The following is a 56,417-nucleotide window of genomic DNA, read 5'->3' as shown; positions in this document are numbered from 1 at the left end:
CCGACTTCTGGTCGACGAGCCCCGAGGAGGAGTCGGCCCGTGCGCTGCAGCACCTCGAGCGCGTGATCGTGTCGGAGGGCGCGGCCTCGATCGCCGCCATCCTGCTCGAGACCGTGCCCGGCACCGCCGGCGTGCTCGTGCCGCCGCCCGGCTACCTCGAGGGCGTGCGGGCGCTGGCCGACCAGTACGGCATCGTGCTGATCTTCGACGAGGTGATGGCCGGCTTCGGCCGCACCGGGTCGTGGTTCGCGTTCCAGGCGCTGACCGCCCCGGACGGGTCGTTCGTCGAGCCCGACCTGATCACCTTCGCCAAGGGCGTCAACTCGGGCTACGTGCCCGCCGGCGGTGTGATCATCAGCCCGGCCATCGCCGAGATCTTCGACGAGGCCGTGTTCCCGGGCGGGCTGACGTACTCCGGGCATCCGCTTGCCATGGCCGCGATCGTGGGGGCCATCGACGCGATGGAGTCGGAGGGCATCGTCGACAACGCCGCGCACATCGGGCGCGACATCCTCGGGCCCGGGCTCGCGGCGCTGGCGGCGAAGCACGACGTGATCGGCGAGGTGCGCGGACTCGGCGTGTTCTGGGCGCTCGACCTCGTCAGCGACGCGGATGCCCGGACGCCGCTCTCTGCGGCCGGCATCGCGGCGCTGAAGGGCAAGCTGCTCTCGCTCGGGCTGCTGCCGTTCACCGCGGACAACCGCCTGCACGTCGTGCCTCCCTGCGTCGTCACCGACGCGGAGGCGGAGCGGGCGCTGGCGATCTACGAGCAGGCCTTCTCGGAGCTGCCCGACCTGGCGTGAGACGTCCCCGCTCCGGCGGGCCGTACTGCTGCAGCGGGGCATCCGAGGACCTTTTAGTGTCGCCTGGGTGCCCCGCTTCGGCGTTGTAGAGTCGCTTCATGGACGTCAGGCGGCTCGAACTGCTCCGCGAACTGTCGGAGCGCGGCAGCATCACCGAGGTCGCGCGTGCCACGCACCGCACGCCGTCGGCGGTCTCGCAGCAGCTGCGGGTGCTCGAGCGCGAAGCCGGGCTGCCGCTGACCGAGAAGGCCGGCCGCGGGATCGTGCTGACGGATGCGGGGCGTGCCCTCGCCCGCAGTGCCACCGACGTGGCCGTGGCCATCGAGCACGCGAACGCGCTCTGGGACGAGTTCCGCAACGACCCGACGGGTGAGGTGTCGCTCGCGACCTTCCCGACCGGTGGGCAGATGCTGCTTCCCGGCGTCGTGCGCCGGCTCGACGAGGTCGGCGGACTGACCCTGCACTGCAGCGACCGCGACCCCGAGAGCGACGACTTCCCGGCGCTCACGGCCGACTTCGACATCGTGCTCGCGCACACCGCCTCCTCGGCGGCGACGAACTGGCCCTCGACCGAGCTCGCGGCCGTGAAGCTGATGACCGAGCCGCTGGACATCGCGCTGCCGCCCGGGCATCCGCTCGCCGAGAAGGAGCTGCTCGACCCCGAGGACCTGATCGGCGAACGGTGGATCGGGGTGCCCTGGGGCTACCCGTTCGAGCGCACCATCCTGGACATCTCCTCGGCCGCCGGGACCCCGATGAACGTCGTGCAGCGCTTCGGCGACACGCGCGTCACCGAGGCGTTCGTGGCGGCGGGGCTCGGGGTGGCCATCCTGCCCTGCTACACGGCGGGCGGGGCGTACCGCAGCGAGATCGTGCTGAAGAACCTGCGCGGGGTCGTGGCCGAGCGGCACATTTTCGCGCTGATGCGCCCCGACCGGGCCGAGCGTCTGGCCGTGCGTACCGTCGTCGACGCGCTGCGGGCCGAGGCCGACGCGGTCGTGGCGGCGAACCTGCACCGCAACCCGCCCCGCGCCCTCTGACAGCCGGTAGAATCTCTCGGTGAGCACATTCAAGAAGACCCCTTACACGGTCAACGTGCGCGATCTCCTCCACAAGCCGGGCGAGATGCGCGAGCACCGCTTCGACATCGCCACCGGCGAGAAGCTCGGCGAGGGCCTGCTGGCCGTTCCGGCCGGCGAGGAGCTGCACGTCGACCTCCGTCTGGAGTCCGTGCACGAGGGCATCCTGGTGTCCGCCGACGTCTCCGCCGAGGCCGTCGGGGAGTGCAGTCGATGCCTCCGCGACATCGCCCAGACGGTCGAAGTCGAATTCCAGGAGCTTTTCGCGTATTCTTCTGACGAAGCTTTCGATTACGAGGTTCATGACGACCATGTCGATCTCGAACCTCTGATCAGGGATGCGGTGGTGCTGGCACTGCCGTTCCAACCGGTGTGCACGCCGGATTGCGCAGGACTCGACCCGGTGACGGGTGAGCGTCTGGCCGATCATCCGGCACAACCCGCACCCGACGTGATCGACCCGCGATGGTCGGCACTGGCCGGTCTGAGCAGCCCTCAGGGGTCGACAGCTTCCGAAGACACGGACACCGAAGCCAAGTAGGCACGGAGTCATAAACCGCCGGCCGCGCGCCCACCAGCACACGCCGACAGAGAAGAAGAGAGACAACCATGGCTGTTCCGAAGCGGAAGAAGTCACGTTCCAACACCCACGCGCGTCGTTCGCAGTGGAAGGCCGAGGTCCCCACGCTCGTCAAGACGATCGAGAACGGCAAGACCACGTACAGCCTCCCGCACCGCGCGAAGGTCGTCGAGGACTCCGCAGGCACCGCCCTGTTCATGGAGTACAAGGGCCGCAAGGTCGCCGACGTTTAGCAGTTCTCCGAAAGGTGCGACCGGTGTCTGAATCGGATGCCCGGTCGCGCCTTTTGGCGCGCCTGGAGATCGAGCTCGAGCCCGAGCTGTTCGACCTGGCACTGACCCATCGCTCGTACTCGTACGAGCACGGCGGGGTGCCCACGAACGAGCGGCTCGAGTTCCTCGGCGACTCCATCCTCGGCCAGGCCGTGACGGTGATGCTCTACACCACCTTCACCGACCTCACCGAGGGCGAGCTCGCCAAGCGGCGCGCCTCGCTCGTGAGCACGGTCGCGCTCGCCGAGATCGCCCGCTCTATCGGGCTCGGCGAGGTGATCAAGCTCGGCCGCGGCGAAGAGCTGACGGGCGGTCGCGACAAGGCGTCCATCCTCGCCGACACCGTCGAGGCGGTCATCGGAGCGACCTACCTCGACCAGGGGCCCGACGTGGCGACGGCACTCGTGCTGCGCCTCGTGATGCCCCTCGCCAACGACCCCGGGCGCTTCGGCATCTCGATGGATCCGAAGACGAGCCTCCAGGAGCGTGCAGCGCAGCACGGCTACGAGGCCCCCGTCTACGCGATCGAGGAGTCGGGGCCCGATCACCGCAAGCAGTTCACGGCCACGGTCACGCTGCCCGCTGCGGGGAAGAAGCGCGCGATCAGCGCCTCGGGTACCGGGTCGAGCAAGAAGCAGGCCGAATCGGTTGCGGCGGCCGCGGCGTTCGCCGAGCTCGGCCCGAAGGCCTGAGGCGCCGTGCCCGAGCTCCCCGAGGTCGAGGTCGTGCGCGCGGGCCTCGAGCCCGCCGTGTCCGGTGCGCTCATCACGGGTGTCGAGGTGTTCGACACGCGGTCGCTGAAGCGGCACAGCGCGCTCGAGGGGCGCTTCGAAGCGCTGCTCGAGGGGCGGCGGATGCTGGCGGCCGTCCGCCGCGGCAAGTTCCTCTGGTTCCCGCTGACGACGAGGCAGACGACGGGGCCGCAGGCGCTGGTCGCGCACCTCGGCATGAGCGGGCAGGTGCTGCTGCGCACGCCGGGCACCGCCGAGGAGGGGCTGCTGCGCATCCGGCTGCAGATCGAGCATCCGGAGCACGGCGAGTTCTGGGTGAACTTCGTCGACCAGCGCATCTTCGGCTCGATGGCCGTCGACCGGCTCGTTCCCACCGGCGACGGGGCGCCCGGCGGCTACTCGGGCTTCGACGGCGGGCGGATGCTCGGCGACACGCTTGCCCTCGTGCCCGGCCAGGTGGCGCACATCGCCCGCGACCCGCTCGACCCGGCGTTCGACGAGAAGGCCTTCCTCGCGGCGCTGGCGCGGAAGCGCACCGGGATCAAGCGTGCCCTGCTCGACCAGACCCTGATCTCGGGCATTGGCAACATCTACGCCGACGAGTCGCTGTGGGCCGCGCGGGTGCACTACGAGCATCCGGCCGACCGGCTGCCCCGGGCCCGCGCGCGCGAGCTGCTGGGCGAGGTGCGGGTGGTGCTCGAGAAGGCGCTGGCCGAGGGCGGCACGAGTTTCGACGCGCAGTACGTGAACGTCAACGGGGCGTCGGGGTACTTCTCGCACAGCCTGAACGCCTACGGGCAGCAGGGCAAGCCGTGCCCGCGGTGCGGCACGCCGATCGTGCGGGAGGCGTTCATGAACCGCTCCTCGCACCTGTGCCCGCGGTGCCAGCGGCCCGTCCGGGCGCGCGCGGCCCGCGGCGCCGCCACCGCGGCCTGACGGTCGGCGGGAGCGCCGGGCTAGCGGGCGGCCGGGGTTGCTTCGGGCGCCTCGGCCGTGGCCGCCGCGGCGCGCTCGGCGTGCTTCACGTGGGCCGTGATGTGGCCGATCAGGGCCACCACCACGGTGATCAGCGCGGCCGCGGCCAGTCCCCAGCCGATGTGCAGCATGAGCAGCAGCGCGCCCACGCCGGCGCCCGCGGCGATCAGCACGATGGCGGCCGCGCGGCGGAACCACGGCTGGCCCTTGCCGCCGGCGAGTCGCGAGTCGGCCGCGAATCCCGTGATGGTCGAGGTGACCACGACCGTCGTCACGTCCTTCACGCCGATGTGCCGGGCGGTCGCGGCCTGCAGGCCCATCGCCATGGCGAGGAACGTCGTGATCAGGTACTCCCACGGCTGCGGCGGCGCGCCGTCGGTGATGAACAGGGTGATCGCGAGGCCGCTGAGCATCAGCCCCACGACGGTGATCAGCCAGGTGGTGCGGGTCGTCCAGCCGGCCTTGATCGGGCGCAGCACCCGGCCACCCACGACTGCGCCGGCCATGAAGGCGAACAGCGCGATCAGCGGGCCGAGCCAGGGCAGCCCCGGTGCGCCCGCGAGCGCCATGCCGAGGATGACCACGTTGCCCGTCATGTTGCCCGCGAACACCTTGTCGAGCCCGAGGTAGCCGATCGCGTCGACGACGCCGGTCGAGAACGTCAGCGCGAGCATGAGCGCGAGGTGCAGGGTGCCGCTGTTGGCGCGGAGTCTCTTGAGCACGGATGGTCCCGTCGGTCGGAGGTCGGGGCCGGCGCTGTTTCACGCCGAGGGGGTGCATGTTTCGCGGGTGTAAAAGCCGGTTTCGGCCGTGCAAACACTGCTCCTGAACGGTAGCCGCTCCGGGAAGCGGGCCGCAAACGGCGATAGCCTCGGGGGGGTCGGCGGCCGCCCCGGAGCCCGCCGTCGGCTCCATCGTCCCGGGCACGAGAACGGATGCGCATGTCGATGACGGCGGCCCTGCAGCCCGGCGCGGGCGAGATCCGCGCCACCGATTACCTGGCCGCGAGCCTCTCGCACGTGCTCTGGGGGCGGCTGCCCTGCGCCACCGACCGGCCGGTGCTGACGATCGACCCGGGCACCGACGTGACGATCGACACGCTGAGCCACGAGGGCATCCTCGAGGACCAGGGTCGCGACCCGGCGGCCTTCTTCGCCGCGAACGGCGTCGACCGGTCTCTGGTGCTCGACGACGCGGTGGCGCTGGCCGCATCCGGCTACCCACGCTCGGGAACCGACGGGCCTCACGTCGTGACCGGCCCGATCGCCGTGCGCGGGGCGCAGCCGGGCGACCTGCTGAAGATGACCGTGCTCGAGACGACACCGCGGGTGCCGTACGGCGTGATCTCGAACCGGCACGGCAAGGGCGCGCTGGTGGGGGAGATGCCCGTCTCGCAGGGGTCGGTGAGCGTGTTCGCCGAGGTCGAGCACGGGCTCGACGGGTCGGAGTGGGGCACGCTGCCGCTCGTGCCGGGCGGGGAGCGGTCGGTGCGGTTCCCGCTGCGTCCGTTCCTCGGCATCATGGGGGTCGCGGTGGCCGGTGACCAACGGCCGCACTCGGTGCCGCCGGGGCCGCACGGCGGCAACATCGACATCAACCTGCTCACCGTGGGGTCGTCGCTGTACCTGCCCGTGCAGGTGCCGGGCGCGCTCGCGTACGTCGGCGACCCGCACTTCGCGCAGGGCGACGGGGAGGTGGCGCTGACCGCGATGGAGGCGTCGCTGCGCGTGACCGTGCGGTTCGAGGTGGTGCCGCAGGCCGAGGCCGTGGAGTCCTTCGGGACGATCGCCGGGCCGCTGGCCGAGACCTCCGAGTTTCTGGTGCCGACGGGCCTCGACGAGGATCTCGACGTCGCGGTGCAGAACTGCGTGCGCGCCGCGCTCGGCCTCCTCGAGGCGCGGTACGGCATGGACCGGGCGCTCGCCTACGCCTACCTCAGCGCCGCCACCGACTTCGACATCTCGCAGGTGGTCGACATCGTCAAGGGCGTGCACGCGCGCATCCGCGTCGCCGACTTCGCGGGGGTGCGGCGTGGCTGACGCGGTGCCTTCCGGTGTCACATCGTTGGTGGGGTCGCTGCCGGAGGGGGAGCTCGCGGCGCTGCTGGAGGCGTTCCGGGGGTACGAGGCGGCGCTGATGTCGAACGACGTCGCCGCGCTCGACGGGTCGTTCGCCCCGGGGGCCGACACGCTGCGGGGCGACGCGAACGGGCTGCTCGTGGGGCACGGGCGCATCGCGGCCTTCCGGGGGCTGCGGGGTGGGGTGGCGCCGCGGAGCATCGTCGAGCTGCACGTGCGGGTGGTGGCTCCGGATGCGGCACTGCTCGTGTCCGTCAGCGCCTTCGACGCCGGCGGAACGGGGCTGCAGACGCAGCTCTGGCAGCGCTCGCCCGCCGGCACCTGGACGATCGGAGCCGCCCACGTCACCGGCGCCCCGCCCGCGCTGAACCGCTCGGTCTGGCGGGTGGCGGGGGCGCCGCTCGTCCCTGCCTCCGGTCCAGGGCCGCTGGCGGGGATGACGGTGGCCGTGAAGGATCTGTTCGACGTGGCGGGGTACGCGGTGGGGGCGGGGAACCCGGTGTTCCTCGCGGAGGCGGGGCGGGCATCCGTCGACGCCGACGCCGTGGCGGCGCTTCGTGGCGCGGGGGCGGCCGTGCAGGGGATCGCGCAGACGGACGAGTTCGCGTACAGCATCGCGGGGCGGAACGTGCACTACGGGACGGCGCCGAACCCGGCCGTGCCGGGGGCGATCCCGGGCGGCTCGTCGAGCGGGCCCGCCACCGCGGTGTCGCTCGGGCAGGCGACGATCGGGCTGGCGACGGACACGGCCGGGTCGATCCGGGTGCCGGCGTCGTATCAGGGGCTGTGGGGGCTGCGGACGACGCACGGCGCCGTGAGCACGCGGGGGCTGTTGCCGCTCGCGCCCTCGTTCGACACCGTGGGGTGGTTGACGCGCGACGCGGCGACGCTGCGGGCGGCGGCCGCCGCGTCGCTCGCGCCGGCCTCCGGCACGGTCGTCGCACTGCGTCCGGCGTTCGTCGTGGCGGCCGAGCTGCTCGAGGGCTGCGATCCCGAGGTGGTCGCCGCGTTCGACGCCTTCGTCGCCGAGCTCGGGGGATCGGTGGAGAGCGTCGTGCTGGGCGGGCTGGACGCGGTGTTCGCGGCGTTCCGCACGGTGCAGGGCGCCGAGGCGTGGCGGGCCGACGGGGCGTGGGTGGCGGCGCATCCGGGAGCCGTGGGGGACGACGTCGCCGAGCGCTTCGAGGTCGCCGCCGCGATCACCCCCGGGCAGGAGATCGAGGCGCGGGAGGTGCTGCGCCAGGCGCGGGAACGGTTCGACGCGGCGCTCGGCGGGCGGGTGCTGCTGCTGCCGTCTGCGTCGTCGGCGGCGCCGCCGCTGGACGCGTCGGCCGAGACGATCGCGGCGGTGCGGGCCGCGACGCTGCGGATGACCGCCGTCGCCGGCACCGGCGGCTACCCCGCGGTCTCGGCGCCGCTGCTCCGCGTACCGGCACCCGGCGGCAGCGCGCCGCTCGGGCTCTGTCTCGTCGGCCCGCGCGGCTCCGACCTCGCACTGATTGACCTGGCCGCCGTGCTCGCTGAGGCCGGCGTGTACGCTCCGGAATGATATCCGGGCCACCGCGACCATAGTGGTCGCCGACCCCTCGAAAATCAGTCCGGAGCGTACACGCGCGGACGCGAAACACGGGTGAAACACGCGTTTCGTAGACTGGGCGGCGACGAAACAGACTTTTCGAGGAGACCGATGAGCACCCCGCCCGACCTTCTTCAGATCAACCCGCCGCCGCGCCTGTTGATGGGCCCCGGCCCGATCAACGCCGATCCGCGCGTGCTGCGTGCGATGTCGGCGCAGCTCGTCGGCCAGTACGACCCCGCGATGACGGCGTACATGACCGAGACCATGGGCCTGTACCGGCAGGTCTTCCGCACGGCGAACGAGCAGACGCTGCTGATCGACGGCACCTCGCGCGCGGGCATCGAGGCGGCAATCCTGTCGCTCGTCGCCCCCGGCGACCGCGTGCTCGTGCCCGTGTTCGGCCGATTCGGGCACCTGCTGCGCGAGATCGCCGAGCGCGCCGGCGCCGAGGTGCACGTGATCGAGCGCGAGTGGGGCACCGTCTTCACCGAGCGCGAGATCGAGGAGGCCATCGTGCGCGTGAAACCCGCCCTCCTCGCCGTCGTGCACGGCGACACCAGCACCACGCTCGCCCAGCCGCTCGAGGGCCTCGGCGAGCTCTGCGCGAAGCACGGCGTGCTGTTCTATACCGACGTCACCGCGTCGCTCGCCGGCAACGCGTTCGACGCGGATGCGCTCGGGCTCGACGCCGTGACGGCGGGGCTGCAGAAGTGCCTCGGGGGACCGTCCGGGTCGGCACCCGCGACGTTCTCGGCGAAGGCCGTCGAGCGCATCGAGTCGCGGAAGAGCATCGAGGCGGGGATCGCGGGGTCCTCCGACGAGATCCGTGAGTCGCGCATCCGCTCGAACTATTTCGACCTCGCCATGATCTTCGACTACTGGGGCGAGAAGCGCCTCAACCACCACACCGAGGCCACCACGATGCTCTACGGCGCCCGCGAGTGCGCGCGCATCATCGTCGAGGAGGGGCTCGACGCCACCATCGAGAGGCACCGGATGCACGGGGCCGCCATGCTCGCGGGCGTCGAGGGTCTCGGGCTGACCGTGTTCGGCGACCCCGCGGCGAAGATGAACAACGTGGTGGCGGTGCAGATCCCCGACGGGGTCACCGGTGACGCGGTGCGCGGGGAGATGCTCGAGGACTTCGGGATCGAGATCGGCACCTCGTTCGGGCCGCTGCACGGCAAGGTGTGGCGGATCGGGACGATGGGGTACAACGCGCGGAAGGACGCGGTGCTCACGACGCTGGCCGCGCTCGAGCAGGTGCTGCGGCGCAACGGGGCGGCGGGGGCGCCGGGGGCTGCGGTGGAAGCGGCCTATGGCGTGTACGAGGGGGCCGGGGCGTGACGGGCACCGACGCTGTTCGCGAGGTGCCGGCCGACACGACGGCCGCCGTCGTGCTGAAGCGGTGCGACCTGCTGGCGACGCACTCGTCGCTGCCGGGCGGGCTGATCCAGCGGGTGAACCTCTCACGCGAGCACGCCGCCGTCAACGCGATCGCCGCCGAGTGGATGCGCGAGGCCGGCATGACCACCTGGCAGGACGCCGCGGGCAACCAGTGCGGCCGCCTCGAAGGCGCAGAGCCCGGGCTTCCGGCGCTGCTGCTCGGGTCGCACCTCGACACGGTGCCGCGGGCGGGGAAGTACGACGGCATCCTCGGGGTCTTGACGGCCATCGCGGTGGTGCAGCGCATCCGCTCGTCTGGTCGCGCGCTGCCGTTCGCCCTCGAGGTCGTGGCCTTCGCCGACGAGGAGGGCACCCGCTTCGGCCGGGCGCTGATCGGCTCGCGGGCGTACGCGGGCACCTTCGACCCCGCCTGGTGGGAGCTGCTCGACGAGCACGGGGTGAGCCTGCACCAGGCTTTTCTCGACTTCGGGCTCGACCCGTCGAAGGTTCAGGATGCTGCGCGGCGGCCCGAGGAGTTCGTGGGGTACCTCGAAGCCCACATCGAGCAGGGCCCCTACCTCGAGGACGAGGGCAAGGCGCTCGGGATCGTGTCGTCGATCGCGGGGGCCCGGCGGTTCCTGATCACGATCACGGGGCGCGCGGGGCACTCGGGCACGCCCTACGAGCGGCGGCGGGACGCGCTCGCGGGGGCGGCGGACGCGATCCTCGCGATCGAGCGGATCGCCCGGTCGGCGCAGCTCATCGCCACCGTCGGGCATCTGCAGGTGTCGCCGGGAGCGGTCAACGTGATTCCGGGCGAGGTGGAGTTCAGCCTCGATCTGCGGGGCGAGTACGACAGCGAGCGGGACCGGATCTGGACGGTCGTCCAGGACATGCTGACCGACATCTGCCGGCAGCGGCGGCTGTCGTGGGAGAGCATCGAGACGCACTCGGCACCGGCGGCGGAGTGCAGTGCGCGGTTGCGGGCGGCGGTGGGGGAGGGCATCCGCTCGACCGGCGATCGGCGGCCCATGTCGCTGTTCTCGAAGGCGGGGCACGACGCGATGGCGATCGCGGCGATCACCGAGATCGGGATGCTGTTCGTCCGGTGCGAGGGCGGGGTGAGCCACAACCCGGCCGAGTACGTGACCGAGGCGGATGTCGCTGCGACGATCGATGCGTTCGAGCGGGCGGTGCTGGCGGTGGCCGATGCGACGCTGGCCTCGTCCGTGGCGGCGGCCTCGGCCTCGGCATCTGCATCGGCGCCGGCCGCCTCGGGCGAGAACGCCTGAGAGCGGGCGACGGATGAGCGTGCAGACGATGAACATCGGCCAGCGGATCGACCGCAGCTACGGCGAGCTGTCGCCGCAGGAGCAGCGGGCGGCCGACTTCATCCTCGACCACCTCAGCGACCTCGCGGTCTACTCGGGCACCGAGCTCGCGCAGCGCAGCGGCGTGTCGAAGGCGACCGTGTCGCGCCTGTTCCGGCGGCTCGGCTTCGAGAACGCGCAGGAGGTGCGGGAGCACGCGCGGTCGCTCCGCTCCTCGGGAGTGCCCGTCGGCGGCACCACCCCGGGCGCGACGGCCGACCTCTCGGCCCACCTCGTGCGTGAGGTCGAGAACCTGCGCCGCTGCCTCGACGCCCTCGGGCCCGAGCGGCTCGAGCAGGCGACCTCGCTGCTCGTGCGGGGGCGCACGGTGACGATCGTCGGCCTCCGCAACAGCTACCCGGTCGCCGTGCACCTGCGCGAGCAGCTGGCCCAGGCGCGCGACTCCGTGCTGCTCGCGCCCCTGCCCGGGCAGACCCTCGCCGAGGAGTTCGCCGAGCGGGATGCGCGGGACACCGCCGTCGTGCTCGGCTTCCGTCGGCGACCCGCGGGGTTCGGGCGGATGATCGCGGGCATCGCCGCGCGGGGTGTGCCGGTCATCCTGATCGGCGACCCCTCGGCCCGCCGCTACGCCGAGTTCGCGAGCGTCTGGATCGAGTGCCCGATCGACAGCGTCTCACCCCTCGACAGCTACGCCAGCGCGATGAGCCTGGCGAACGTGCTGGCGTCGAACACGCTCGCGGCGCACGCTCGTGACAGCCGCACGCGCATCGCCGCGATCAACACGCTCTACGACGCCTTCGGCGAGCTCGAGCAGCCGTAGCCCCGCTCATCTCCCGGCGAGTGGTCACTTTTCGCCCTAAAAGCTCGTGTTTCGGGCGAAAAGTGACCACTCGCGAAGGGGGCGGGGTTAGGGGCGGGTGCCGGCCTCGGCGAGCTTGGCGGGGATCTCCGCCGCCGTCATGCGCACGACGTAGGCCGGGCGGTCGCGCTCGAAGCGCCAGCTGTCGGCCAGGGGGCCCGCGTCGACGGCGTCGAAGCCGAACTCGTCGAGGAGGGTCGAGACGAGCGCCTTCGCGGCCGCGTCGTCGCCCGCGATCGGGAGGCCGCGACGGTCGGGGTCGCCGGCCGGGAGTCCATCGGTGGTGAGGTCGGCCGCCATGATGTTGTTGAACGCCTTGACGATCGTCGAGGTCGGCAGGTGCTCCTGCAGCATCTGGGAGACGGTGGTCTTCTCCTCGTCGAGCTCGGCGATGTGCCCGTCGCGCTCGAAGTAGTAGTTGTTCGTGTCGATCACGGTCTTGCCGGCCAGCGGCTCGACCGGCACCGCCTGGTAGGCCTTGAGCGGCACGGTCACGACGACGAGGTCGCCGGCCTCCGCGGCCTCGGCCGGGGTGGCGGCGCGCGCCTGCGGGCCGAGCTCGGCGACGAGCGAGTCGAGCGTCTCGGGCCCGCGCGAGTTGCTGATCACGACCGAGTAGCCGTGGGCGACGGCGAGCCGCGCGAGCTGTCCGCCGATGTTGCCGGCGCCGATGAAACCGATGGTGGTGAGCCCTGTTGCAGTCATACCGACAGTCAACTCTCCTCGCGCGGGTTCATTCCCGGTTCCCAGAAGGTGCTCCGGATGCTCGCACCGGCCGGTCGATGTCGTCACCCCCGCCGAGGTCGCTGCAGTCGACCTCCGTCGCCCCGTTCGCGGAAAGGAACGCCCGGGCACCGCGGTCGGCGCGCACGGAGCCGCTCCCGCCGCCCGCGGCCAGGGCGGCGAGGAGCGCCTCGGCGTGGTCGGCTCCGATGACCACCGGATGCCCGGGACGCCCGTCGTAGAACGCCTGCGCGAGGGTGCCGCGGTGGGCGCCGGCGCGGAGGCGCTCCACGGCCTCGGGGCGGAGGGCGGGCAGGTCGACGAGCGTCACCACGACGACGTCGGCGCCGGCCTCGACCGCCGCGCCCACGCCGTGCGCCAGGGAGGCGGAGAGACCCTCGGCCCAGTCCCGGGCATCCGTCGCCCTCACCCGCGGATCGGCGAGGGGGCCCGCCAGGAGGGAGCGGGCCTCGTCGGCGCGGGCGCCGAGCACGACGAGCACCTCGTCGCAGCCGCCGTCGAGCAGCATCCGGATGCCGCGGGCCGACCAGGGCTCGCCGTCGGCGCCCTCGACCAGGGCCTTCGGCCGGCCCATGCGGCGGCCGGCGCCGGCGGCGAGCAGCACGCCGATCGAGCGGGAGGGGGGCATGCCCTCATCGTAAGCTGGGGGCATGGAGAACGCGCCTGCGCCCGTCGACGGCCCGGAGTTCCGGGAGGCGCTGCGGTCGTGCCTCGGGGTGGAGCGGTTCGTGGCGGAGGTGGCGGCCGCGGCGCCGTTCTCGTCGCACGACCAGCTGCTCGCGGTGGCCGACCGGGTGGCGTCGTCGCTGACGCCGGACGAGGTGGATGCCGCGCTCGCGCATCACCCGCGGATCGGGGAGCGGGCCGCCGGCGATGGGCAGGCGCAGCGGTTCAGCCGCTCGGAGCAGTCGGCGGCCGACGCTTCGGACGCGGCGCTCGCCGAGGAGATCGCCGCGGGCAACCGGGAGTACGAGGCGCGGTTCGACCGGGTGTTCCTCATCCGGGCGGCGGGGCGGGGGCGGGCGGAGATCCTGCAGGAGCTGCGGCGGAGGCTGCTGCTCGACGAGGCGGCCGAGGCGGTCGTCGTCGCCGGGGAGCTGCACGACATCACGATGCTGCGGCTCGCGAGCCTGTACCCGCCCGACCCGGCCGCCGACTGAGCGCCGTCGACCTTCCCTATAAGAGGAGCAGCATGACCGAACGCAGCCACGTGACCACGCACGTGCTCGACTCCGTGATCGGACGCCCGGCGGCGGGGGTGCCCGTGATCCTCGAGCACGACGAGGTGGGCAACTGGGTGATGATCGGGTCGGCGACGACCGATGAGGACGGCCGCGTGAACAACCTCGGCCCCGTGGCGCTGAAGCCGGGTCGGTACCGCGTGAGCTTCGACACGGCGACGTACTTCGCCGAGCAGGAGGTGAAGGCCTTCTATCCCGAGGTGCAGATCACCTTCGACCTCGGCGACGCGGCGGCGCACTACCACGTGCCGCTGCTGCTCAGCCCCTTCGCCTACTCCACCTACCGCGGCAGTTAGGAGAAAAGCGGTTCAGGCGAAGCCGCCCGCGATCGTCCAGGCCGAGCCGGCCGCGGGGGCGTCGTCGCGCACGACGGAGGCCTGGATGAGGCCGTAGGGACGGTCATCCGCGTTGAAGACCTCGTTCTCGTTCGTCTGACCGAACGGCGACAGGTCGTAGAGAAAGTGGTGCTTGTTCGGCGCCGACATGCGGATCTCGGCGAGGAACGGGTACTGCTCGAGCACCGCCTTGCCCATCTCGTACAGCGTCTGCTGCAGGGCGAGCGAGTGCAGCGAGGCGAAGACCTCGATCATGGTGCGCTTGATGCCGAGGTACACGCCCTCCCAGTCGAAGGCGGCGGGGTCGCCCACCTCGTCCATCACGAAGCGCCACTTGGCCACGAGCGAGGTGGCCATGATGCGGTCGTTGGTCGGCGGGAGCAGCGTGTAGGAGTCCTCGAGGAAGCCGGTGAACTCCGAGCCGGTGGTCTTCAGCAGCACGAGGTCTTTGAACCCGCCGATGACGTGGCTGGTCTGCTCGGCTCCGACGCCCTCGACCGTGATGGCGGCGGTGCGCACCTCCTGACCTTTGCGCACGAAGGTGTGGTCGTGCTCCGCGCCGTCGACGACGGCGCGCTCCCACTCGTACTCCTCGATCTCGATGCGGGCGCCGGTGACGGGCTCGACGTCGTCGACGAAATGCGCCGCGAGGGTGAGGCCGTAGGGCTCGATCGAGGTGAGCCCCTTCTCCTTGGCGTAGGAGTAGGCGGTCTGCTTCTGGGTGTCGGTCGGGAGCACCGCGGCCTGGTCGCCCGTCAGGTGGGCCGGGTCGAAGGCTCCGCGCAGGGCGGTGGAGACGTTGACGTCGTGGATCTCGTGGCGCGGGCTGTCGCGGTAGACGCGCACGATGCGGTTCTCGGCTTTGCCGTACTGGTGCTCTCCGAGGACGATGGCCATGGTCTCCTGCTCACTGCGCGGAGGACGCTCGGTTCCGCGCAGCTCCAGTCTGTCGCCCGGGCGACGGCGTGATCGACGGATGCGGTGGCCGGGACGCGGAATTTACGTCCAATTTACAAGGCGGTTCAGCGGGTGGAACCCGGCCGCGAGAGCAGCTCGCCGAGGGGGGTGCGGGTGCCCTCGTCGAGGAGCTCGCCGGCCCCGCCGTGCACGATCCGGCCGCGGAGCCAGGTGGTGCCGACCACGCCCCGGAGGGTGCGGCCGTCGTAGGCCGAGACCGGGTTCTTGTGGGCGAGCGCGGCCGCGTCGACCGCGAACTCCTCCTCGGGCGCGAAGGCGACGAGGTCGGCGTCGCGGCCGGCCTCGATGGCGCCCTTCTGCGCCAGGCCCACGAAGGCGGCGGTGTTCGCGCTCATCCAGCCGAGCACGCGCTCGAGGGGGATGTCGCGCTCACGGGCGGCCGTCCAGACCGCGGGGAAGGACAGCTGCAGGCCCGAGATGCCGCCCCAGGCCTCCTGGAAGTCGCCGTCGCCCGCGAACTTCAGCTCGGCGGTCGAGGGGGAGTGGTCGCTCGCGATCAGGTCGATCGTGCCGTCGAGGAGGGCCTCCCAGAGCAGGTCGCGGTTGGCCTCGTCGCGGATGGGCGGGCAGCACTTGAACTGCGTGGCCCCGTCGGGGATCTGCTCGGCCGAGAAGGCGAGGTAGTGCGGGCAGGTCTCGACCGTGAGCGGCAGGCCCTCGGCCTTGGCGGCGCGGATGGCGTCGAGGGCGCGGGCGCTGGAGAGGTGCAGGATGTGGGCGCGGGCGCCCGTGACGCGCACGCCGTCGATGACGTGGGCGATCGCGTGCTGCTCGGCGGCGTCGGGGCGCGAGGCGACGAAGGCGTCGTAGTCGCGGCCGTCGGGGTCGGCCGCGGGCGTCGAGGACGGGTCGGTGGCCTCGGGCGTGGGTGTCGCCGCGGCGGCGTCGAGGGCATCCGGATCTTCGGCGTGCACGATGAGCAGCCCGCCGAAGCCGGCGATCTCCTCGAGGGCGCGGCGAAGCTCGGGGGTGCTGAGGTGCGGGAACTCGTCGACGCCCGAGGGGGCGAGGAAGGCCTTGAAGCCGAACACCCCGGCGTTCCACAGCGGCTCCAGCGCGCCGAGGCTCGACGGGATCGCCCCGCCCCAGAACCCCACGTCGACGCTCGCCTGCGGGGCGGCCGCCTCGCGCTTGACCGCGAGCCCCTCGACCGTGGTGGTCGGCGGGATGCTGTTCAGCGGCATGTCGACGATGGTCGTCACGCCCCCGGCGGCAGCGCCGCGGGTGGCGGTGGTGAAGCCCTCCCACTCGGTGCGGCCCGGCTCGTTGACGTGCACGTGGGTGTCGACGACACCCGGCACGAGCACCTGGCCCTCGGGGAGCGTGACCGTCTCGTGCGCCTGGAGCTCCTCGTCGTACTCGGCGATCGCGGCGATCACGCCGTCGCGCACGGCGACCGCGGCCTCCCGCCACTCCCCGTCGACCAGCACGGATCGGGAGCGGACGACGAGGTCGTAGGGCGCGGTCATGGGGCTCCTCGGGGCTCGGGCGGTGCGAAGTGGCACAAGCCTAGACGGCTAGCATTGGCGGCATGAGCGTCGTGACGCCGGAGCAGCGCGCGTCCTGCCCGAAGCACATGGAGTACGGGCCCTGCGGCGGCGTCGACTTCGACGGCACCTGCGAGGTGGGCGAGTTCCGCTGCGTGTTCCTCGACACGCCGACGGTGCGGTGGCACGGCACACCCCGCGTCGATCCCGTCGACCCGCAGCCCGGTGCCGCCGCGATGCGCGCGCTGCTCGCCACCCGCCCGATCGTCGTCGCCGACTTCCCCGGCCGCTCGGTCGACCGCGTCTCGCTCGCCGACTGCGCGGCCGCCCTCGCCGGCCGGGTCGACGCCACCCTCGCGGGCGACTCCGGTCGCAGCCGCGTGCAGTTCCCGCCGAGCTACCGCGCCCACCTCATCCAGCAGCAGGGCGTCGCCGTCTGGACCGGCCTGAACTGCCGCGACCGCAACCGCGTCGCCCTCGAGGGCGAGCTCGCGGGCCTCCGAGCGGTCGGTGTCGCCGGGGTGCACTGCGTCACGGGAGACCACACCGCGACCGGTGGGCGAGCGGATGCGCAGCCGGTCTTCGACCTCGACTCCACCCAGCTCGCCGCCCTCGCTGCCGCCCAGGGGCACCTCGTCTCGGTCGCCGAGGCCCCCACCTCGCCGCCCGTCGAGAAGCGCGCCGCCCGGCTGCGCGAGAAGGTGCTCGCGGGCGCCGACATCTGCTTCGTCAACCACGCCGGAGGGGTCGAGCCCGTGCGGCGCTTCATCGAGGCCACGCGCGAGGAGGGGGCCGAGCCCGCGTTCATCCCGTGCGTGCCGATGGTGATCGACAAGGGCAGCGCCGGGCTGCTCCGCTCGTTCACGACGCTCGTGCTGCCCGAGGGCTTCCTCGACCGCATCCTGCACGCCGCCGACCCCTATCGCGAGGGCCTCGACGCCGTCACCGAGCTCTGCGAGCGGATGCTCGAGCTCGACGGCGTGGCGGGCGTGAACCTGTCCGGCGGAGCCTCGGCCGGCGCAGAGGTCGAGTTCGCCGACGCGATGGGGATCGTGGCGGAGCGCCTCGGCCTGCGATCATGAACGCATGAGCGACACCACGCAGATTCCGCCCGCCGGCGACACCCCTGCCGGCAGCACCCCCGTCCGTCCCGCCGCCGGCACCGTCCCGGCGAGCACCGTTCCCGCCGGCACCGTCACGGTCGGCCAGTACCTCGCCGCCCGCCTCGTGCAGCTCGGCGCCGACCACGTCTTCGGCCTGCCGGGCGACTTCAACCTCAGCCTCCTCGACCAGATGGTCACGGTCGACGGCTTCCACTGGGTCGGTTCGACGAACGAGCTGAACGCGGCCTACGCCGCCGACGGCTACGCGCGCCTCCGCCGCGGCCTCGGCGCCCTCGTCACCACCTTCGGGGTCGGTGAGCTCTCGGCCATCAACGGCGTCGCCGGCAGCTTCTCCGAGGACGTGCCCGTCGTTCAGATCACCGGGATGCCCTCCACCAGCCAGAAGGCCGAGGGCGCCCACCTCCACCACACCCTGATCGACGGCGACTACGAGCACTTCTACCGCGCCTACCGCGAGGTCACCGCGTCGGCGACCATCGTGCGGGCCGCCACCGCGACGCGCGACATCGACGCCGCGCTGATGACGGCACTCCGGGAGTCCAAGCCGGTGTACCTCGGCATCCCGTCCGACGTCGCCGTGGCGCCCGTGCACGCCGCGAACCTCCGCCACCCGCTGGTCGCGGCGTCGAGCGACACCGGCGAGCTCGCCCGCTTCACCACGGCGCTCGCCGAGGCGGTCGCCACCGCGACCCAGGTGACGATGCTGGTCGGCCCCCAGGTGCACCGCCGCAGCCTCGAGCCGCTGGTGCGCGAGATCGCCGACCACGACGGCGTCTACGTGGCCTCGCAGAACATGTCCAAGGCGGTGCTCGACGAGTCGCACCCGGCCTCGCTCGGCACCTACATGGGCGCCTTCACCCGCGTCGACGAGGCCCGCGCCGCGGTCGACGAGGCGCCGCTGCTGGTGCTCGCCGGAACCGTGATGAGCGACTTCCTGACCGGCTTCTTCACCCAGCGCTTCGACGAGGACCAGGCGATCGAGCTCGGACTGACCGCCGCCCGCATCGCCGACACCACGTTCTACGGCGTGCGGCTCGAGGACTCCCTGCGCGCGCTGCACGCCGTGCTCGGGCAGACGTCGCGGCCCGCGGTGACGGCGGTCGGGCATCCGTCGATCGCCGACGCCGCCGCACCGGTCGTGGGGGCCGCCCTCGACCAGGAGTACTTCTGGGCCGCCGTGCAGGGCTGGCTGCGACCGCGCACCACGGTGATCGCCGATGCCGGCACCTCGTTCTACGGGGCGCTCGACCTCGTGCTGCCGGACGAGAGCGACCTGCTCGGGCAGCCGGTGTGGTCGTCGATCGGCTACACGATCCCGGCGACGCTCGGCGCGTCGGTGGCCGTGCCCGGGCGGCGCTCGGTGCTGTTCGTGGGCGACGGGGCGGCGCAGCTGACGATCCAGGAGCTGTCGACGGTGCTGCATCGCGGCTCCACGCCGGTGGTGTTCCTGCTGAACAACGACGGGTACACGGTCGAGCGCAAGATCCAGAGCCCGGCGGCGGTCTACCAGGACATCGCGCCCTGGGACTGGACGCTCATCCCCGCCGCCTTCGGGGCCGCCCACCTCGTGGTCACGGCGCGCGCGTCGACGCAGGACGAGCTCGCCGCCGCCCTCGAGCTCGCGCACGCCACCACCGACAAGGCGGTGCTGATCGAGGTCGTGCTGCCCGCGATGGACTCGCCGCGCCTGCTCACGGTGCTCACCGAGGCGATCGCGCACGCGGCCCAGCGCCGCTGACCGCCCTCCGCGCGGGCGGGCGGTGGCGGGCGGTGCCGAGCGGCGTCAGCCGGCCAGGAGGGACGCCGTCCAGGCGCCCGCGGCGTCGCGCCGGTACTCGGTGCGGCGGCTCGCCGTGTCGGGGTCGCCCTCCCAGAAGGTGAGCCGCACGGGGCGCACCACGAAGCCGGTCCAGGTGAGCGGTGGGGTGAGCGACGGATGCTCGTGCCCGAACTCCGCCCACTGCGAGAGCCGTTCGGCGCCGTCGAGGGCGGCGAACGACGCCGTGTTCAGCCACGACAGCTGCTGCAGGTAGCGCGAGCGGTGCTCGTAGGCCCACGCCTGCTCCGACGCCGAGGACGGCGACGCGTCGCCCTGCACCACGAGCTGCCGCCCCGGCCAGAGGAGCGTCAGCGCCACCCGCGGGTTCGCGGTGACGTCGGCGACCTTGCGCGAGCGGGAGTCGGTGTGGAAGTACAGCCCCGTGGCGTCGTACTCCGAGAGCAGCACGGTGCGGGCATCCGGGTACCCGCTCGCGGAGACGGTGGAGAGCGTCATCAGCGGCCGGACCGGGTCGTCGTTGGCGGGCAGCCAGGCGGCGAGCAGCTCGTCGGGGCCGGCGGTTCCCGGGGGAGCGACGACCGGGTCGAGCGCGGTCACGACCCCGAGGCGACAGAGCCCGACGACCCCGCCGCGTCGAACCGCGCGATCTCGGCGAAGGCCGCGACCGAGTCGCTCACCGCCGCCTCGAACAGCTCGGCGCCGTACTCGGCGGTCGCCCCGGTCGGGTCGCCGAGCGTGCCGTTCGTCGAGAAGTCGTTCGACAGCCAGCCGAAGGTGACCCGCTTCTTGAAGCCGATGTGCTCGTAGTCGGCGAGGTGCGCCGGTACGCTCCGCTCGGCGACCGAGAGGTCGACCAGTTCGGGACGCAGGTGCAGCACGAGCGAGGTCTCCGAGTGCCCGGCGTGGATGCCGAGCCCCAGCTCCTCGGGCCCGTCGTGCGCCCCGGCCGGCACGGTCGCGCCCATCAGGAAGGTCTGCAGCCCGAAGCGGCGGCGCAGCTCCCGGCAGGCCACCTGCAGCAGGGCGAGGTTGCCGCCGTGCCCGTTGAAGAACACGAGCTTCTTCGCGGGCGTCGCGGCGATCGAGTTGCCGAGTTCGACGACGGTCTGCATCAGCGTGTCCCAGCTGATCCACATCGTGCCGGGCGCCCAGTGGTGCTCGTCGCTCTTGGTGTACGCGAGAGTCGGCAGCACCCAGACGTCGAGCCCCTCGGCGGCGGCGCGGTCGACCGAGGCGTTCGCGACGGCGTCGGCGATCAGGTAATCCGTCATCAGCGGCAGGTGCGGGCCGTGGAACTCGATCGCGCCGGTGGGCAGCACGATCACCGAGTCCTCCGAGAGGGCGGCCTCGGCCGCGGTGCCCGAGAGCTCGACGAGGCGGCGGGTGGGGATGCTCACGAGTGCTTCTCCGGGCCGGTGACGACACCCTCCGGCGGCAGCTTGCCGGGGTTGAGCAGGCCCTGCGGGTCGGTCTGCGCGGCGAGGGCCCGCACCCGGTCGACCTTGTGGTCGACGTACCACTGGTGAGGGGAGTGGTAGCCGACGTCGATCGCCAGCAGGCGGTCGAAGCCCGCGTAGACGGCCTCGGGGCTGATGTAGGGGGCGGCGAGCATCCCGATCGGGTGGTCGCGCTGGGCCTCGATGTGCAGCATCGCGCCGGGGTAGACCTGGTGCACCTCGTCGAGCCGCTCGACGAGCGCGGCGCCCGAGACCTCGACGTGGAAGTAGGGCTCGTCGGTGGACTTCTGCAGCCACTCGATCGGGTGGTTGTACGAGAGCATCGAGATCTTCACGGTGGCCTGCGGGCCCTCGCGCACGTCCTCGACGGTGCCGCCGGCGCCCTCGACGAGCACCCGGGCGGCGTCGAGCGAGGCGACGTCGAGGATGGCGCGGAGCGAGGCGCGGTCGTGCGGGATGGCCGGGTCGGCCGGCAGCGCGTTGGCGATCTCGGGCAGGTCGGCCGAGACGAGGCGCGGGGTCGGCTCGAGCCAGCCGATCTGGCGGATGACCGAGGTCGCCTGCTCGAAGGTCGGGAAGCTCGCGTAGAAGCCGACCCACTCCTGCATGGGTTCGAGCGCGATGGTCGCGCGGGCGATGATGCCCGCGGTTCCGTAGGTGTGCACGTAGGGCTGAGCATCCGCCCCCTCGACGTGCACCAGTGCGGCCTCGGGGGACGCGTGCACCACGTCGAGCGCGAGCACGTAGTCGCCGCTCATGTTCGAGCCGTGCTTGATCGAGCCGGTGCCGCCCGAGCCGCCGGAGAGGAAGCCGCCGATCGAGGACTGCGCCGTGGAGGGGTACATCAGGATCTGCTGCCCGGTCTCGCGCGCGGCCTGCTCGATGGCGACCATCGTGGCGCCGGCCTCGGCCGTCAGGCGGCCCTCCTCGACCGACACCACGGCGCGGGCCTTCGAGACGTCGAGCACGAGCCCGCCCTCGAGCGGGATGGCCTGGCCGTAGTTGCCGGTGCCCTTGCCGCGCGGGGTGACGCCGACGCCGTGCCTCACGGCGGCCGCGACGACCTCGGCGATCTGCTCGGCGCTCGTCGGGAAGGCGACCAGGTCGGCGAGGCCGAGCGGCAGCTGGGCGGCGAGGATCGGCGACATCTTCGCGCCGTCGACCGACGCCTTCTCGCGCCCGCGGAGCTCGGTGGTGACTCCGCGTTCGCCGAGCAGGGCGGTCAGCTCGCTGGCGAGGCCGGCGATGTCGCCGGCGGTCGGTGCGGTGGTGGGGGAGATGGTCATGGTGGTCCTTCGATGCGGTGCGTGCGTGCGTGCGGTGAGGCGGGGACGACCGGGAGCCCGGTCAGTGCATGATCATGCCGCCGGTGACGTTCAGCGCCTGCCCGGTCATGTAGGCGGCGTCGTCGGAGGCGAGGAAGGTGGCGACCCCCGCCACGTCGGCGGGGTCGGCGAGCCGGCCGAGCGGGGAGTAGGTCGACCACAGCGCCACGTCGTCCGCGGTGCGGGTGGCCGCGCCCATCTCGGTGAGCACGTAGCCCGGGCAGAGGCAGTTGGCGGTGATCCCGGATGGCCCGAGCTCGAGGGCGGTCACCCGGGTGAGGGCGATCACGGCCGACTTCGAGGCCGCGTAGTGCCCCTGGCCCGCGCCGCCCGTCTTGCCCGCCATGCTGGCCAGGTTGATGATCGTGCCGCGGCGGGGGCCGACGGGGTCGGGGCCGGCGATCATGGCCCGGGCCGCGATCTGCGTCGTGACGAGCATGGCGGTGGTGTTGATGGCGAAGGTGGCCTCCCACTCCTCGACCGTGATGTCGAGCAGGGGGGAGAAGCGGAGGATGCCGGCGTTGTTGACCAGCACGTCGATGCCGCCGAGCTCGGCGATGGCCGCGCCCAGCACCTCGGCCGTGCCGGCGTGGTCGGTGAGGTCGACGGGGGCGAAGCGGCAGCCGGTCTCGTCGGCGAAGGCGGTGCCCTCGTCGACCAGCCGGTCGAGCACGACGACCTCGGCGCCCTCGGCGGCGGACCGCCGGGCGATGGAGGCGCCGATGCCGCGCGCGCCTCCCGTGACCACGATCCGCTTGCCGAGCAGCCGGTTCGGGATGGCGGTGCCGGTGGACGGGACCGTGGTCACGGGAGGATGCGTCATGGTGCTACTTCAGGCCGATCGAGGTGTCGATGTACTCGTTGGTGTAGAGGTCGTCGACGGTCAGTCCGTCGGCGGGCGTCGCACCGATCTTCTCGAGGATCGGCACGGCCTTGTCGAAGAACGAGGCCATGCGGGCCTCGTCCAGGTCGCCGATGGCGTCGTTCGAGCCGTTGGAGACGAGCCCGAGGTCGATCATCTGCTTGACCGAGAAGTCGGCCACGCCCTGAGAGTAGACCCAGCCGGTGTCGAACTGGTCGACCAGGTCGAGGATCATCGTGTTCACCGGAGCCGGGTCGGCGAAGTAGTCGACCTCGGCCTGCTGCAGCACGGGCACCAGGGCCTTCAGGCAGTCGGCGTTCGCCTCGAGGTCACCGGTGCGGGTGGCCATGACCGACTGGTAGTAGTCCCAGCCGGTGTCGTTGATCAGCTGGAAGTCGACCGGCTTCATCCAGTCGGCGACCTCGTTCTCGTAGATGTACGGCTCGGCCGAGGCGAAGCCCTGCTGGGCCGCCTTGCCCTGGTCGGCGACGAAGTTCGCCGGGGTGCCGTCGTAGCTGCCGTCGGCCTGGGCCTCGGGAACCTGGCCCGACTCCTTCAGGTACTCCATGTAGGTCGAGTCGGCGAAGTAGCGCACGACGGCGCCCTTGCTGGTGACGTCCTTGATGCTCTTCGCGTCGGGGTAGGTCGCCGGGTCCCACATGATCATCAGGGGGCTCTTCTCCAGCGGGGCGAAGACGCCCGTGGTGGGGAAGTCGGCCGAGTTCTGGATCTGCTCGTCGGTGGAGACGTAGCCGAGCATGATGTCGGGGTCCTGGTACATGATCGAGGTCACGCTCTGGAAGCCGATCGCCGGGCCGCCGGAGCGGATCTCGACGTTGACGCCGGTGTACTCGCCCGAGCTGTAGAGGGGGCCGCTGACGCTCTTGTTGCTCGCGTCGACCACGGGGTCGGGGCCGAGCAGCTGGTACAGGTGGCCGTGCTCGGCCTCGGGGTTCCAGTCGGTCTGCAGCACGACGTTCGCCGGGCAGCCGGCGGCGGCCAGGTCGACCGAGCCGATCTCGGCGTCGGAGGCGGGGGTGGACTCGCTGCTGGAGGCACCGCTCGAACAGGCGGTGAGGGCGACGGCCGTGGCGGCCACGAGGCCCGCCGTGAGCACGAGCCGGGATCGGGTTCTGCGCATTACATCTCCTTTGGGGGTGGTGCGGAATGTGACGGTGCTTTGGTGCAGGGTGGGTCGTTCGGGTCGAAGGGGCGGGACGGGCATCCGGAGCTAGGCCGAGAAGTCGTACCAGCGGCCGACCGCGCGCTTGCCGATCCAGCCGAAGAGGGCGAAGATCGCCACTCCCAGCAGGGCCGCGACGAAGATCGTCGCGAACAGCTCGGCCGAGCGCAGGCGGGCGGTGTAGGTGCTGAGCAGCGAGCCGAGACCGGGCTCGCCGCGACGGAAGAAGAAGTCGCCGACGATGGCGCCGACCACCGCGAGCCCGGCCGAGATGCGCATGCCGGCGAAGATCGCGGGCAGGGCGGCCGGGAACTCGAGCTTGGTCAGCACGGTCCAGCGGTTGGCGCGCTGCAGCTGGAACAGCTCGCGCTGGCCCGGGTCGACCGACTGCAGGCCGAACAGGGTGTTGGAGACCATCGGGAACAGGGCGATCATCACGCAGACGATGATGCGGGCCGGGTATTCGAAGCCGAACCAGAAGCCGATCAGCGGCACGAGGGCGAGGATCGGGATGCACTGCAGCACCACGGCGTAGGGGTAGAGCGAGCGCTCCACCCACTTCGCCTGGCTCATCGCGATCGCCCAGACGATGCCGATCACCATCGCGATCGCGAGGCCGATCAGCGCGACGGCGGTCGTGCGGCCGAGCGCCACCATGATCTCGCTGAAGGTCGCCGGGTCGAAGAACGCGGCGACGACCTCGTGCGGCGGAGGCATCAGGAAGCGGCGCTTCTCGTCGAGCACCAGGAAGGTGATCGCGTACCAGACGCCGATCAGGGCGAGGAAGACCACGATCGGCGGCAGCCAGGTCATCGTCTTCGAGCGGGACTTCTTCACCGTGGCGGGCCGCATCAGCGTGCGGTTCTTCGGCGGGGCGGGAGGCGTCGTGGTCATCAGTGGTGGCCTTCTCGGAGGGCGTGGGAGACCTTGCCGCAGAGTTCGGCGAACTCGGCGGTGAACCGGATCTCGGGGTCGCGGGGGAAGGGGAACTCGACGGGGAAGGTGTCGACGATCTTGCCGGGGCGGCCCGACATGACGACGACCTTGGTCGAGAGGTACACGGCCTCCGAGACCGAGTGCGTGATGAACAGGCCGGCGAACTGCTGCTCGGTGAAGAGCTTGATCAGCTCGTCGTTCAGGCGCTCCCGGGTGATCTCGTCGAGCGCGCCGAACGGCTCGTCGAACAGGAACAGCTCGGGGTCGAGCGTGAGGCTGCGGGCGAGGCTCGTGCGCATCTTCATGCCGCCCGAGAGGGTGCGCGGCAGGTGCTTCTCGAATCCGGAGAGGCCGACGAGCTCGATCGCCTCCTTCGCGGTGGCCCGTCGCTTCGCCTTGGGGACGCCGTTCAGCTCGGCGAGCAGCTCGACGTTCGACTGCACGTCGCGCCAGGGCAGCAGGGTCGCATCCTGGAACACGTAGCCGATGCGGCTCGTGTCGACCTGGGTGACGCCCTCGGTCGCGGGGGTCAGCCCCGAGGCGATGCGCAGCAGGGTCGACTTGCCGCAGCCGGAGGGGCCGACGACGGTGACGAACTCACCGCGGTTGACGGTCAGGTCGACGCCGGACAGGGCGGTCGTGCCGTTCGGGAACGTCATGGCGACGTCCTCGAAGTGCAGCAGCTGACCGGTCGTGGTCGCGGGGACGACCTCGGGGGGTGCGATGGTCATGGCGCTTCTCACCTCGTTTCGTACTGGGGCTCGGGGAATGGTTCGGGGGATCGTTCCGCCAGGGTGATCACCGGCGCGATGCTGCGGCTGACCGAGCTCGCGGCGACCAGGCGGCCGGTATGGATGACGTAGCGGTCGGCCGAGGCGTTGGCGATCGCATCCGAGAGGTTGACGGCGCGCACCGCCAGCAGCTCGGCCTTGGCGCCCACCTCGACGCCGGCGCGCGGCAGCCGCATGACGTCGCGCGCCCCGGTGCTCACGGCGGTGTAGGCCTCGTCGAGGGTGAGGTGGCCGGCGGTGACCAGCAGGGAGGCGGTCTCGAGTGCATCGCTGCGGCCGACGGGGTTGAAGGGGTCGCGCACGTTGTCGGCGCCGGCGCCGAGCCGCACGCCGGCGTCGAGCAGGGCGCGCACGGCGGTGAGTCCGCGCGGGGTCGAGACCGGATGCTGCCAGCCCTGCAGGTAGAGGTTCGTGATCGGCAGGGTCACGATGCCGAGGTCGGCGGCCAGGATGCCCTCGATCAGCACGTCGAGCTCGACCGGCTCGAGGGTGCCGAGGCGCACGCAGTGCCCGGCGGTCGCGGGGCGGCTCACGGGCCAGTCGCGCACGACCTCGGTGAGCGTGCCCATCGTGATCGGTCCGCCGAGGCTCTCGTCGGTGTGCATGTCGACGCCGACACCGCGATCGGTCGCGATGGCGAGCAGGCGGCGGAGGTCGGTGTCGGGCTCGTCGGCCAGGTGCGGGGCGCCGCCGACGAGGTCGACGCCGAGGTCGAGCGCCTCGTGCACCTGGGCGTCGGTGGCGTTGGGGCCCGCGAGGGCGACCAGCTCGAGGTCGACGAGGCCGGCGAGCTCGTCGCGCACCTGCACGAGGGCGCGGACGCCGCGCATCGAGTCGCTCTCGTAGCCCCCGTCGTGCAGCAGGTCGACGTGGCAGCGGATCGTGGTGGTGCCGTTCTGCAGCATCGCGAGCGCCTGGCGGCGGGCCCGGTCGGCGATGGACGCCGTGGTCATGGTGGCGGCAAAGCGCTTCCACGACTCGATCGCGAGACCGAGGTCGCCCATCGGCGGGTCGATCAGGTCCCAGGAGAGGGCCTTGTCGAGGTGCGCGTGCGGCTCGGCGGGAGCGGGCAGCAGCAGGAAGCCGTCGAGGTCGAGCGTGCCGTCGGACGGGGCGCCGAACGTCGCGCCGCTGCCGGCGGGACGGACGGCCGAGACCGTGTCGCCGTCGAGCTCGACGTCGACGAGGCGGCCGTCGGGCAGCGTCGCGGAACGCAGCATCCGGAGGGTTCTGGGGAGCACGGACATAAGGCTCTCCTCCCGGCTCGAATGTTGATGGCTTCAACAGGGGCCACGCTACGGATGGCGCGTTTCCGGCAGGTAACGCAAGCATTTCCGAATGTTAATTGGGTTGACGCACGATTTCGCTGTCGCGCCGGTTCGTGGTTACTGTCTCTGTGACCACCCGCCCACCCCGCCGCATCGCCCGCCACTCGTCGAGAGGACCTGCCATCTCCACCGGAAGCGTCGCCCTCGACGAGCAGACCGAGCGCCTGGGTGCGCGCATCCGCTCGTTCCGGCAGGCCCGCGGCCTGACGCTGGTGGAGCTCGCGCGCCTCGCGGAGCTCTCGCACCCCTTCCTCTCGCAGCTCGAGCGCGGCCAGGCGCGACCGTCGATGGTGTCGCTCGAGCGCATCGCCCGGGCTCTCGGCTCGAGCCAGATCGAGCTGATCGCCGCCGCGACCGACGACCTCGTGCCGGGCGGCGCCACCCAGCGGGTCTCGCTGGTGCGCTCGATGGAGGGCCCGCAGGGTCCGTTCGGCGGCGGCGAGGCCCGCATCCTGGTGCACGGCGACGTGCCGTTCACGCCGATGGAGTTCCGCGGCTCGAACGTCTCGGTGGGGGAGTTCTACACCCACGAGGAGGACGAGTTCCTGCACGTCGTGAGCGGCCGCGTGCTCGTCGACCTCGCCGAGGAGGGCAGCTTCGAGCTCGGCCCGGGCGACTCCATCCACTACGCCGGGGGCACCCTGCACCGCTGGTGCTCGGCGGTCGCGGGCGAGTACCACCTGTTCATCGTGAAAGAGCGGAGGGCCGGATGAGCGCCCTGACCCTGCCCGAGATCGACGCCGTGGTGGCCTCCGCCCGGCCCGTCGCGACCGACGTCGTGCTGCTGACCCTGCGTGCCGCCGACGGATCGGAGCTGCCCCCGTGGCAGCCCGGCGCCCACCTCGACGTCGAGGTGCAGCCCGGCGTCGAACGGCAGTACTCGCTCTGCGGCGACCCCGCCGACCGTCACTCGTACCAGGTCGCCGTGCTGCGCGAGCCCGACGGCCGCGGCGGCTCCGAGCACCTGCACGCCCACATTCGCGAGGGCGATCGACTCCGTGTCCGGGGCCCGCTGAACCACTTCGGGCTGCACGCGGTGCCGCCCGGCGGCTCGTACGCCTTCGTCGCGGGCGGGATCGGCATCACCCCGCTGCTGCCGATGCTGCGGGCGGCCGACGCCGCGGGCATCCCGTTCACGCTCGCCTACGCGGGCCGGTCGCTCGAGCGGATGCCCTTCGTCGACGAGCTCGTCGCCGCCTACGGCGACCGGGTCTCGGTGTACACCTCCGAGCTCGGCCACCGCTTCGCGCTGTCGACCCTCAGCGGCGGGACCCCGACGGCCCCGGTCGCCGTCTACTGCTGCGGTCCGGCCCGGATGCTCACCGAGCTCGAACAGGTCGCCCTCGACGCCGGCTGGCCGCCCGACGCGCTGCACCTCGAGCGCTTCGAGGCCCGCGAGGTCACGGAGCCCGTGCGCCAGGAGTCGTTCGAGGTCGAGCTGGAGCTCTCGGGGATGACCCTCGAAGTTCCGCCCGACCGCTCGATCCTCGACGTCGTGGAGGAGGCGGGCGTGCTCGTGCTCTCCTCGTGCCGCGAGGGCACCTGCGGCACCTGCGAGACCCCGGTCGTCTCGGGCGAGGTGGATCACCGCGACTCGGTGCTCACCCCGGCCGAGCAGGAGGACAACGAGGTCATGATGATCTGCGTCTCGCGCGCCGCCTGCCCCCGGCTGGTGCTCGAGCTGTGAGGTCGTTCGGTTCGCGTGTAGTGGGCGCGGTCACTAGTTAGAAATATGTGTAGACGACCTAGGGATGCCCGGTCAGAGCGGTTTTCATCACCGCAGTCGCGCCGCCAGCAGCTCGGCCACGTCGGCCGCCAGCTCGCTCTCGTCGTGGCCTACCAGCTCGTAGTCTCGCACGACGACGCGGCCCGCCACCACCACGTGCTTCGGGCGGCGGCCGGGATTCGTCCAGAGCAGGCCCGCGACCGGGTCGGCGACGCCCGCGTCGGCGACGCCCGAGACGTCCCAGACGCAGAGGTCCGCGGCGGCGCCGGGGCGGAGGTGCCCGAGCTCGGGGCGCCCGAGGCCGGTCGCCGAGCCCTCGGTCGCCATGCCGAGCACCGTGCGCGCGTCGAGCGGAGGGCCGATGAGGGCGGCGACCTGCAGCGCGAGCCGCGCATCCGCCAGCAGATGGCCCGCGTCGTTGCTGCCGCCGCCGCTCGTGCCGAGGCCCACGGTGATTCCGGCGTCGCGGAGGGCGGCGACCGGCGCGATGCCCCAGCCCATCGGCAGGTCGCAGCCGGGCGCGTGGGTCGCGGTGACGCCGCGTTCGGCGAGCAGCGCGATCTCGTCGTCGGTGACGGCGCAGAGGTGGGCGACGGTGACGTCGTCGGCGAGCCAGCCCCACTCCTCGAGCAGGGCGATCGGGCGGCGGCCGTACTTCTCGAGCGCGATGGCGACGTCGACCTGCTCGTTCGCCTGGGTGCGGCGGCGGAGGCCGTGGGCTGCCGCGACCTCGCCGAGCAGGCGGAAGGTGGCCTCGGAGTCGCTGTGCACGCCGGCCGGGCCGACGGCGAGCTGGAGGAGGCCGTCCGGGCTGAGGCCGCCGGCGTTCGCCGGCAGCAGGGACCTCGCGATGGCGTCGGCCGAGGCCGCGGCCTGCTCGGGGTCGTCGCGGGCCGATCCGCGCACGAAGGCGAGCCGGGCACCGAGGCCCCGGGCCGCGTCGGCGGTGCTGCGGGCGATCGCGACGGTGTCGTCGACGCTCGCGCCGGCCGGCCAGTTCAGGTGGTGGTCGGCGATGGTGGTGACGCCGCTGAGCAGGCCCTCGGCGACCCCGGCGCGCGCGGCGACGCCGGCACTCTCGGGGTCTATGCCGACCGCGGCATACGCGGCGGCCATGGTGGGCAGCCAGACGTGCATGGGCACCCCGCGGGTGCCGGGGAGGGTGCGGAACGCGGTCTGCAGGAGGTGGTGGTGGGCGTTCACGAGGCCGGGGGTGATGACGCAGCCGGTGGCGTCGAGGTGCTCGGCGCTCGACTCGGGGCGGTTCGCTTCGAACGCGCTCGTCTCGGCGTTCGGCTCGGCGCTCGTCTCGGCGCGGCTCGTCGGCACCGTCTCGCCCACCACGAAGCGGCGGGCCTCGTCGCCCTCGAACTCGGTCGCGGCGTCGACCAGGATGCGCGTGGCGTCGGTGATGATCAGCATGCGCATTGTCTAACAGAGTCATGTGTCAGGCTGATGACGGGGCGCGCACCCCGTGCCGCGGCTTCGGAGGAGGTGGCCTGATGCTGGAATTGGCCTCCGCCCTGCTCGACGCCCTGGCCGCGGGCCGACACCTCGCCGTCGCGACCGTGATCGAGGTCGACGGCAGCGCCCCGCGCGCGCTCGGCACCTCGATGGCGGTCGACGACCTCGGGCGCGTGATCGGCAGCATCTCGGGCGGCTGCGTCGAGGGCGCGGTCTACGACGCCTGCACCGCGGCGCTCGCGTCGGGCGCCACCGAGATCTGCACCTTCGGCTTCACCGACGACGACGCCTTCGCCGTCGGGCTCTCCTGCGGCGGGCGGCTCACGGTCGTCGTGCGTCCGCTCGGAGCGGGCGACGGTGACGCACCTCTCCTCGACGAGCTGCGGCTCGCGCGCGACGGCCGGGCTGCGGGCCTCGCGCTGGTGCTGTCGCCCGCGGGGCCCGTCGAGGTGCTGACCGCGTCGGGTGCGGCTCCGGATGCGCGGCGGCAGCGCATCCGCTCGGAGCTCGTCGCGGCGGTGCACCGCGGCCGCTCCGCTCGCCGCACCGTCGACTGCGACGGTGAGCTCGAGCAGACGGTGCTGCTCGTCAGCGCGCCCCCGGCCCGGATGATCGTCTTCGGCGCCGTCGACTTCTCGATCGCCCTCTCGAACGCCGCCGCCCTGCTCGGCTACCGCGTCACCGTCTGCGACGCCCGCCCGGTGTTCGCGACGGCCGAGCGCTTCCCGGCGGCCGAGGTCGTGAACCGCTGGCCCACCGACTACCTCGCGGAGACCGCGGTCGACGAGCGCACGGTGCTGTGCATCCTGACCCACGACGACAAGTTCGACGTGCCGCTGATCGAGGCCGCGCTCGGGCTCGACGTGGCCTACGTGGGCGCCATGGGCTCACGGGCGACGCACGAGCGACGGCTCGGGGCGCTGCGCTCGCACGGCGTGGGCGAGGAGTCGCTGGCGCGGCTGCACTCGCCGATCGGGCTCGACCTGGGGGCGTCGTCGCCCGAGGAGACCGCGGTGTCGATCCTCGCGGAGGTGATCGCGGCGCGCAGCCGTGCCTCCGGGGTGCCGCTGCGGGAGACGTCGGGGGCCATCCATTCCGCTTCCGCCGCGGTGTCTGCTGCCTCGTCCTCGTCCGACCAGATCCGGAGTCTTCTGTGACCGAACCCGCCCGCACCATCATCGAGAACGCCTACGTCGCCACCGTCGACGCCGCCGGCACCGAGCACGTCTCGGGTCACGTGGTGATCGAGGGCACCGACATCGTGGCGGTGGGGGCGGGGGCGGCGCCGGCCTCGTGGTCGGCGGGAGCATCCGTCACCCGCATCGACGCGAGGGGCCACCTGCTGACGCCCGGGCTCGTGAACACGCACCACCACCTGTACCAGTGGCTGACGCGGGGCATCGCGCAGGACGCCATCCTGTTCGACTGGCTGACCGCACTGTACCCGACCTGGGCGCGCATCACCGCCGACACCGTGGGGCCCGGTGCGCTCGGCGGGCTCGCCGTCGGGGCGCTCTCGGGCTGCACCACGATGGCCGACCACCACTACGTCTTCCCGCGGGGCGGCGGCGACATCCTCGGCTCGATCGTCGACGCGGCGAGCACGATCGGGGTGCGCCTGCACGGCACCCGCGGCTCGATGGACCTCGGGGCCTCGCAGGGCGGGCTGCCCCCCGACTTCGCCGTCGAGACCACCGCGGCCGCGCTGCAGGCGAGTGCGGATGCGGTGGCCGACTTCCACGACCCGTCGCGCTCGTCGATGGTGCGGATCGCGATCGCCCCCTGCTCGCCGTTCTCGGTGACGAGCGACCTGCTGCGCGAGGCCGCGGTGCTCGCGCGGAGCCTGCCCGGCTCGGTGCGGCTGCACACCCACGGCAGCGAGACCGTGGAGGAGGACGCGTTCTGCCTGGCGCGCTTCGGGCGGACGCCCACGCAGTACCTCGAGGATCTCGGCTGGCTGGGCGACGACGTCTGGATGGCGCATTGCGTGCACCTCGACGAACCGGCCATCGCGCGCTTCGCGGCCACTGGCACGGGAGTCGCGCACTGCCCTTCGTCGAACGCGCGGCTCGCGGCGGGGATCGCCCCGATCCCGCAGCTGCTCGCGGCCGGGGTGCCCGTGGGGCTGGGCGTCGACGGGTCGGCGTCGAACGAGTCGGGGGAGCTCGGCACCGAGATCCGGATGTCGGTGCTCGTGAACCGCCTGCGGGGCGGGGCGACCGCGATGACCGGGCGGGACGGGCTGCGGATCGCGACGATGGGCGGCGCGCGGGTGCTCGGGCGCGACGCCGAGATCGGGTCGATCGAGGTGGGGAAGCTCGCGGATCTGGCGCTGTGGAAGGTCGACGGGGTGGCTCACGCGGGGATCGTGGACCCGGTCGCGGGGCTGACGCTCGGGTCGCAGCCGCCGCTCGCGCTGCTCGTCGTGAACGGGCGGGAGGTCGTGCGGGACGGGGCGCTGGTGCGGGTGTCGTCGGCGTCGGTGGCGCGGGGGGTGTCGCGGGCGGTTTCGGCGCTGCTGGGGTAGGGCTGGGCCGTCAGAGGCCGAGGAGGAGCGACGCCGCGATCGCGAGCATCACGAGGGCGATGATGCCGTCGAGCACCCGCCAGGCGCCTGGCCGGGCGAAGATCGGCTGCAGCAGTCGCGCGCCGAAGCCGAGCGCCGTGAACCAGATGACGCTGCCCGCCATCGCGCCCAGCCCGAACAGCCAGCGGGCGTCGCCGTGCGAGTTCGCGACGGAGCCGAGCAGCACCACGGTGTCGAGGTACACGTGCGGGTTCAGCCAGGTCAGGGCCAGGGCGGTGGTGATCGTGGCGGCGAGCCCCGCGGACGACCGCGGGCCGTCCTCTCCGAGCGCGGCCGGCCGCAGCGCCCGGCGCGCCGCGAGGAACCCGTAGACGATCAGGAAGGCCGCCCCCGCGATCCGGGCGATGACCATGAGCACCGGGAGTCGCTCGAACACGAGGCCCAGGCCGCTGATGCCGAGCGCGATCAGCACGGCGTCGGACAGCGCGCACACCGCGACCACCGCGAGAATGTGCTTCCGCAGCAGCCCCTGGCGCAGCACGAAGGCGTTCTGGGCGCCGATGGCGACGATGAGCGAGAGGCCGAAGCCGAGGCCGGCGAGCACGGGGAGGAGGTCGGTCACGCTTCGACGATAGAGCGGGCCTCTCGTGATGGTCCAGCTAATGTTCCTGCGGCTGCATTAGCATCGCTTATGTGGACTTCGACACGGCTCAGCTGCAGGCCCTGCGGGCCGCCGTCGACGAGGGGTCGTTCGACGCCGCCGCCCGGGTGCTGTCGGTGACCCCGTCCGCCGTCAGCCAGCGGATCAAGGCGCTCGAGAGCCAGACCGGACGAGTGCTGCTGCGCCGCACCCGCCCGGTCACCCCCACCGAGTCGGGTCGGGCGGTGCTCCGGCTGGCCCGCCAGCTCGAAGCGCTCACGGCCGACGTCGCCGACGAACTGGACGGGGAGGACGTCTCCCGTTCCCCGGCGCCGGTGCGCCTCCCGCTCGCGGTGAACGCCGACTCCCTGTCGACCTGGCTGCTGCCCGCGCTCGCCCCGCTGGCCGACTCGATCGTCTTCGAGCTGGTGCGGGAGGACGAGTCGCACACGGCCGAGCTGCTCCGCGACGGAGCGGTGATGGCCGCGGTCAGCGCGACGGCGACACCGGTGCAGGGATGCTCGTCCGAGCTCCTCGGCGCCATGCGCTACCAGCCGCTCGCGACGCCCGCCTTCGTGTCCCGCTGGCTCGGCGACCCGCCCCGCGCATTCGCCGAGGCGCCGGTCGTGGTCTTCGACCGCCGGGACGAGCTGCAGCACCGTTTCCTGCGCACCCTGCCCGGCGGGGCGGCCTTCGACCCGCCGCGCCACTACGTGCCGGGCTCTGCGGACTTCGTCGAGGCGGTGCGGCTCGGCCTCGGCTGGGGAATGATCCCCGAGCTGCAGCGCCCGCCGGCGGGACTCGTCGAGCTCGCGCCCGGGGCGTACATCGACGTGCCGCTGTACTGGCAGCAGTGGCAGCTGCGCACCCGAGCGCTTGAGCAGGCGGCCGCCGCCGTCCGCGCCGCGGCCGCCCGCGCGCTCCGCCCGGCCGTCCCGCAGCCCGCGCGCCCCTGACGCCCGTTCCGGCGCCCGCGCCCGCGCCGGCGCCCCGGAGAGCGGTGGGGCGCGCGGGCTGCGGGACGGCTAGCCGACCAGCTCGCGGGCGGCCGCCGTGGCGAGGCGCCAGACGCGGTCACGCGAGAGCGGCAACTCGTGCGGGCGCACGCCGAGCGCGTCGCGCACGGCGTTGGCGAGCGCGGGGGCGACCGGGTTGTACGGCGCCTCGCTCATCGACTTGGCGCCGAACGGCCCGACCGAGTCGTCGGTCTCGGCGAAGTAGACCTCCGTCACCGGCACGTCCGCCAGCTGCGGCAGGTGGTATGCCCGGAAGACCTGCGTCGTCACGAACCCCTCCTTCATGATCATCTCCTCGTACAGGGCCGAGCCGATCGCCTGAGCGACGCCGCCCTCGATCTGCCCCCGCAGCTGAGCCGGGTTCAGCACGAACCCGGCATCGGCCGCGTGCACCGACTGCAGGATGCGCACCTCGCCCGTCAGCTCGTTCACCGCCACCCGGAACCCATGCACGTTGAACGCGATCGACCGCTTCGCCCCGTCCTCCTGCCCGGTGGCCGTGAGGCTGCCGCCGGCCCGCTCGGCGATCTCGGTCAGCGGCACGAACGTCTCGCCGATCCGCACCCCGTCGGCCTCCAGGTGGCCCTCGCTCCACGCTCCGGCGATCTCGGAGGCGGTGCGCAGCACGGCCGCCTTCAGCGAGGTGGCCGCCGAGTGCAGGGCCTTGCCTGCCACGACGGTTCCGGCCGAACCGAACGCGCCGGTGTCGAAGCCGACGCCGTCGGTGTCGGACTGGCGGATGCGGATGCGATCGACCGACGTGCCGAGCACGCTCGACGCGATCTGCGTGTGGACGGTGGTGGTGCCGTTGCCGAACTCCGCCGTGCCGACCGCGGCGAGGTACGTCCCGTCGGCCTCGAGCGTCATCGAGACGGTCGAGAAGTGCCCGCGGGGCGGCATGGTCGCGATCATCGCCGAGGCCATGCCCGTGCCGAGCCGCCACGCCGAGCCGGCCGGCACCTCAGTCGCGTTGCCGCGGCGGAGCGCCTGCTCGGTGAGGTCGAGGCACTGGTCGAGACCGTAGCTGCCGAACACGAGGTCGTCGCCCTCGACGTGCGAGGCCACGAGCTGCTGCCCGGGCCGCACGACGTTGCGCCGGCGCAGCTCGAACGGATCCAGGCCCAGCTCGTGGGCGAGCTCATCCATCGCCGACTCGATCGCGAACGACACCTGCCCGAGCCCGTAGCCGCGGAAGGCTCCGGAGGGGATGTTGTTCGTGTAGACGACCTCCGCATCCACCTTCTTGTTCGGCGCGTTGTAGAGGCTGACCGTCTCGCCGACGCTGTGGAACATGACCCCGGGGCCGTGGTTGCCGTAGGCGCCGGTGTCGCTCAGCACGTCGACCGCGATGGCGGTGAGCGCACCGTCGGCATCGGCTGCGAGCTCGACCGACACCCGCATCGGGTGTCGGCAGGGCGCGATCGTGAACTCGTCGTTGCGCGTGAACTCGAACTGCACCGGCAGTCCGGTCTTCAGCACGGCGGCCGACACGACGTCCTCGGTGAGGATCTCCTGCTTGCCGCCGAACCCGCCGCCGACGCGCGCGGTGAACACGCGCACCTGCTCCTGCTCCAGCCCGAAGATGTAGGCGAGCTCGTCGCGCACGAGGAAGGGCACCTGCGAGCTGGTGCGCACCACGAGCCGGCCGTCCTCGTCGATCCAGCCGACCGAGCCGTGGGTCTCGAGCGCCGCGTGCGAGACGCGATGGGTCTGCCAGGTGCCGGTGACATGGGCGGATGCTCCGGCCACCGCCTCGGCGACCGACCCGATCTCGGTGTGCACCGACGCGATGACGTTGCGCCCCGGCTCGGCCACGCGTGCCACCACGGGGTCGAGGTCGCCGTGCAGGAGCGGTGCCCCCGGCTGCCGGGCCTGCTCGGGGTCGAAGACGGCGGGGAGCACCTCGTACTCCACCTCGATCAGCCGGCACGCGGCCTCGGCGATCGCGATGCTGTCGGCGACGACCGCGGCGACGCGCTGCCCGCGGTAGCGCACGACCGTGTCGAAGAGCGTGGTGTCGTCGGGGTCGTCGGTGCGGTACTGGTGCCGGGCGGTCGAGTAGAGGCGCTCGTGGGAGTCGGCGGCGGTCAGCACCGCGTGCACCCCGGGGAGCGCCTCGGCGGCGCTGGTGTCCATCGACAGGATGCGCGCGTGGGCGTGCGGCGACTGCAGCAGCTTGAGGTGCGTGACGCCGGGCACGGCGACGTCGAGCGTGTAGGGCTCCCGCCCCGTCACGATCCGCCGCCCGGCGGGCGCGCCCACCGACGTCCCCACCGTGCGCGGCGTGGCCACGCTCGCCGGCGGCTCGATCGCCTCCGACACCGTCGCGGCAGAGAGCGCCCCCTCGGACACCGTCGTCGCCGACAGCGTCCCCTCGGACACCGCCGTCGCCGACAGCGTCCCTTCCGACACCTCCGTCGCCGACAGCGTCCCCTCAGCCTGCGCCGTACCCGGCCCCGTGGTCGTCGTCTCGCTCTCGGTGCCGGTGGCGCCCTCAGCGCCCGCACCGGCGGGAATCGCGCTCGCACCGATGGACTCGGCGGCGGCCGCGCGGGCGTGGCGGCCCGACTTCGTGGTGATCAGCCGCCCCTCCACGGGTGCGGGCGTCGCCCCGTCGGCGAGACCGGCGCCGGCGCAGACGCCCGCGCGGATCGACTCCTCCACCGCCCGGTACCCCGTGCAGCGGCAGAGGTTGCCCTTCATCAGGCGCGGCAGGTCGTCGAGCTGCTCCGGCTTCAGCGTGGTGGCCGTGACCACCATGCCCGCCGTGCAGTACCCGCACTGGAACCCGGCGTGGTCGACGAAGCTCTGCTGCATCGTGCTCAGGTCGTCGGGCTCGCCGAGGCCCGCCACGGTCGTGACGACGCGATCCTCGACCCGGTAGGCCGGGTAGACGCAGGAGTGCACCGGGGTGCCGTCGACGATCACCGAGCAGGCGCCGCAGTCGCCCGAGTCGCAGCCCTTCTTCACCTCGAAGTGCCCCTGGTCGCGGATGAAGGTGCGCAGGCACTGCCCCGCGATCGGCTCGGCCTCGTGCTGCTCGCCGTTCATGATGAATCTCATCGCGCGTCCCCGCTCGTCGTCTCGTCGCTCGTGCTCGTCTCGCCGTCGGCCGTCGCAGCGCCGCCGACCGCTCCAGCGGGCACCTCCGCCGTCGTCGCGCTCGCCGGCCGCACCGTCGTGTAGTCGCTCGGCGGGGCCTCGCCCGGAGGCAGGCTCAGCTCTTCGCGGATCTCCTCCGCCAGCAGCATCGACACCCCGCGCCGCCAGTCCGCCGCCCCGTGCGGGTCGGTGAACCACGACTCGATCGCGCCGACCGCCGCCGCGAGCTCCTCGCGCGCGGGCACCGACGGGAAGCGCACCTGCTCGGGATGCAGCGTCGCCCCCGACACCGTCAGCACGAACGAGCCATCGAGGTCGAGCCGCCCCACGATCACGGCCCCCGACCGCCCGATCGGCGACAGCGCGATCTTGCGATAGGCGGTGCGCCCCTCGAGAGCGTGCCGCGGCACGAGCAGGGAGCGCAGCACATCGCCGGGACGGAGGGCGTTCCGCCCGTTGCCCGTGACGAAGTCGGCCACGGGCATCCGCTCGTCTGAGCCGTCGGCACGCCAGATGAGTGCTTCGGCGTCGAGCGAGGAGAACAGCGAGGTCATCGGCCCCGCGGGCAGCGACGCGCAGATGTTGCCGCCCACGGTCGCGACGTTCCACACCTTGAACGAGCCGAGCAGCGCCGTGCAGCACTGGAAGAACACCGGATGCGCGCCCCACCCCCACGCGTCGGGCAGCTCGGCGAGCTCCACCAGCCGACACGTCGCGGCCACCTCGAGGCCGTCGTCGGTGACGGAGAGCGAGGGCCAGTCGAGGGTCATCAGGTCGACGAGGGCGGTCAGTTCGTCTTGCCGCTCGGAGAAGAGCCAGGAGCCGCCCGCGAGCGGCGCGACCTCGGTGCCGAGGAGGGCGAGATCGTCGCGCGAGCGTGCCGGGGTGATGGTGGCGACGGTGTTGAGGTCCACGTGGTGCTCCGTTCGAAGTTGCTGCAGGACCCAGTGAACCTCAGCAATGTGTCTGAGATGTAAAACGGCCCGTTTTGGGGGTGACTCGAACGAATGGCTCTGCCTGTGCAGGAGGGGAGCGGCGGTCAGCCGAGTGACGCCACCCACTCCGTCGTGCCGTCGTCGAAGGCCTGTTCCTTCCAGATGGGCACCGTCTTCTTCACGTCGTCGACCAGCTCCGCGCAGGCGGCGAAGGCGTCGCCCCGGTGCGCCGAGGCGACCGCGCAGGCGAGCGCGAGGTCGCCCACGACGAGGTCGCCGGTGCGGTGCACGATCGCCACCCGCGTCTCGGGGTGGGCCGCCGCGATGCGCCGCGCGGACGCCCGGATCGCCTCGGCCGCCGACGGATGGGCGGTGTAGCTCAGAGCGGTGACTCCGCGGCCCTCGTCGTGGTCGCGGACGACCCCGGCGAAGGTCACGACCGCTCCCGAGGTCGCGTCCTCGACGGCGGCGGAGCACTCGTCGACGGTGATCGTCTTCTCCGCGATCCTGGCGATGACGACGCGGTTGTCCACAGATCCGTCCGAGGAGGCGGCCGGGTCAGTCGACGCGGGCATGATCGCCTCCATGGATCTGATCGATGAGATGGACGAGCACACCGTCGAGCACGCCGAGGCCGTCGCGCACACCGCCGCTCGACCCGGGCAGGTTGACGATCACGGTGTGACCGGCGACTCCCGCCAGCCCGCGCGAGAGAACGGCTTTCGGCGTGTGCGGGGCGCCGACCCGCCTGATCTCCTCGGCGATGCCCGGCACCTCGAAGTCGATCACGGCGCGGGTCTGCTCGGGGGTGCGGTCGGTGGGGGAGGCGCCGGTGCCGCCCGTCGTGACGACGAGGTCGACGCCGGCGCCCACGGCCCGGCGAAGCGCCGCGCCGACGGGTTCGCCGTCGGGCACGACGTCGACGGAGGCGGTCCAGCCGCGGTCCTGCAGCCAGCGCTCGATCACGGGGCCGGTGGTGTCCTCGTAGACGCCGGCGGCCGCGCGGTTCGAGGCGACGACGACGCGGGCGCTGCGGTGCGCGGCGTCGCCCTCGTGCCCGTCGCCGTGCGCCGGGGCGGGCGCCTCGCCGTGCGCCGGGGCGGGCGCCTCGGCGGCTGCGTCGTCGTGGTCTCGTCCGCTTGCAGGCGCGGGTGCGTGCTCGTGCCCGCCTGCGGGGACGTGGTCGTGGTCGTGCCCGGCTGCGTGGTCGTGCTCGTGCCCACCTGCGTGGTCGTGGTCGTCGCCATCTGCGGGTGCGTGGTCGTGGTCGTGGTCGTGCGGATGCTCGTGGTGCGTCATTGCCGGCTCCAATCGCCGCTCGCGCCGCCGGATTTCGACAGCACCTCGATGTCCGTCACCCGCGCGGCGCGGTCGACAGCCTTGATCATGTCGTACACGGTCAGCGCCGCGACCGAGGCGGCGGTGAGCGCCTCCATCTCGACGCCGGTGACCCCGGTGGTCTTCACCGAGGTGGTGATCCGCACGCTCGACTCGGCGATCTCGAAGTCGACCGTCACGCCCGAGATCGGCAGCGGGTGGCACAGCGGGATGAGCGAGGAGGTCTGCTTCGCCGCCATGATCCCGGCGACCCGCGCGACCGCGAGCGGCTCGCCCTTGGGGAGGGAGCCGTCCGCGAGCATCCTGATCACGTCGGGCTGCGTGTGGAGCACGGCCTGCGCGCTCGCGATGCGTTTGGTGATCGCCTTGTCCGACACGTCGACCATGTGGGCCGAGCCGTCGGCGGTGACGTGGGTGAGCTCGGAGCCGTCAGCCATCGATCCTCCAGTAGTCGAGTTCGTCGCCGGAGGTCACCGACGACACCCCCACGGGCACGTGCACGAGCGCGGTCGACCCGGCGTAGGAGTGCAGCAGATGGCTCGACGGGCCGCCGACGAGTTCGAGCGTGCCGTCCTCGCGCACGAGTCCGCGTCGCAACTGGTGGTGATTGGGCGGCGAGTCGAACGTCTCGGTCACCGCACCGCGCCGCAGCTCGCGCGAGGTCGTGCGCGCGCCGGAGGCGGCCAGCAGGGCCGGCCGCAGGAACGCCTCGAACGACACCAGGGCGCTCACCGGGTTGCCCGGCAGGCTGATCACGGGTCGGTCGACGGATGCCCGCCCCTGCGTTCCCGGAAGGGACGCGATCCCGAACCCCTGCGGCCCGCCCGGCTGCATCGCGACCTTCATGAACTCGACGCCCAGCGGACCGAGGGCGTCCCGCACGACCTCGCGGGCGCCAGCGCTCACCCCGCCCACGGTCACGATCACATCGACGGCCGCCGCTTCGCGCTCCAGGAGCTCGAGGAGGTGGGCGGCGTCGTCGGAACGGCACGGTGCCGGCGTCACGGCGCAGCCGATCGCGAGGAGGGCGGCCGTGAGGGCGGACGAGTTGGCGTCGAAGATCTGGCCGGGCTCGAGCGCCGTGCCGGGCTCGCGGATCTCGTGCCCCGTCGACACGAGGAGCACCCGCACGCGCCGCCGCACGGGCACCGAGGTGGCGCCGGTGCCGGCGATGACGCCGAAGTGCGCCGGGCCGAGCACGGTTCCGGCGGTCAGCAGCACGTCGCCCTCGCCCACGTCGCTGCCCGCCGCGCGTACGAACAGACCGGCCGGCACCGCCGCGCTGAACGCGACCGCCCGGGTGACGCCGTCGTCGTCGAAGAACGCCGGCGGGTCGGCCCGCTCGATCTGCACGACCGCGTCGGCGCCCTCGGGCACGGGTGCCCCGGTCATGATCGGCGTGGCCGTTCCGCGAGCATGGGTGCCGAAGGTGTCGCCCGCGGCGATCCGTGGAGCGACGGTCAGGGCGACCGGGACGTCGGTGCTCGCCGCGGCGAGGTCGCTCGACAGCACGGCGTACCCGTCCATCTGCGAGTTGTCGAACGCGGGGAGGCTGGAGGCGGCGATGACGTCCTCGGCGAGGACCCGGTGCGCGTACCGCTCGGGGTGGGCGGCCATCTCGGGCGCGCTGACGCTCAGCTGCTCCGCCTCGCCGGTGGCGGCGACGCCGTCCAGCAGGGCGGTGATGTCCCGCCGATGCTCCTCGATGGTTCGCATACGCCCAGTGTGCCCCATGGTGCCGCCACCCCGTCGCGACCCGACCGCGCAGCCGGAAGCGCCCGGTGCCCCCGCGAGGATGCCCGTGGTCGATGTCACCCACCGCTGTGGCCGTTCGTGCCGAATACCGAGCATGCTCCGTCCGCCCCGCACGATCCCCGTTCCCGACTCATCCCCGGTCTCCGCCCGCACGGCGGCACGTCCGGGGTCGATCGGGGTGGGAACCCGGGCGGGAGGCGCGGGTCGGGTGGTACCGGGAGGGACCGCCGGGCGGGCATCCGGAGCGCTTAGGGTGGAGGCATGAGCGTCGGTCTGGGCATCCCGGTGGTGAAGCCGGCGTCCGGTGCGGGCGCGGCGCTCGCCGATTCGTCTGCGCGCGGGCTGGCCGAGGCGCCGCCCAAGCCGCGCGGCGCCGTGATGCTGCCGAGCGACCGGCCCGACGAGGCCGGGCTGATCGACCGCTTCGGCCGCAGCGGCACCGACCTGCGCATCTCGCTCACCGACCGCTGCAACCTGCGCTGCACCTACTGCATGCCCGCCGAGGGCCTGCCGTTCCTGGCGCCGCCGTCGCTGATGTCGATCGACGAGATCACCCGCTTCGCCCGCATCGCCGTGACCGAGTTCGGGGTGCGCCAGGTGCGCTTCACCGGGGGAGAGCCGCTGCTGCGGAAGGATCTCGTCGAGATCATCCGCGCCGTGGCCGCCCTCGAGCCGCGCCCCGAGATCTCGATGACGACCAATGCGATCGGGCTCTCGAGCCGGGCCGAGGCGCTCGCCGAAGCCGGACTCGACCGCATCAACGTGTCGCTCGACTCGATCGAGCCCGAGACCTTCGCGAAGATCACGCGCAGGCCCTTCCTCAGCCGGGTGCTCGCGGGCATCGACGCCGTGGGGGCCGCCGGGCTCGTCTCGACCAAGATCAACGCCGTGCTGATGCCGGGCATCAACGACGACCAGGCCGTCGAGCTGCTCGAATGGGCGCTCGCCGGCGGCCACCAGCTGCGCTTCATCGAGCAGATGCCGCTGGATGCCGACCACGTCTGGAACCGCGACTCGATGATCACGGCCGACGGCATCCGCGAGCGGTTGAGCGTGCGCTACCTGCTGAGCCCCGACGAGGCGCCGCGCGACGGCGCCCCGGCCGAGCTGTTCCAGGTGCGCGAGCGCAGCGCCGGCGCCGACGGCCCGATGCTCGGACTCGTCGGCATCATCGCCTCGGTCAGCGAGCCGTTCTGCTCCGACTGCCGGCGCACGCGGCTCACCGCCGAGGGCGCCGTGCGCAGCTGCCTGTTCTCGCACACCGAGACCGACCTGCTCGGCCCCCTCCGAGACGGGGCCGACGACCGCGAGCTCGCCGACCTGTGGCGTGGTGCCATGTGGGCGAAGCCGTCGGGGCACAACATGAACTCGGCCGGGTTCGAGCAGCCCGACCGCCCGATGAGCGCGATCGGAGGCTGACGTGAGCATCCAGGTGAGGTACTTCGCCGCGGCCAAGGCCGCCGTCGGCAAGGCGGAGGAGCGCATCGATCCCACGCCCGCGTCGATCGGCGAGCTTGTCGACGCCCTCGCGGCCACGGCTCCGGATGCCCGGGCCGCCGCGGCGGTCTTCGACCGCTGCTCCTACCTGCACAACGGGCGCGCCACGACCGACCGCCGCACGGCGCTCACCGACGGCGACACCCTCGACGTCCTCCCGCCCTTCGCCGGCGGCTGACCCCTCGGCGACGCACCCCCGCGCTTGCGCAGCGCGGCGCCCTCACCTCAGACGGGCTGACGCACACTCAGGCGACGCGGGTACGCCAAGGTGCGCAACGCGCTCAGGCGCCGCGAGACGCCCCCGCGCTCAGTACCGCGGTGCCGACGGGTCGACCTCGCGCGACCACGCGTCGATGCCGCCCTGCACGAACGTCACGTCCTCCCACCCGTTCGCCCGCAGCAGCGCCGCGGCCTGCTGCGACCGGGCGTCGTGGTGGCAGTGCAGGATGACCTTCTCCTGCGGCGGCAGGATCTCCCGCGCCTGATCGCTCAGGATCTGCCCGAGCGGCACCAGCTCCGAGCCCTCGATGGCGACGAGCTGGTTCTCGTACATCTCGCGCACGTCCACGAGCACGAAGTCGGCCTCGCCGCGCGTGCGCGCCTCGAGCAGCGACTTGAGCTCGGGAGCGGTGATCGACGGGGTGGGGGTGGACTCTGACGTCACGGTGGACTGCCTTTCGAAGAGGGCGGTGGCGGGGCCCGAGGATGCGGTGCCCTGCTTGGTGAAGCTGTACGGCTCGCCGATGTTGGCGGCTCCGCGGGTGCGCCGGGCGCCCGGGGTGTCGCGGTTCGCCGCCTTGCCGAAGGGCACCTCGCGCCAGGACGCGTCGAGGGCGTCGTGCACGAGCAGCCGGCCGAGCAGGGGCTCGCCGTAGCCGCCGAGGAGCTTCAGCGTCTCGGTCGCCATCACGGCGCCGATCGCCGCGCAGACCGGGCCGAGCACGCCGGCGACCGAGCAGGTCTCGCCGGCGTCGGCGTCGGGCTGCTCGGGGTAGAGGTCGTCGAGCGTGCGGTCCAGGCCCTCGCCGGCGGTCGCCCAGAACACGGTCACCTGCCCGTCGAAGCGCAGCACCGACCCCCAGACGAGCGGCTTGCCGACGAGCGCGCAGGCGGCGTCGACCACGTACTGCACCTCGAAGTTGTCGGTGCCGTCGACCACGATGTCGTACTCCGAGACCAGCTCGAGCACGGTCGCGGGCGTGACCTCGGCGTCGTGCTCGATCACCTCGATCAGCGGGTTCTGGGCGCGCACCGCGGCGGCGGCGGAGGCGACCTTGCGTTCGCCGACCCGCGCATCCGGGTGGATCGTCTGGCGCTGCAGGTTCGACACCTCCACCGTGTCGTGGTCGGCGATGCCGATCGTGCCGACGCCGGCCGCGGCGAGGTACTGCAGCACGGGCGACCCGAGGCCGCCGGCGCCGAGCACGAGCACCCGCGCATCCTTCAGCCGGCGCTGGCCGTCGACGCCGACGTGCGGCAGCGAGATCTGCCGCGAGTACCGCAGCAGCTCCGCGCGGGTGAGCTCGGGGCCGGGTGAGACGAGGGCGGGCAGCGGCATGCCCCCAGCCTACGGTCGATTCCGGATGCCCGGCCGGCGCCCGGCTTAGCCGACCCAGCCCTGCTGCTCGCCGTCGGTGGCCCGTGTGAGAATCGGTGCCGTGATCACGCTGCGCACCACGACCACCGACGACCCGGCCTTCCGGGAGCTCGAGCAGGAGCAGGTGGCCGACGTCATGCGCCGCTACTCCAGCGACGACCCCGGCCCCTCGGTGCACGGCGGTCTGCCCGCGCTGGTGGCCGAGCAGTCGCAGGGCGACGGAGGCGTCCGCATCCCGGTCGGCTGCATCGCCTTGAGTCCGCTGGGTGAAGAGCACAGCACAGAGGCCGAGATCAAACGGGTCTACGTGCGCGAGAGCGCCCGGGGCCAGAAGGTGGCGCGCCGGCTGCTGGCCGCGATGGAGGAGATCGCGCGGGCGGGCGGAACGCGCATCCTGAAGCTCGAGGTCGGCCAGATGCAGCCCGAGGCGGTGGCTCTTTACACGAGCGAAGGCTGGCAGCGCACCGACTGCTACGGCTACTGGAAGGACGAGCCTCTCGTGATCTGCATGACGAAGCGGCTCGACGCCTTCCCCGCCGCGCTCGCCGAGGCGTAATCTGACCGCCATGGCACTCCGCTTCGAACAGATCGTGGTCGACTCCGAGAACCCTAAGGCCCTCGCCGACTGGTGGCGCGAGGCGCTCGGCTGGCAGCTCACCTACCAGAGCGAGGAGGGCGAGGAGGCCGAGTACGAGATCGCCCCCGACGCCGACACACACCCGAGCCTGCTGTTCCTCGCCGTGCCCGAGAAGAAGACGGTGAAGAACCGCCTGCACCTCGACTTCGTGCCCGAGGGCCCCGAGGGTGGCCCGGACGCCCAGGCGACCGAGGTCGCCCGCCTCGAGGCCCTCGGCGCCACCCGCGTCGACGTCGGCCAGACCGACGTCAGCTGGGTCGTGCTGGCCGATCCCGAGGGCAACGAGTTCTGCGTGCTCCGCGCGAGGTGAGGCCGACGGGCGCGCCCCAGCCGCTACCGTAGGGTGCACCGAAGAACGGAAGGCCGCCCGTGCACCTGAAGAGCTTGACCCTCAAGGGCTTCAAGAGCTTCGCCAACCCCACCACCTTCGCCTTCGAGACCGGCGTCACCGCGGTGGTCGGGCCGAACGGCTCGGGCAAGAGCAACGTGGTCGACGCCCTCGCCTGGGTGATGGGGGAGCAGGGCGCCAAGACCCTCCGCGGCGGCAAGATGGAGGACGTCATCTTCGCCGGCACGAGCACCAAGGGCCCGCTCGGCCGGGCCGAGGTGACGCTCACCATCGACAACGCCGACGGGGCGCTGCCGATCGACTACTCCGAGGTGACGATCCGCCGCACGCTGTTCCGCAACGGCGGCAGCGAGTACGCCATCAACGGGGAGAACTGCCGGCTGCTCGACGTGCAGGAGCTGCTCAGCGACTCCGGGCTCGGCCGCGAGATGCACGTCATCGTCGGGCAGGGGCAGCTCGACGCGGTGCTGCACGCCACCCCCGAGGGGCGTCGCGGCTTCATCGAGGAGGCGGCGGGCATCCTGAAGCATCGCCGCCGCAAGGAGAAGACGCAGCGCAAGCTCGAGGCGATGCAGGCGAACCTGACGCGGCTGTCCGACCTGGCGGGCGAGATCCGGCGGCAGCTGAAGCCGCTCGGGCGCCAGGCCGAGATCGCCAAGGAGGCGCAGTCGATCGCCGCGATCGTGCGCGACGCCAAGGCGCGGTTGCTGGCCGACGAGGTCGTCACCCTGCGCACGGCCCTCGACGCGGCGGCCCGCAGCGAGAGCGAGCGGCACACCGAGCGCATCGTGCTGCAGGAGCGCCTCGAGCAGAACCAGCTGCGCGTCGCCCGCATCGAGCAGGCCCAGGTCGGCGACGCCGTGGATCTCGCCCGCCGCACCGCGTTCGGCCTCGAATCGGTGCAGGAGCGCTTGCGCAACCTGCACAACCTCGCCAGCCAGCGGCTCGCCCTGCTCGGTGGTGAAGACGCGGTTCCGGATACGGGCCCGAGCGTCACCCCGTCGATGGTCGCCGACTCCCGCGACGAGGTGGTGCGCCTCGAGGCCCAGGTCGCCGGCGCTCAAGACGGCTGGGACGCCGCCAAGCGCGCCACCCTCGCCGCCCGCGGTTCGCTCGACGCCCTCGACGAGCAGATCGCCTACCAGAGTTCGCTGGTCTCGAAGCACGATCTCGAGCTGTCCAAGCTCACCGGCCAGCTCGAGTCGGCCAACTCCCGGCTCGCCGCCGTGCGGGGCGAGGTGCTGCGCCAGCAGAACGCGCTCGACGCCGCCGTCGCCCGGCGCGACACCGCCCAGGCGGAGTTCGCGCGCGCCGAGGCGGAGGCGGTGGAGGTGCAGGTCGACGAGACCGACCTCGACGAGGGCTACGAGTTCGCGCAGTCGGCCGTGTTCGAGGCCGAGGCCGAGATCGAGCGCCTGCGCGACGAGCTGCACACGCACGAGCGCGAGCGCGACGCCCTGGCCGCCCGCACCAGCGCCCTGACGATGGCCCTCGACCAGAAGGACGGCTCGGCCGAGCTCGTCGGCGCCCGGCTCGACGGCATCCAGGGGCTCGTCGCCGAGCACGTCAAGGTCACCCCGGGCTTCGAGGCCGCCGTCGCCGCGGCCCTCGGCACGCTCGCCGACGCGGTGCTGGCCACCGATGTCGACTCCGCCGTGAACGCCGCGCAGGCCGCGGCGACCGGCGACATGGGGCGGGTCGAGCTGGTCATCGCCGATCCGCCGACGGGGGCTCCGGATGCGCTTCCCGCCCCCCTGGCCGACACCGACGGCATCACCCCGGCCGCCCGCGTCGTGACCGGCCCGGCCGGCGTGCTCGGCGTGCTCGCCGCCACCGTCATCGCCGACGACCTCGACGCGGCACGCCGGGCCTGGGCGGACGTCGAGGCGGCCGGCGCCGCATCCGCCGCCCTCACCATCGTCACGAAGCAGGGCGAGGTGCTCACGCGCTACGTGCTGCGCGGCGGTTCGGGCGCCACGCGGTCGCGCATCGAGCTGGTCGCCGAGCGCGACTCGGCCGCGGTGCTGCTCGAGGAGGAGCACTCGGTGATCGAGCGCGCCCGCTTCGCCCTCGCCGAGCAGCGCGGCATCGTGCAGGTCGCGAAGGAGCAGTCGCAGAAGGCGCTCGCGGCGCTCCGCGAGCACGACTCGAAGCTCGCGTCGCGCACCGAGCGGCTCGGCCGGCTGCGGGCGCAGCTCGAGGCGAGCGGTGCCGAGCTGGAGCGGCTGCAGAAGAGCCTCTCGATCGCCCAGGACTCCGTCGGCCAGGCCGAGCAGGGGGCCGAGCGCGCCCGGCGGGAGCTCGAGGTGGCGCGGGAGCGTCCGCGCCCGGTGCTCGACGTGAGTTCGCGCGACGGGCTGCTCGTCGAGCTCGAGGCCGCGCGCGACCGGGAGGTCGAGACGCGGCTCGGTGTCGAGACGGCGCGGGAGCGGGTGCGGGCCGAGCAGGCGCGCACGGTGGCGCTCGAGCGGCAGCTCGAGGCCGATCGCGCGGCGGCCGAGGCGGCGGCACGGCGGGCGGTCATCCGGCGGCGGCAGATCGCCTCGGCCACCGAGGTCGCCGAGGCGCTGCCCGCCGTGCTCGCGTCGGTCGACCGCTCGGTCGCCGAGGCCGCCGTGCTGCTCGCGCGCCGCGAGGCCGAGCGCGCCGAGCAGAACGAGGAGCTCACCGCCCTCCGGCGCGACGAGGCGGCGCTGCGCGAACGGCTGCAGTCGATCACCGAGAACATGCACGGCCTCGAGCTGCAGATCTACGAGAAGAAGCTGCACCTGTCGAGCCTGCTCGAGCGGGCGGGCTCCGAGCTCGGGCTCGTCGAGGACGTTCTCGTCGCCGAGTACGGGCCGTCGCAGCTCGTGCCCGACGACGACGCCGTGCGGCTGATCGACACGAGCGCGGGGGCGGTGGCCGAGGCGTCGGCCGCGGCGTCCGAGGCGGGCGGCGACGAGACCGGTTCCGACACCTCGGCGACGGATGCCCGTACCGGCCGGCCGGGCGACGACGGCGATGCCCTGGCGGCGCAGCGCGCATCCGCTGCTCTCACCGACGACGAGCCGCACGAGCCGCAGGGCCGCCCCTTCGTGCGCACCGAGCAGCAGCAGCGCCTCGCGAAGGCCGAGCGGAAGCTCGCCGAGCTCGGCCGCGTGAACCCGCTCGCGCTCGAGGAGTTCGCCGCGCTGGAGCAGCGTCACAAGTTCCTCAGCGACCAGCTGACCGACCTGACCAACACGCGGAAGGACCTGCTGACGATCATCGAGGAGATCGACGACCGCATGCAGATCATCTTCGAGAGCGCCTTCGAAGACACGCGGGAGGCCTTCACGAAGGTCTTCCCCGTGCTGTTCCCGGGCGGCACCGGGTCGATCTCGCTGACCGACCCCGAGAACCTCTTGACGACCGGCATCGAGGTCAGTGTGAAGCCGGCGGGCAAGAAGATCGAGCGGCTGTCGCTGCTCTCGGGCGGGGAGCGGTCGCTCGCGGCCGTGGCGCTGCTGATCGCCATCTTCAAGGCACGACCGAGCCCGTTCTACATCATGGACGAGGTGGAGGCGGCGCTCGACGACGCCAACCTCGGCCGCCTGCTGACGATCTTCGAGGATCTGCGGGAGACCAGCCAGCTCATCGTCATCACGCACCAGAAGCGCACGATGGAGATCGCCGACGCCCTCTACGGCGTCTCGATGCGCCAGGACGGCGTCTCGGCGGTGGTGGGCCAGCGCGTCGGCCAGCCCACCACCTGAACGGGACTAGTGGGTCGAGGGCTCCGTCTCGATCTCGGTGCGGTCGCCCGACCAGAGGGTGTGGAACACGCCCTCCTTGTCGACCCGCTTGTAGGTGTGCGCGCCGAAGAAGTCGCGCTGGCCCTGCACGAGGGCGGCGGGCAGGCGCTTCGCGGCGAGCGAGTCGAAGTACGACAGCGCCGAGCCGAAGCCGGGCACCGGCACGCCCGAGAGCGCTGCCGTCGACACCACGCGGCGCCAGGCGGCCTCGCCGTCGGCGACGGCCTTGGCGAAGTACGGGTCCTCCAGCAGCGACGCGATGTCGGGGTTGTTCTCGTAGGCCTCGACGATACGGTTGAGGAACTGCGCGCGGATGATGCAGCCCGCGCGCCAGATCTTCGCGACCGCGCCCTTGTCGATCTCCCAGCCGTACTGCTTCGCCCCGGCGATGATCTCGTCGAAGCCCTGCGCGTACGCGACGACCTTCGAGGCGTAGAGGGCGGCGCGGATGTCGTCGGCGAACGAGTCGACATCGACCGACACGACCGAGGGCCGCGAGGTGATCGTCGCCTGCACCGCGGCGCGCTGCTCGGGCTTCGACGACACCGAGCGGGCGAACACGGCCTCGGCGATGCCGCCGACGGGCACGCCGAGGTCGAGGGCGTTCTGCACGGTCCACGAGCCGGTGCCCTTGGCGCCGGCCTGGTCGAGCACGACGTCGACGAACGGCTTGCCGGTGTCGGCGTCGACCTGGCGGAGCACCTCGGCGGTGATCTCGATCAGATACGACTCGAGGTCGCCCGAGTTCCAGGTCTCGAAGACCTCCGCGATCTGGGCGGGCTCGCGACCGGTGACGGTGCGCAGCAGGTCGTAGGCCTCGGCGATCAGCTGCATGTCGGCGTACTCGATGCCGTTGTGCACCATCTTCACGAAGTGGCCGGCGCCGTCGGTGCCGATGTGGGTGACGCAGGGCTCGCCCTCGGCGACCGCGGCGATCGACGCGAGGATCGGGCCGAGCGTCTCGTAGGCCTCGGCGGTGCCGCCGGGCATGATCGAGGGGCCGTTCAGGGCGCCCTCCTCGCCGCCCGAGATGCCGGTGCCGACGAAGTGGATGCCCGAGGCCGAGATGTCCTTCTCGCGCCGGATCGTGTCGTGGAAGTTCGCGTTGCCGCCGTCGACGATGATGTCGCCCGGCTCGAAGCGCTGCGCGAGCTCGGAGATGACGGCGTCGGTGCCGGCCCCGGCCTGCACCATGATGATCGCGGTGCGCGGCTTCTGCAGGCTGGCGACGAAGTCGTCGATCGACTCCGAGGCGACGAAGCCGGCTTCAGGATGCTCGGACACGAGCTTGCGGGTGCGCTCGGGGGAGCGGTTGAAGACGGCCACCGTGTTGCCTTCGCGGCTGGCGAGGTTGCGGGCGAGATTCGAGCCCATCACCGCCATCCCGACGACTCCGATGTTGGCGGTTGCAGCTGATGACATGCCGGTTACTCCTCGTAGAAAGCGAACGTCTCCAGAGTAGTGGAGGCGATGCGCTAGACTCGGGCACTGAACTTCGGCGAGGGATGCGGGCTCAGGCCGCGCATCCGTTATCGACGCGGTGGATCAGGCCTCAGCAGTCTTTCCTCTCGCTTCATGCGGTCGAGTTGAAACCCCTCACACAAACTGCGAGCCCGATCGGGCCGCGAAGGAGCAGAACAATGTCAGAAGACACCCGCGTCACAGCCGAGACCCGCACCGAGTTCGGCAAGGGCTTCGCCCGCCGCACCCGCGCCGCCGGCAAGATCCCCGCCGTCATCTACGGCCACGGCACCCAGCCGCAGCACATCTCGCTGCCCGGTCACCAGACCGCGCTCATCCTGCGCAAGGCGAACCAGGTGCTCGAGCTGACCATCGACGGCGTCGAGTCGCTCGCCCTGGTCAAGGACGTGCAGAAGGACCCGGTGACCCAGATCATCGAGCACATCGACCTCATCGTCATCCGCAAGGGCGAGAAGGTCCAGGTCGAGGTCAACGTGCACCTCGAGGGCGAGTCGGCCCCCGGCACCATGGCCACGCAGGACTCGCAGACCGTGCTGCTCGAGGTGCTTGCCACGAGCATCCCCGAGAGCGTCACCGTCTCGATCGAGGGCCTCGAGGAAGGCTCGGTCGTGCGTGCCTCCGACATCGAGCTGCCCGCCGGCTCGACCCTGATCACCGACGAGGAGACGGTCATCGTCGGCGTCACCATCCCGACCGAGGAGCCCGACGACGAGCCCGCCGAGGGCGAGGGCGCCGCCGAGTCGACCAGCCCGGCCCCGGCCGACGCCGAGTAGCACCTCAGTTCCTGAGACGACGGCCGATCGAGTGAACGACGATCTGCACCTCGTGGTCGGGCTCGGCAACCCCGGGCCCGGCTACGCGGGGAACCGTCACAACGTGGGCCGGATGGTCACCGCCGAACTGGCGAACCGTCTGCGCGCGACGTTCAAGAGCCACAAGGCGAACGCGCGGGTGGCCGAGGGACGCATCGTCCCCGGCGGCCCGCGCTTCGTCGTGGCGAACCCGAACACCTACATGAACGTGTCGGGCGGGCCGGTGAACGGCCTGCTGAAGTTCTACGGGCTCACGCCCCAGCAGCTCATCGTCGTGCACGACGAGCTCGACATCCCCTTCGACACCCTGAAGCTCAAGCAGGGCGGCGGGCACGGCGGCCACAACGGCCTGCGCGACATCATCGCGGCCACGGGCAGCAACGACTTCCTGCGCGTGCGGGTCGGCGTCGGCCGCCCGCCGGGCCGCATGGACGCGGCCGACTTCGTGCTGAAGGACTTCACCTCCACCGAGAAGCAGACGCTGCCCAACCTCATCGACGAGGCGGCGGATGCGGTGGAGCTGATCGCCGGCTCCGGTCTCACCGCCGCCCAGCTCAAGTTCCACACGACTTCCTGACCGCGGGGTGACCCCGCGCCGGGGCGAGTGTCGGTGGGCGCGGGTAGAATCGTCCGAGTGATACTCCAGGGTCTTGTGCAAGCGCTGTCGCGCGCATCCACTGTCGAAAAGGCCCTGGGTAATGCGGGTCGCGACAGCGACTTCTCGCTGACCGAGGGCCTGCGTGCCCCGTTCCTCGCCGCCATGATGGCGCGCCGCATCGAGCGCGGCCTGCCCGCGGCGATGCTCGTCGTCACCGCCACCGGCCGCGAGTCCGAGAAGCTGCGCGAGAGTCTCGCGAGCTTCATGCCCGAGGCCGACATCATCGAGTTCCCAGCGTGGGAGACCCTGCCGCACGAGCGCCTCAGCCCGAGCGCCGAGATCGTCGGCAAGCGCATCGACGCGCTGCGCCGCTTGAGCACGTGGCAGCAGGCCGACCCGGCCACCCGGCGCCCGATCGTCGCGGTCGCATCCGTTCGCGCCGCCCTGCAGCCCATCGCCTCGAACCTGGCCGACCTCGAGCCGGTGCACCTGGCGAAGGGCGCCCGCGGCTTCGACCTCTCGGCGCTCTCGCTGCAGCTCGTCGAGCTCGCCTACTCGCGGGTCGACATGGTCACCCGCCGCGGCGAGTACGCGGTGCGCGGCGGCATCCTGGACGTCTTCCCGCCGATCGCCGAGCACCCCTACCGGGTCGACTTCTTCGGGGACGAGGTCGACGAGATCCGCGCCTTCTCGGTCGCCGACCAGCGCTCGCTGCCCGACGTCGTCGGCGCGGTCGACCTGCCGCCGAGCCGGGAGCTGCTGCTCAGCGACGGGGTGCGGCAGCGTGCCCGCGAGATGCAGCACGAGTTCCCGAGCCTCGCCGGCATGCTCGAGAAGATCGGCGCGGGCATCCCGGTCGAGGGCATGGAGTCGCTCGCCCCCGCGCTGCTCGACGAGCTCGTGACGGTCGCCCACTACCTGCCCGACGGCGCCGCCATCGCCGTGCTCTCGCCCGAGCGCGTCGCCACCCGGGCCGTGAACCTCAGCGAGACGAACCGCGAGTTCCTGGCCGCCGCCTGGACCGCGGCGACCGCCGGCGCCGAGGCTCCGATCGACCTCGCCTCGGGCGAGTTCATCACACTGAACGACCTCCGTCACGCCGCGGGCACGAACCGCCCGTGGTGGACCCTGAGCGAATTCCAGCAGGGCCCCGCCGACGACGAGGTGCTGCCCGAGCATCGCGAGCTCGAGGAGCACCTGACCCTGCGGCTGAAGGCCGACGGCGTGCCGAGCTTCCAGGGCAACGCCGACGGCGCCATCGCGCACGTCGCCGCCCGCCTCGCCGACGGCTGGACCGTCGCGGTCGCCGCCAAGGGCCAGGGCCTCGTCGAGCGCGCCGCCGACGTGCTGGCCGAGCGTGAGGTGCCCGCGCGCCTCGTCGAGGAGTTCCCGGCCGACGCCGAGCCGGGCGTCGCCTACCTCGTGCGCGCCGCCGTCGAGCACGGCTTCGAGCTGCCCGAGCTGAAGCTCAGCCTGATCGGCGAGACCGAGTTCTACGGCCGCACCGCCGGCTACGAGACCCGGCAGGTGAAGAAGCTCGCGAGCCGCCGCAAGAACGTGGTCGACCCGCTGCAGCTGAAGGCCGGCGATTTCGTCGTGCACCAGACGCACGGCATCGGCAAGTTCCTCGAGCTGACCCAGCGCGAGGTCTCCAGCGGCGGCCGCAACGCGGTGAAGACCACCCGCGAGTACCTCGTCATCGAGTACGCGCCCTCCAAGCGCGGCTACCCGGGCGACAAGCTCTACGTGCCCACCGACCAGCTCGACCTGCTCAGCCGCTACGTCGGCGGCGAGGCCCCGAACCTCAGCAAGATGGGCGGCAGCGACTGGGCGGCCGCGAAGGGCAAGGCCCGCAAGGCGGTGCGCGACATCGCGGTCGAGCTGGTGAAGCTCTACTCGGCGCGCATGGCCTCCAAGGGTCACGCCTTCGGCCCCGACACGCCCTGGCAGCACGAGCTCGAGGAGGCGTTCCCGTTCCAGGAGACGCCCGACCAGCTGACGGTGATCGACGAGGTGAAGGCCGACATGGAGCGGCCCATCCCGATGGACCGGCTGCTCAGCGGGGACGTCGGCTTCGGCAAGACCGAGATCGCCATCCGCGCCGCCTTCAAGGCGGTGCAGGACGGCAAGCAGGTCGCCATGCTCGTGCCCACCACCCTGCTCGTGCGTCAGCACATGGAGACGTTCCAGGAGCGCTTCGCCGGCTTCCCGGTGCACCTGAAGGCGCTCAGCCGCTTCCAGACCGAGAAGGAGATGAGGGAGACCATCGCGGGGCTCGCCGACGGCACCGTCGACGTCGTGATCGCGACCCACCGCATCCTGAGCGACAACATCGTCTTCAAAGACCTCGGCCTCCTGATCATCGACGAGGAGCAGCGCTTCGGTGTCGAGCACAAGGATCAGCTGAAGAAGCTGAAGACCAACGTCGACATCCTGGCGATGAGCGCGACGCCCATCCCGCGCACGCTCGAGATGGCGGTGACGGGCATCCGCGAGATGTCGACGCTCGCCACGCCGCCCGAAGACCGGCACCCCATCCTCACCTTCGTCGGGCCGTACTCCGACAAGCAGGTCGCGGCCGCCATCCGCCGCGAGCTGCTGCGCGAGGGCCAGGTGTTCTTCGTGCACAACCGCGTCTCGTCGATCAACCGGGTCGCCGCGCAGCTCGCCGAGCTGGTGCCCGAGGCGCGCGTCGCCGTGGCGCACGGGCAGATGAACGAGCACGTGCTCGAGCAGGTCATCGTCGACTTCTGGGAGCGCAAGTTCGACGTGCTCGTCTCGACGACCATCATCGAGACCGGCATCGACATCGCCAACGCCAACACGCTGATCGTCGACCGGGCCGACAAGTACGGACTCTCGCAGCTGCACCAGCTGCGGGGTCGCGTCGGCCGTGGCCGAGAGCGCGCCTACGCGTACCTGCTGTTCGACGAGAACAAGCCGCTCTCCGAGACCGCGAACGACCGCCTCAGCACCCTGGCCGCGAACAACGAGCTCGGCTCGGGCATCCAGGTGGCCCTGAAAGACCTCGAGATCCGCGGCGCCGGCAACCTGCTCGGCGGCGAGCAGGCCGGCCACATCGCGGGCGTCGGCTTCGACCTCTACCTGCGCATGATCGGCGAGGCGGTCTCGACCTTCCGTGGCGACGTCGCCGAGGGGCAGACCGAGCTGCGGCTCGAGCTGCCGGTCGACGCGCACATCCCCGAGGAGTACGTCGACAGCGAGCGACTGCGGCTCGAGGCCTACCAGAAGCTCTCCACCGCCTCATCGCCCACGGCCTCCGACGACGCCATCGACCGCGTCATCGAGGAGCTCACCGACCGCTACGGAGAGCCCCCGGCCGAGCTGCAGAACCTCATCGCGGTGTCGCGCCTGCGCCGCCTGGCCCAGAAGTCGAACCTCGGCGAGGTCGTCACGATGGGCTCGAACCTCCGCGTCGCGCCCGCCGACCTGGCCGACAGCATCCAGGTGCGGCTGCAGCGCATGTACCCGGGGTCGAAGTACTTCGCGCAGACCAACGCGGTCTCCATCCCGATGCCGGTCGTCGACGGGCATCCGCTCGCCGACGCTGAGCTCATCGCGTGGGTGGCGCAGCTGCTCGAGGCCATCTTCGCGCCCGCCAAGGCGGCGGTCTGACCCGGGCGACCTAGGCTGGCAGCATGCCTGAGATCCCGGATGCCCGTACCGAGCTCGACCGCCTCGTGGCGGTGACGGCGCTGCTGAGGGCTCCCGGCGGCTGCCCGTGGGACGCGGAGCAGACCCACGCCTCCCTCGTGCAGTACCTCACCGAGGAGACCCACGAGCTGATCGACGCCATCGAGGCCGGGTCGCGCGAGGAGCTGATCGAGGAGCTCGGCGACGTTCTCTATCAGGTCGTCTTCCACGCCGACATCGCCGCCCACACGCCGGGGGAGTCGTTCAC

Annotated in this window: 52 protein-coding genes (2 of these 52 cut by a window edge); 29 read left to right on the top strand and 23 right to left on the bottom strand. The window is 72.2% G+C overall.

Annotated elements, in window-relative coordinates; translation table 11 throughout:
* The 6 genes from ITJ64_RS16555 to mutM all read left to right on the top strand — a co-directional run.
* Window positions 1–803 carry the 3' portion of an aspartate aminotransferase family protein gene (locus tag ITJ64_RS16555; protein ID WP_194681783.1) on the top strand. Its footprint begins 535 nt before the window's first position, so the window shows 803 of its 1,338 coding nt (coding positions 536–1,338); the start codon falls outside the window, past its left edge; its stop codon occupies window positions 801–803.
* A gap of 98 nt (window positions 804–901) precedes the next feature.
* Complete coding sequence (locus tag ITJ64_RS16550) at window positions 902–1,843, top strand: LysR family transcriptional regulator (RefSeq protein WP_194681782.1); 942 nt, start codon at window positions 902–904, stop codon at window positions 1,841–1,843.
* A gap of 19 nt (window positions 1,844–1,862) precedes the next feature.
* The gene (locus ITJ64_RS16545; RefSeq protein WP_370545234.1) at window positions 1,863–2,423 is read left to right on the top strand and encodes a DUF177 domain-containing protein; all 561 of its coding nucleotides are present in this window, start codon (window positions 1,863–1,865) and stop codon (window positions 2,421–2,423) included.
* Window positions 2,424–2,491: 68 nt separating this feature from the next.
* The gene (gene rpmF / locus ITJ64_RS16540; RefSeq protein WP_179548800.1) at window positions 2,492–2,695 is read left to right on the top strand and encodes a 50S ribosomal protein L32; all 204 of its coding nucleotides are present in this window, start codon (window positions 2,492–2,494) and stop codon (window positions 2,693–2,695) included.
* Between the two features lie 23 nt (window positions 2,696–2,718).
* The gene (rnc, locus tag ITJ64_RS16535; protein ID WP_194681781.1) at window positions 2,719–3,426 is read left to right on the top strand and encodes a ribonuclease III; all 708 of its coding nucleotides are present in this window, start codon (window positions 2,719–2,721) and stop codon (window positions 3,424–3,426) included.
* A gap of 6 nt (window positions 3,427–3,432) precedes the next feature.
* Window positions 3,433–4,401: a bifunctional DNA-formamidopyrimidine glycosylase/DNA-(apurinic or apyrimidinic site) lyase gene (gene mutM, locus ITJ64_RS16530; RefSeq protein ID WP_194681780.1), complete on the top strand. Its 969-nt coding sequence runs from the start codon at window positions 3,433–3,435 to the stop codon at window positions 4,399–4,401.
* A gap of 20 nt (window positions 4,402–4,421) precedes the next feature.
* Here the strand turns inward: mutM and ITJ64_RS16525 are convergent, their stop codons facing one another.
* Window positions 4,422–5,162, bottom strand: a complete 741-nt coding sequence (locus tag ITJ64_RS16525) for a YoaK family protein (protein WP_370545233.1) — start codon at window positions 5,160–5,162, stop codon at window positions 4,422–4,424.
* Between the two features lie 219 nt (window positions 5,163–5,381).
* Between ITJ64_RS16525 and ITJ64_RS16520 the strand changes: the two genes are divergently transcribed.
* The 5 genes from ITJ64_RS16520 (at window position 5,382) to ITJ64_RS16500 (ending at window position 11,634) form a co-directional block, all read left to right on the top strand.
* On the top strand, window positions 5,382–6,479 hold the full coding sequence (locus ITJ64_RS16520) for an acetamidase/formamidase family protein (RefSeq protein ID WP_194681779.1): 1,098 nt from the start codon (window positions 5,382–5,384) through the stop codon (window positions 6,477–6,479).
* Window positions 6,472–8,067 (top strand): AtzH-like domain-containing protein, encoded by a 1,596-nt coding sequence (locus ITJ64_RS16515; protein WP_370545232.1) that lies wholly within the window; start codon window positions 6,472–6,474, stop codon window positions 8,065–8,067. Before ITJ64_RS16520 ends, ITJ64_RS16515 begins: the two co-directional genes overlap by 8 nt.
* A 138-nt stretch (window positions 8,068–8,205) precedes the next feature.
* Entirely contained in the window at window positions 8,206–9,444 is a 1,239-nt protein-coding gene (locus ITJ64_RS16510) for an alanine--glyoxylate aminotransferase family protein (RefSeq protein WP_194681778.1), read from the top strand.
* Window positions 9,441–10,775, top strand: coding sequence for an allantoate amidohydrolase (locus ITJ64_RS16505; protein WP_370545231.1), 1,335 nt, complete (start codon window positions 9,441–9,443; stop codon window positions 10,773–10,775). The genes ITJ64_RS16510 and ITJ64_RS16505 overlap by 4 nt, the downstream gene beginning before the upstream one ends.
* Window positions 10,776–10,788: 13 nt before the next feature.
* Entirely contained in the window at window positions 10,789–11,634 is an 846-nt protein-coding gene (locus ITJ64_RS16500; RefSeq protein WP_228508710.1) for a MurR/RpiR family transcriptional regulator, read from the top strand.
* An 87-nt stretch (window positions 11,635–11,721) separates the two neighbouring features.
* On the opposite strand, the gene ITJ64_RS16495 is transcribed toward ITJ64_RS16500, so the two are convergent.
* Both ITJ64_RS16495 and ITJ64_RS16490 read right to left on the bottom strand, forming a co-directional pair.
* Window positions 11,722–12,378, bottom strand: coding sequence for an NADPH-dependent F420 reductase (locus tag ITJ64_RS16495; protein ID WP_194681777.1), 657 nt, complete (start codon window positions 12,376–12,378; stop codon window positions 11,722–11,724).
* A 28-nt stretch (window positions 12,379–12,406) separates the two neighbouring features.
* On the bottom strand, window positions 12,407–13,045 hold the full coding sequence (locus ITJ64_RS16490; RefSeq protein WP_194681776.1) for an NTP transferase domain-containing protein: 639 nt from the start codon (window positions 13,043–13,045) through the stop codon (window positions 12,407–12,409).
* 22 nt (window positions 13,046–13,067) lie between these two features.
* Between ITJ64_RS16490 and ITJ64_RS16485 the strand changes: the two genes are divergently transcribed.
* Window positions 13,068–13,577, top strand: a complete 510-nt coding sequence (locus tag ITJ64_RS16485; protein ID WP_194681775.1) for a 2-oxo-4-hydroxy-4-carboxy-5-ureidoimidazoline decarboxylase — start codon at window positions 13,068–13,070, stop codon at window positions 13,575–13,577.
* 32 nt (window positions 13,578–13,609) lie between these two features.
* The gene (gene uraH / locus ITJ64_RS16480; protein WP_194681774.1) at window positions 13,610–13,954 is read left to right on the top strand and encodes a hydroxyisourate hydrolase; all 345 of its coding nucleotides are present in this window, start codon (window positions 13,610–13,612) and stop codon (window positions 13,952–13,954) included.
* 12 nt (window positions 13,955–13,966) lie between these two features.
* Here the strand turns inward: uraH and pucL are convergent, their stop codons facing one another.
* Both pucL and allB read right to left on the bottom strand, forming a co-directional pair.
* Window positions 13,967–14,890, bottom strand: a complete 924-nt coding sequence (gene pucL / locus ITJ64_RS16475; protein WP_194681773.1) for a factor-independent urate hydroxylase — start codon at window positions 14,888–14,890, stop codon at window positions 13,967–13,969.
* A 125-nt stretch (window positions 14,891–15,015) separates the two neighbouring features.
* Entirely contained in the window at window positions 15,016–16,440 is a 1,425-nt protein-coding gene (gene allB, locus ITJ64_RS16470) for an allantoinase AllB (RefSeq protein WP_194681772.1), read from the bottom strand.
* A gap of 62 nt (window positions 16,441–16,502) precedes the next feature.
* On the opposite strand from allB, the gene ITJ64_RS16465 reads away from it, so the two are divergent.
* Entirely contained in the window at window positions 16,503–17,540 is a 1,038-nt protein-coding gene (locus ITJ64_RS16465; protein ID WP_194681771.1) for a methylenetetrahydrofolate reductase C-terminal domain-containing protein, read from the top strand.
* A gap of 4 nt (window positions 17,541–17,544) precedes the next feature.
* Complete coding sequence (locus ITJ64_RS16460) at window positions 17,545–19,320, top strand: alpha-keto acid decarboxylase family protein (RefSeq protein ID WP_194681770.1); 1,776 nt, start codon at window positions 17,545–17,547, stop codon at window positions 19,318–19,320.
* 45 nt (window positions 19,321–19,365) lie between these two features.
* Here ITJ64_RS16460 and ITJ64_RS16455 read toward each other — a convergent pair whose 3' ends face one another.
* The 8 genes from ITJ64_RS16455 to ITJ64_RS16420 all read right to left on the bottom strand — a co-directional run bounded on the left by ITJ64_RS16455 (window position 19,366) and on the right by ITJ64_RS16420 (window position 27,163).
* Window positions 19,366–19,959: a pyridoxamine 5'-phosphate oxidase family protein gene (locus ITJ64_RS16455; RefSeq protein WP_194681769.1), complete on the bottom strand. Its 594-nt coding sequence runs from the start codon at window positions 19,957–19,959 to the stop codon at window positions 19,366–19,368.
* The gene (locus tag ITJ64_RS16450) at window positions 19,956–20,759 is read right to left on the bottom strand and encodes a creatininase family protein (RefSeq protein WP_370545230.1); all 804 of its coding nucleotides are present in this window, start codon (window positions 20,757–20,759) and stop codon (window positions 19,956–19,958) included. Before ITJ64_RS16450 ends, ITJ64_RS16455 begins: the two co-directional genes overlap by 4 nt.
* Window positions 20,756–22,105 carry an FAD-binding oxidoreductase gene (locus ITJ64_RS16445; protein WP_194681768.1) on the bottom strand — a complete coding sequence of 450 codons (1,350 nt, stop codon included), beginning with the start codon at window positions 22,103–22,105 and terminating at the stop codon, window positions 20,756–20,758. The genes ITJ64_RS16450 and ITJ64_RS16445 overlap by 4 nt, the downstream gene beginning before the upstream one ends.
* Window positions 22,106–22,166: 61 nt before the next feature.
* Window positions 22,167–22,967 carry an SDR family NAD(P)-dependent oxidoreductase gene (locus ITJ64_RS16440; protein ID WP_228508708.1) on the bottom strand — a complete coding sequence of 267 codons (801 nt, stop codon included), beginning with the start codon at window positions 22,965–22,967 and terminating at the stop codon, window positions 22,167–22,169.
* Between the two features lie 4 nt (window positions 22,968–22,971).
* A complete protein-coding gene (locus ITJ64_RS16435; protein ID WP_194681767.1) occupies window positions 22,972–24,147 on the bottom strand; it encodes an ABC transporter substrate-binding protein in 1,176 nt (391 codons plus the stop codon).
* A gap of 90 nt (window positions 24,148–24,237) precedes the next feature.
* Entirely contained in the window at window positions 24,238–25,083 is an 846-nt protein-coding gene (locus tag ITJ64_RS16430) for an ABC transporter permease (protein ID WP_194681766.1), read from the bottom strand.
* Window positions 25,083–25,856 carry an ABC transporter ATP-binding protein gene (locus ITJ64_RS16425; protein WP_194681765.1) on the bottom strand — a complete coding sequence of 258 codons (774 nt, stop codon included), beginning with the start codon at window positions 25,854–25,856 and terminating at the stop codon, window positions 25,083–25,085. The genes ITJ64_RS16430 and ITJ64_RS16425 overlap by 1 nt, the downstream gene beginning before the upstream one ends.
* A gap of 8 nt (window positions 25,857–25,864) precedes the next feature.
* Window positions 25,865–27,163 carry an amidohydrolase family protein gene (locus ITJ64_RS16420; protein WP_194681764.1) on the bottom strand — a complete coding sequence of 433 codons (1,299 nt, stop codon included), beginning with the start codon at window positions 27,161–27,163 and terminating at the stop codon, window positions 25,865–25,867.
* 149 nt (window positions 27,164–27,312) lie between these two features.
* On the opposite strand from ITJ64_RS16420, the gene ITJ64_RS16415 reads away from it, so the two are divergent.
* Together ITJ64_RS16415 and ITJ64_RS16410 are read left to right on the top strand one after the other, a co-directional pair.
* Entirely contained in the window at window positions 27,313–27,957 is a 645-nt protein-coding gene (locus tag ITJ64_RS16415; protein WP_370545229.1) for a helix-turn-helix domain-containing protein, read from the top strand.
* A complete protein-coding gene (locus ITJ64_RS16410) occupies window positions 27,954–28,931 on the top strand; it encodes a PDR/VanB family oxidoreductase (RefSeq protein ID WP_194681763.1) in 978 nt (325 codons plus the stop codon). Before ITJ64_RS16415 ends, ITJ64_RS16410 begins: the two co-directional genes overlap by 4 nt.
* Window positions 28,932–29,018: 87 nt before the next feature.
* Here ITJ64_RS16410 and ITJ64_RS16405 read toward each other — a convergent pair whose 3' ends face one another.
* Window positions 29,019–30,392: an amidohydrolase family protein gene (locus ITJ64_RS16405; protein ID WP_228508706.1), complete on the bottom strand. Its 1,374-nt coding sequence runs from the start codon at window positions 30,390–30,392 to the stop codon at window positions 29,019–29,021.
* An 80-nt stretch (window positions 30,393–30,472) separates the two neighbouring features.
* On the opposite strand from ITJ64_RS16405, the gene ITJ64_RS16400 reads away from it, so the two are divergent.
* Window positions 30,473–31,591 carry an XdhC family protein gene (locus ITJ64_RS16400; RefSeq protein ID WP_194681761.1) on the top strand — a complete coding sequence of 373 codons (1,119 nt, stop codon included), beginning with the start codon at window positions 30,473–30,475 and terminating at the stop codon, window positions 31,589–31,591.
* Window positions 31,588–32,961: an 8-oxoguanine deaminase gene (locus tag ITJ64_RS16395; RefSeq protein ID WP_194681760.1), complete on the top strand. Its 1,374-nt coding sequence runs from the start codon at window positions 31,588–31,590 to the stop codon at window positions 32,959–32,961. Before ITJ64_RS16400 ends, ITJ64_RS16395 begins: the two co-directional genes overlap by 4 nt.
* Before the next feature lie 10 nt (window positions 32,962–32,971).
* Here ITJ64_RS16395 and ITJ64_RS16390 read toward each other — a convergent pair whose 3' ends face one another.
* Window positions 32,972–33,583, bottom strand: coding sequence for a LysE/ArgO family amino acid transporter (locus tag ITJ64_RS16390; RefSeq protein ID WP_194681759.1), 612 nt, complete (start codon window positions 33,581–33,583; stop codon window positions 32,972–32,974).
* Between the two features lie 71 nt (window positions 33,584–33,654).
* Here ITJ64_RS16390 and ITJ64_RS16385 point away from each other — a divergent pair, with 71 nt between their 5' ends.
* The gene (locus ITJ64_RS16385) at window positions 33,655–34,557 is read left to right on the top strand and encodes a LysR family transcriptional regulator ArgP (protein ID WP_194681758.1); all 903 of its coding nucleotides are present in this window, start codon (window positions 33,655–33,657) and stop codon (window positions 34,555–34,557) included.
* A 69-nt stretch (window positions 34,558–34,626) separates the two neighbouring features.
* Here the strand turns inward: ITJ64_RS16385 and ITJ64_RS16380 are convergent, their stop codons facing one another.
* The 6 genes from ITJ64_RS16380 to glp all read right to left on the bottom strand — a co-directional run bounded on the left by ITJ64_RS16380 (window position 34,627) and on the right by glp (window position 41,708).
* A complete protein-coding gene (locus ITJ64_RS16380; RefSeq protein ID WP_194681757.1) occupies window positions 34,627–37,680 on the bottom strand; it encodes a molybdopterin cofactor-binding domain-containing protein in 3,054 nt (1,017 codons plus the stop codon).
* Window positions 37,677–38,633, bottom strand: coding sequence for an FAD binding domain-containing protein (locus ITJ64_RS16375; RefSeq protein ID WP_194681756.1), 957 nt, complete (start codon window positions 38,631–38,633; stop codon window positions 37,677–37,679). The genes ITJ64_RS16380 and ITJ64_RS16375 overlap by 4 nt, the downstream gene beginning before the upstream one ends.
* Window positions 38,634–38,758: 125 nt before the next feature.
* Window positions 38,759–39,229 carry a molybdenum cofactor biosynthesis protein MoaE gene (locus tag ITJ64_RS16370; RefSeq protein ID WP_194681755.1) on the bottom strand — a complete coding sequence of 157 codons (471 nt, stop codon included), beginning with the start codon at window positions 39,227–39,229 and terminating at the stop codon, window positions 38,759–38,761.
* Window positions 39,213–39,953: a molybdenum cofactor biosynthesis protein B gene (locus tag ITJ64_RS16365; protein ID WP_194681754.1), complete on the bottom strand. Its 741-nt coding sequence runs from the start codon at window positions 39,951–39,953 to the stop codon at window positions 39,213–39,215. Before ITJ64_RS16365 ends, ITJ64_RS16370 begins: the two co-directional genes overlap by 17 nt.
* Window positions 39,950–40,429, bottom strand: a complete 480-nt coding sequence (moaC, locus tag ITJ64_RS16360; RefSeq protein ID WP_194681753.1) for a cyclic pyranopterin monophosphate synthase MoaC — start codon at window positions 40,427–40,429, stop codon at window positions 39,950–39,952. Before moaC ends, ITJ64_RS16365 begins: the two co-directional genes overlap by 4 nt.
* Window positions 40,422–41,708 (bottom strand): gephyrin-like molybdotransferase Glp, encoded by a 1,287-nt coding sequence (glp, locus tag ITJ64_RS16355; protein WP_228508704.1) that lies wholly within the window; start codon window positions 41,706–41,708, stop codon window positions 40,422–40,424. The genes moaC and glp overlap by 8 nt, the downstream gene beginning before the upstream one ends.
* 300 nt (window positions 41,709–42,008) lie before the next feature.
* Here glp and moaA point away from each other — a divergent pair, with 300 nt between their 5' ends.
* Together moaA and ITJ64_RS16345 are read left to right on the top strand one after the other, a co-directional pair.
* Window positions 42,009–43,166, top strand: coding sequence for a GTP 3',8-cyclase MoaA (moaA, locus tag ITJ64_RS16350; protein ID WP_194681751.1), 1,158 nt, complete (start codon window positions 42,009–42,011; stop codon window positions 43,164–43,166).
* A gap of 1 nt (window position 43,167) precedes the next feature.
* Window positions 43,168–43,422, top strand: a complete 255-nt coding sequence (locus ITJ64_RS16345; protein WP_370545228.1) for a MoaD/ThiS family protein — start codon at window positions 43,168–43,170, stop codon at window positions 43,420–43,422.
* A gap of 129 nt (window positions 43,423–43,551) precedes the next feature.
* Here ITJ64_RS16345 and moeB read toward each other — a convergent pair whose 3' ends face one another.
* Window positions 43,552–44,802: a molybdopterin-synthase adenylyltransferase MoeB gene (gene moeB, locus ITJ64_RS16340; RefSeq protein ID WP_194681750.1), complete on the bottom strand. Its 1,251-nt coding sequence runs from the start codon at window positions 44,800–44,802 to the stop codon at window positions 43,552–43,554.
* Between the two features lie 100 nt (window positions 44,803–44,902).
* On the opposite strand from moeB, the gene ITJ64_RS16335 reads away from it, so the two are divergent.
* From ITJ64_RS16335 to ITJ64_RS16325, 3 genes are read left to right on the top strand one after another with little or no spacing between them, the layout of a single operon-like run.
* Window positions 44,903–45,397, top strand: coding sequence for a GNAT family N-acetyltransferase (locus tag ITJ64_RS16335; protein WP_194681749.1), 495 nt, complete (start codon window positions 44,903–44,905; stop codon window positions 45,395–45,397).
* A gap of 10 nt (window positions 45,398–45,407) precedes the next feature.
* Entirely contained in the window at window positions 45,408–45,788 is a 381-nt protein-coding gene (locus tag ITJ64_RS16330; protein ID WP_194681748.1) for a VOC family protein, read from the top strand.
* A gap of 59 nt (window positions 45,789–45,847) precedes the next feature.
* Window positions 45,848–49,564: an AAA family ATPase gene (locus ITJ64_RS16325; protein WP_194681747.1), complete on the top strand. Its 3,717-nt coding sequence runs from the start codon at window positions 45,848–45,850 to the stop codon at window positions 49,562–49,564.
* A gap of 6 nt (window positions 49,565–49,570) precedes the next feature.
* Here the strand turns inward: ITJ64_RS16325 and gndA are convergent, their stop codons facing one another.
* A complete protein-coding gene (gene gndA, locus ITJ64_RS16320) occupies window positions 49,571–51,025 on the bottom strand; it encodes an NADP-dependent phosphogluconate dehydrogenase (RefSeq protein ID WP_194681746.1) in 1,455 nt (484 codons plus the stop codon).
* A gap of 218 nt (window positions 51,026–51,243) precedes the next feature.
* Here gndA and ITJ64_RS16315 point away from each other — a divergent pair, with 218 nt between their 5' ends.
* The 4 genes in view from ITJ64_RS16315 to ITJ64_RS16300 are tightly spaced (at most 57 nt apart) and all read left to right on the top strand, a layout consistent with a single transcriptional unit that may run on beyond the window.
* Complete coding sequence (locus tag ITJ64_RS16315; protein ID WP_194681745.1) at window positions 51,244–51,858, top strand: 50S ribosomal protein L25/general stress protein Ctc; 615 nt, start codon at window positions 51,244–51,246, stop codon at window positions 51,856–51,858.
* Window positions 51,859–51,889: 31 nt separating this feature from the next.
* Window positions 51,890–52,474, top strand: coding sequence for an aminoacyl-tRNA hydrolase (gene pth, locus ITJ64_RS16310; protein WP_194681744.1), 585 nt, complete (start codon window positions 51,890–51,892; stop codon window positions 52,472–52,474).
* Between the two features lie 57 nt (window positions 52,475–52,531).
* Window positions 52,532–56,131 (top strand): transcription-repair coupling factor, encoded by a 3,600-nt coding sequence (gene mfd / locus ITJ64_RS16305; RefSeq protein ID WP_194681743.1) that lies wholly within the window; start codon window positions 52,532–52,534, stop codon window positions 56,129–56,131.
* A gap of 23 nt (window positions 56,132–56,154) precedes the next feature.
* Window positions 56,155–56,417, top strand: the start of a protein-coding gene (locus ITJ64_RS16300) for a MazG family protein (protein WP_194681742.1). The gene runs 424 nt beyond the window's last position; the window shows 263 of its 687 coding nt (coding positions 1–263); it begins with the start codon at window positions 56,155–56,157; the stop codon falls past the right edge of the window.

Source organism: Herbiconiux sp. VKM Ac-1786, from assembly GCF_015350805.1.
In the GTDB taxonomy this organism is placed as follows: Bacteria; Actinomycetota; Actinomycetes; order Actinomycetales; family Microbacteriaceae; genus Herbiconiux.
Note: the sequence above shows the minus strand (reverse complement) of the source record. Positions and strands in the feature narration are given on the sequence as shown.

Bases quoted from the DNA above. Each gene is read 5' to 3' on its own strand.
- ITJ64_RS16550 (WP_194681782.1), top strand. From the start codon at position 902: ATGGACGTCAGGCGGCTCGAACTGCTCCGCGAACTGTCGGAGCGCGGC.
- rpmF (WP_179548800.1), top strand. From the start codon at position 2,492: ATGGCTGTTCCGAAGCGGAAGAAGTCACGTTCCAACACCCACGCGCGT.
- ITJ64_RS16520 (WP_194681779.1), top strand. From the start codon at position 5,382: ATGTCGATGACGGCGGCCCTGCAGCCCGGCGCGGGCGAGATCCGCGCC.
- ITJ64_RS16510 (WP_194681778.1), top strand. From the start codon at position 8,206: ATGAGCACCCCGCCCGACCTTCTTCAGATCAACCCGCCGCCGCGCCTG.
- ITJ64_RS16500 (WP_228508710.1), top strand. From the start codon at position 10,789: ATGAGCGTGCAGACGATGAACATCGGCCAGCGGATCGACCGCAGCTAC.
- ITJ64_RS16495 (WP_194681777.1), bottom strand. From the start codon at position 12,378: ATGACTGCAACAGGGCTCACCACCATCGGTTTCATCGGCGCCGGCAAC.
- ITJ64_RS16490 (WP_194681776.1), bottom strand. From the start codon at position 13,045: ATGCCCCCCTCCCGCTCGATCGGCGTGCTGCTCGCCGCCGGCGCCGGC.
- ITJ64_RS16485 (WP_194681775.1), top strand. From the start codon at position 13,068: ATGGAGAACGCGCCTGCGCCCGTCGACGGCCCGGAGTTCCGGGAGGCG.
- uraH (WP_194681774.1), top strand. From the start codon at position 13,610: ATGACCGAACGCAGCCACGTGACCACGCACGTGCTCGACTCCGTGATC.
- pucL (WP_194681773.1), bottom strand. From the start codon at position 14,890: ATGGCCATCGTCCTCGGAGAGCACCAGTACGGCAAAGCCGAGAACCGC.
- allB (WP_194681772.1), bottom strand. From the start codon at position 16,440: ATGACCGCGCCCTACGACCTCGTCGTCCGCTCCCGATCCGTGCTGGTC.
- ITJ64_RS16465 (WP_194681771.1), top strand. From the start codon at position 16,503: ATGAGCGTCGTGACGCCGGAGCAGCGCGCGTCCTGCCCGAAGCACATG.
- ITJ64_RS16460 (WP_194681770.1), top strand. From the start codon at position 17,545: ATGAGCGACACCACGCAGATTCCGCCCGCCGGCGACACCCCTGCCGGC.
- ITJ64_RS16445 (WP_194681768.1), bottom strand. From the start codon at position 22,105: ATGACCATCTCCCCCACCACCGCACCGACCGCCGGCGACATCGCCGGC.
- ITJ64_RS16440 (WP_228508708.1), bottom strand. From the start codon at position 22,967: ATGACGCATCCTCCCGTGACCACGGTCCCGTCCACCGGCACCGCCATC.
- ITJ64_RS16435 (WP_194681767.1), bottom strand. From the start codon at position 24,147: ATGCGCAGAACCCGATCCCGGCTCGTGCTCACGGCGGGCCTCGTGGCC.
- ITJ64_RS16430 (WP_194681766.1), bottom strand. From the start codon at position 25,083: ATGACCACGACGCCTCCCGCCCCGCCGAAGAACCGCACGCTGATGCGG.
- ITJ64_RS16425 (WP_194681765.1), bottom strand. From the start codon at position 25,856: ATGACCATCGCACCCCCCGAGGTCGTCCCCGCGACCACGACCGGTCAG.
- ITJ64_RS16420 (WP_194681764.1), bottom strand. From the start codon at position 27,163: ATGTCCGTGCTCCCCAGAACCCTCCGGATGCTGCGTTCCGCGACGCTG.
- ITJ64_RS16410 (WP_194681763.1), top strand. From the start codon at position 27,954: ATGAGCGCCCTGACCCTGCCCGAGATCGACGCCGTGGTGGCCTCCGCC.
- ITJ64_RS16405 (WP_228508706.1), bottom strand. From the start codon at position 30,392: ATGCTGATCATCACCGACGCCACGCGCATCCTGGTCGACGCCGCGACC.
- ITJ64_RS16400 (WP_194681761.1), top strand. From the start codon at position 30,473: ATGCTGGAATTGGCCTCCGCCCTGCTCGACGCCCTGGCCGCGGGCCGA.
- ITJ64_RS16380 (WP_194681757.1), bottom strand. From the start codon at position 37,680: ATGAGATTCATCATGAACGGCGAGCAGCACGAGGCCGAGCCGATCGCG.
- ITJ64_RS16370 (WP_194681755.1), bottom strand. From the start codon at position 39,229: ATGCCCGCGTCGACTGACCCGGCCGCCTCCTCGGACGGATCTGTGGAC.
- ITJ64_RS16365 (WP_194681754.1), bottom strand. From the start codon at position 39,953: ATGACGCACCACGAGCATCCGCACGACCACGACCACGACCACGCACCC.
- moaC (WP_194681753.1), bottom strand. From the start codon at position 40,429: ATGGCTGACGGCTCCGAGCTCACCCACGTCACCGCCGACGGCTCGGCC.
- glp (WP_228508704.1), bottom strand. From the start codon at position 41,708: ATGCGAACCATCGAGGAGCATCGGCGGGACATCACCGCCCTGCTGGAC.
- moaA (WP_194681751.1), top strand. From the start codon at position 42,009: ATGAGCGTCGGTCTGGGCATCCCGGTGGTGAAGCCGGCGTCCGGTGCG.
- moeB (WP_194681750.1), bottom strand. From the start codon at position 44,802: ATGCCGCTGCCCGCCCTCGTCTCACCCGGCCCCGAGCTCACCCGCGCG.
- ITJ64_RS16330 (WP_194681748.1), top strand. From the start codon at position 45,408: ATGGCACTCCGCTTCGAACAGATCGTGGTCGACTCCGAGAACCCTAAG.
- gndA (WP_194681746.1), bottom strand. From the start codon at position 51,025: ATGTCATCAGCTGCAACCGCCAACATCGGAGTCGTCGGGATGGCGGTG.
- ITJ64_RS16315 (WP_194681745.1), top strand. From the start codon at position 51,244: ATGTCAGAAGACACCCGCGTCACAGCCGAGACCCGCACCGAGTTCGGC.